The organism is Leptolyngbya sp. FACHB-671 (assembly GCF_014695745.1).
In the GTDB taxonomy this organism is placed as follows: Bacteria; Cyanobacteriota; Cyanobacteriia; order Elainellales; family Elainellaceae; genus JAAUTN01.
On the sequence record NZ_JACJOV010000158.1, the window covers coordinates 1 to 57671 of the forward strand.

The 57671-nt window shown below is 49.3% G+C and carries 49 protein-coding genes and 1 tRNA gene (1 of these 50 running past the window's edge); 19 read left to right on the forward strand and 31 right to left on the reverse strand.

Annotation, left to right across the window (positions count from 1 at the left end):
• Positions 1 to 310: 310 nt before the first annotated feature.
• From H6F93_RS29060 to H6F93_RS29070, 3 genes are all read right to left on the reverse strand, one after another.
• A tRNA-Met gene (locus tag H6F93_RS29060) sits at positions 311 to 384 on the reverse strand.
• Entirely contained in the window at positions 375 to 515 is a 141-nt protein-coding gene (locus H6F93_RS33700; RefSeq protein WP_206755783.1) for a hypothetical protein, read from the reverse strand. The genes H6F93_RS29060 and H6F93_RS33700 overlap by 10 nt, the downstream gene beginning before the upstream one ends.
• 60 nt (positions 516 to 575) lie before the next feature.
• Positions 576 to 2729 carry a polyribonucleotide nucleotidyltransferase gene (locus H6F93_RS29070; protein WP_190688744.1) on the reverse strand — a complete coding sequence of 718 codons (2154 nt, stop codon included), beginning with the start codon at positions 2727 to 2729 and terminating at the stop codon, positions 576 to 578.
• 771 nt (positions 2730 to 3500) lie between these two features.
• Between H6F93_RS29070 and H6F93_RS29075 the strand changes: the two genes are divergently transcribed.
• Positions 3501 to 6908: a sll1366 family intein-prone helicase gene (locus H6F93_RS29075; protein WP_190688747.1), complete on the forward strand. Its 3408-nt coding sequence runs from the start codon at positions 3501 to 3503 to the stop codon at positions 6906 to 6908.
• A 232-nt stretch (positions 6909 to 7140) separates the two neighbouring features.
• On the opposite strand, the gene H6F93_RS29080 is transcribed toward H6F93_RS29075, so the two are convergent.
• From H6F93_RS29080 to H6F93_RS29090, 3 genes are all read right to left on the reverse strand, one after another.
• The gene (locus tag H6F93_RS29080; RefSeq protein ID WP_190688751.1) at positions 7141 to 7551 is read right to left on the reverse strand and encodes a hypothetical protein; all 411 of its coding nucleotides are present in this window, start codon (positions 7549 to 7551) and stop codon (positions 7141 to 7143) included.
• A gap of 83 nt (positions 7552 to 7634) precedes the next feature.
• Complete coding sequence (locus tag H6F93_RS29085) at positions 7635 to 8747, reverse strand: threonine aldolase family protein (RefSeq protein WP_190688753.1); 1113 nt, start codon at positions 8745 to 8747, stop codon at positions 7635 to 7637.
• Between the two features lie 60 nt (positions 8748 to 8807).
• A complete protein-coding gene (locus tag H6F93_RS29090) occupies positions 8808 to 9275 on the reverse strand; it encodes a GNAT family N-acetyltransferase (RefSeq protein WP_190688756.1) in 468 nt (155 codons plus the stop codon).
• Between the two features lie 276 nt (positions 9276 to 9551).
• On the opposite strand from H6F93_RS29090, the gene H6F93_RS29095 reads away from it, so the two are divergent.
• Positions 9552 to 10511 (forward strand): DUF4432 family protein, encoded by a 960-nt coding sequence (locus H6F93_RS29095; RefSeq protein ID WP_190688759.1) that lies wholly within the window; start codon positions 9552 to 9554, stop codon positions 10509 to 10511.
• Between the two features lie 35 nt (positions 10512 to 10546).
• Here H6F93_RS29095 and H6F93_RS29100 read toward each other — a convergent pair whose 3' ends face one another.
• From H6F93_RS29100 to H6F93_RS29125, 6 genes are all read right to left on the reverse strand, one after another.
• The gene (locus H6F93_RS29100) at positions 10547 to 11674 is read right to left on the reverse strand and encodes a class I SAM-dependent methyltransferase (RefSeq protein WP_190688763.1); all 1128 of its coding nucleotides are present in this window, start codon (positions 11672 to 11674) and stop codon (positions 10547 to 10549) included.
• 178 nt (positions 11675 to 11852) lie between these two features.
• Positions 11853 to 12659, reverse strand: a complete 807-nt coding sequence (locus H6F93_RS29105; protein WP_190688766.1) for an alpha/beta fold hydrolase — start codon at positions 12657 to 12659, stop codon at positions 11853 to 11855.
• A 134-nt stretch (positions 12660 to 12793) separates the two neighbouring features.
• Positions 12794 to 13549, reverse strand: a complete 756-nt coding sequence (locus H6F93_RS29110; RefSeq protein WP_190688769.1) for an SDR family NAD(P)-dependent oxidoreductase — start codon at positions 13547 to 13549, stop codon at positions 12794 to 12796.
• A gap of 38 nt (positions 13550 to 13587) precedes the next feature.
• Positions 13588 to 14391, reverse strand: coding sequence for an ABC transporter ATP-binding protein (locus tag H6F93_RS29115; RefSeq protein WP_190688772.1), 804 nt, complete (start codon positions 14389 to 14391; stop codon positions 13588 to 13590).
• Positions 14384 to 15259, reverse strand: a complete 876-nt coding sequence (locus H6F93_RS29120; RefSeq protein WP_190688775.1) for an ABC transporter permease — start codon at positions 15257 to 15259, stop codon at positions 14384 to 14386. Before H6F93_RS29120 ends, H6F93_RS29115 begins: the two co-directional genes overlap by 8 nt.
• Positions 15260 to 15262: 3 nt before the next feature.
• On the reverse strand, positions 15263 to 16339 hold the full coding sequence (locus tag H6F93_RS29125; protein WP_199314184.1) for an ABC transporter substrate-binding protein: 1077 nt from the start codon (positions 16337 to 16339) through the stop codon (positions 15263 to 15265).
• A gap of 837 nt (positions 16340 to 17176) precedes the next feature.
• Between H6F93_RS29125 and H6F93_RS29130 the strand changes: the two genes are divergently transcribed.
• The 3 genes from H6F93_RS29130 to H6F93_RS29140 all read left to right on the forward strand — a co-directional run bounded on the left by H6F93_RS29130 (position 17177) and on the right by H6F93_RS29140 (position 20382).
• On the forward strand, positions 17177 to 17800 hold the full coding sequence (locus H6F93_RS29130; RefSeq protein WP_190688778.1) for an LmrA/YxaF family transcription factor: 624 nt from the start codon (positions 17177 to 17179) through the stop codon (positions 17798 to 17800).
• 277 nt (positions 17801 to 18077) lie between these two features.
• Positions 18078 to 19043, forward strand: a complete 966-nt coding sequence (locus tag H6F93_RS29135) for an acetamidase/formamidase family protein (protein WP_190644213.1) — start codon at positions 18078 to 18080, stop codon at positions 19041 to 19043.
• 124 nt (positions 19044 to 19167) lie between these two features.
• Positions 19168 to 20382: an SfnB family sulfur acquisition oxidoreductase gene (locus H6F93_RS29140; protein WP_190688781.1), complete on the forward strand. Its 1215-nt coding sequence runs from the start codon at positions 19168 to 19170 to the stop codon at positions 20380 to 20382.
• A 59-nt stretch (positions 20383 to 20441) separates the two neighbouring features.
• Here the strand turns inward: H6F93_RS29140 and cobM are convergent, their stop codons facing one another.
• The 5 genes from cobM to H6F93_RS29165 form a co-directional block, all read right to left on the reverse strand.
• On the reverse strand, positions 20442 to 21275 hold the full coding sequence (gene cobM, locus H6F93_RS29145) for a precorrin-4 C(11)-methyltransferase (protein WP_190688784.1): 834 nt from the start codon (positions 21273 to 21275) through the stop codon (positions 20442 to 20444).
• A gap of 899 nt (positions 21276 to 22174) precedes the next feature.
• Entirely contained in the window at positions 22175 to 22777 is a 603-nt protein-coding gene (locus H6F93_RS29150; RefSeq protein ID WP_190644210.1) for a DUF4231 domain-containing protein, read from the reverse strand.
• A 3-nt stretch (positions 22778 to 22780) separates the two neighbouring features.
• Positions 22781 to 23524 (reverse strand): TRP family putative cation channel, encoded by a 744-nt coding sequence (locus tag H6F93_RS29155; protein WP_190688787.1) that lies wholly within the window; start codon positions 23522 to 23524, stop codon positions 22781 to 22783.
• A 156-nt stretch (positions 23525 to 23680) separates the two neighbouring features.
• Positions 23681 to 25240 (reverse strand): NAD(P)H-hydrate dehydratase, encoded by a 1560-nt coding sequence (locus tag H6F93_RS29160; RefSeq protein ID WP_524538037.1) that lies wholly within the window; start codon positions 25238 to 25240, stop codon positions 23681 to 23683.
• Between the two features lie 20 nt (positions 25241 to 25260).
• Positions 25261 to 26193 carry a hypothetical protein gene (locus tag H6F93_RS29165; protein ID WP_190688790.1) on the reverse strand — a complete coding sequence of 311 codons (933 nt, stop codon included), beginning with the start codon at positions 26191 to 26193 and terminating at the stop codon, positions 25261 to 25263.
• 361 nt (positions 26194 to 26554) lie between these two features.
• On the opposite strand from H6F93_RS29165, the gene H6F93_RS29170 reads away from it, so the two are divergent.
• Positions 26555 to 26977: a Na-translocating system protein MpsC family protein gene (locus H6F93_RS29170; RefSeq protein ID WP_242043675.1), complete on the forward strand. Its 423-nt coding sequence runs from the start codon at positions 26555 to 26557 to the stop codon at positions 26975 to 26977.
• Here the strand turns inward: H6F93_RS29170 and H6F93_RS29175 are convergent.
• Entirely contained in the window at positions 26943 to 27365 is a 423-nt protein-coding gene (locus H6F93_RS29175) for a response regulator (RefSeq protein WP_190688793.1), read from the reverse strand. The two genes, H6F93_RS29170 and H6F93_RS29175, sit on opposite strands and share 35 nt — an antisense overlap.
• A 467-nt stretch (positions 27366 to 27832) precedes the next feature.
• Between H6F93_RS29175 and mnmA the strand changes: the two genes are divergently transcribed.
• The 4 genes from mnmA (at position 27833) to H6F93_RS29195 (ending at position 33594) form a co-directional block, all read left to right on the forward strand.
• Positions 27833 to 28912, forward strand: coding sequence for a tRNA 2-thiouridine(34) synthase MnmA (mnmA, locus tag H6F93_RS29180; RefSeq protein ID WP_190688796.1), 1080 nt, complete (start codon positions 27833 to 27835; stop codon positions 28910 to 28912).
• Positions 28913 to 28993: 81 nt separating this feature from the next.
• Positions 28994 to 30172: a sulfate adenylyltransferase gene (sat, locus tag H6F93_RS29185; protein ID WP_190688799.1), complete on the forward strand. Its 1179-nt coding sequence runs from the start codon at positions 28994 to 28996 to the stop codon at positions 30170 to 30172.
• A 48-nt stretch (positions 30173 to 30220) separates the two neighbouring features.
• A complete protein-coding gene (locus H6F93_RS29190; RefSeq protein ID WP_190688802.1) occupies positions 30221 to 32590 on the forward strand; it encodes a caspase family protein in 2370 nt (789 codons plus the stop codon).
• Positions 32591 to 33402: 812 nt separating this feature from the next.
• Positions 33403 to 33594, forward strand: coding sequence for a bL32 family ribosomal protein (locus H6F93_RS29195; RefSeq protein ID WP_190644203.1), 192 nt, complete (start codon positions 33403 to 33405; stop codon positions 33592 to 33594).
• A gap of 121 nt (positions 33595 to 33715) precedes the next feature.
• Here the strand turns inward: H6F93_RS29195 and rlmN are convergent, their stop codons facing one another.
• Positions 33716 to 34900, reverse strand: coding sequence for a dual-specificity RNA methyltransferase RlmN (gene rlmN, locus H6F93_RS29200; protein ID WP_242043676.1), 1185 nt, complete (start codon positions 34898 to 34900; stop codon positions 33716 to 33718).
• 68 nt (positions 34901 to 34968) lie between these two features.
• On the opposite strand from rlmN, the gene lgt reads away from it, so the two are divergent.
• Positions 34969 to 35853, forward strand: coding sequence for a prolipoprotein diacylglyceryl transferase (gene lgt, locus H6F93_RS29205; protein WP_190688805.1), 885 nt, complete (start codon positions 34969 to 34971; stop codon positions 35851 to 35853).
• 257 nt (positions 35854 to 36110) lie between these two features.
• Here lgt and H6F93_RS29210 read toward each other — a convergent pair whose 3' ends face one another.
• Positions 36111 to 36938: a PHP domain-containing protein gene (locus H6F93_RS29210; protein ID WP_190688808.1), complete on the reverse strand. Its 828-nt coding sequence runs from the start codon at positions 36936 to 36938 to the stop codon at positions 36111 to 36113.
• A 267-nt stretch (positions 36939 to 37205) separates the two neighbouring features.
• On the opposite strand from H6F93_RS29210, the gene H6F93_RS29215 reads away from it, so the two are divergent.
• Positions 37206 to 37991 (forward strand): RNA polymerase sigma factor SigF, encoded by a 786-nt coding sequence (locus H6F93_RS29215; RefSeq protein ID WP_190644199.1) that lies wholly within the window; start codon positions 37206 to 37208, stop codon positions 37989 to 37991.
• Positions 37992 to 38143: 152 nt separating this feature from the next.
• On the opposite strand, the gene H6F93_RS29220 is transcribed toward H6F93_RS29215, so the two are convergent.
• The gene (locus tag H6F93_RS29220; protein ID WP_347277374.1) at positions 38144 to 39250 is read right to left on the reverse strand and encodes an alkene reductase; all 1107 of its coding nucleotides are present in this window, start codon (positions 39248 to 39250) and stop codon (positions 38144 to 38146) included.
• A gap of 84 nt (positions 39251 to 39334) precedes the next feature.
• Positions 39335 to 39730, reverse strand: coding sequence for a thioredoxin (trxA, locus tag H6F93_RS29225; protein ID WP_190644197.1), 396 nt, complete (start codon positions 39728 to 39730; stop codon positions 39335 to 39337).
• A gap of 171 nt (positions 39731 to 39901) precedes the next feature.
• On the opposite strand from trxA, the gene H6F93_RS29230 reads away from it, so the two are divergent.
• Together H6F93_RS29230 and H6F93_RS29235 are read left to right on the forward strand one after the other, a co-directional pair.
• Positions 39902 to 40216: an ArsR/SmtB family transcription factor gene (locus H6F93_RS29230; protein WP_190688814.1), complete on the forward strand. Its 315-nt coding sequence runs from the start codon at positions 39902 to 39904 to the stop codon at positions 40214 to 40216.
• A gap of 63 nt (positions 40217 to 40279) precedes the next feature.
• Positions 40280 to 42379, forward strand: coding sequence for a prolyl oligopeptidase family serine peptidase (locus tag H6F93_RS29235; RefSeq protein ID WP_199314185.1), 2100 nt, complete (start codon positions 40280 to 40282; stop codon positions 42377 to 42379).
• A gap of 290 nt (positions 42380 to 42669) precedes the next feature.
• Here the strand turns inward: H6F93_RS29235 and H6F93_RS29240 are convergent, their stop codons facing one another.
• Both H6F93_RS29240 and egtD read right to left on the reverse strand, forming a co-directional pair.
• Positions 42670 to 43161, reverse strand: a complete 492-nt coding sequence (locus H6F93_RS29240; RefSeq protein ID WP_190688817.1) for a hypothetical protein — start codon at positions 43159 to 43161, stop codon at positions 42670 to 42672.
• Between the two features lie 408 nt (positions 43162 to 43569).
• Positions 43570 to 44640 carry an L-histidine N(alpha)-methyltransferase gene (gene egtD / locus H6F93_RS29245; RefSeq protein WP_190688820.1) on the reverse strand — a complete coding sequence of 357 codons (1071 nt, stop codon included), beginning with the start codon at positions 44638 to 44640 and terminating at the stop codon, positions 43570 to 43572.
• Between the two features lie 247 nt (positions 44641 to 44887).
• On the opposite strand from egtD, the gene era reads away from it, so the two are divergent.
• Complete coding sequence (gene era, locus H6F93_RS29250; RefSeq protein ID WP_190688824.1) at positions 44888 to 45865, forward strand: GTPase Era; 978 nt, start codon at positions 44888 to 44890, stop codon at positions 45863 to 45865.
• A 25-nt stretch (positions 45866 to 45890) separates the two neighbouring features.
• On the opposite strand, the gene hisC is transcribed toward era, so the two are convergent.
• Together hisC and aroB are read right to left on the reverse strand one after the other, a co-directional pair.
• Positions 45891 to 46931 (reverse strand): histidinol-phosphate transaminase, encoded by a 1041-nt coding sequence (hisC, locus tag H6F93_RS29255; protein WP_190688827.1) that lies wholly within the window; start codon positions 46929 to 46931, stop codon positions 45891 to 45893.
• 42 nt (positions 46932 to 46973) lie between these two features.
• Positions 46974 to 48068, reverse strand: a complete 1095-nt coding sequence (gene aroB / locus H6F93_RS29260) for a 3-dehydroquinate synthase (RefSeq protein WP_190688830.1) — start codon at positions 48066 to 48068, stop codon at positions 46974 to 46976.
• 88 nt (positions 48069 to 48156) lie between these two features.
• Between aroB and petL the strand changes: the two genes are divergently transcribed.
• On the forward strand, positions 48157 to 48252 hold the full coding sequence (petL, locus tag H6F93_RS29265) for a cytochrome b6-f complex subunit PetL (RefSeq protein WP_190644190.1): 96 nt from the start codon (positions 48157 to 48159) through the stop codon (positions 48250 to 48252).
• A 135-nt stretch (positions 48253 to 48387) separates the two neighbouring features.
• Here the strand turns inward: petL and H6F93_RS29270 are convergent, their stop codons facing one another.
• The 4 genes from H6F93_RS29270 to gyrB all read right to left on the reverse strand — a co-directional run bounded on the left by H6F93_RS29270 (position 48388) and on the right by gyrB (position 54533).
• On the reverse strand, positions 48388 to 50790 hold the full coding sequence (locus tag H6F93_RS29270; RefSeq protein ID WP_190688834.1) for a VIT domain-containing protein: 2403 nt from the start codon (positions 50788 to 50790) through the stop codon (positions 48388 to 48390).
• A gap of 146 nt (positions 50791 to 50936) precedes the next feature.
• A complete protein-coding gene (locus H6F93_RS29275) occupies positions 50937 to 51500 on the reverse strand; it encodes a thylakoid membrane photosystem I accumulation factor (RefSeq protein WP_190688871.1) in 564 nt (187 codons plus the stop codon).
• Between the two features lie 175 nt (positions 51501 to 51675).
• Positions 51676 to 52311: a hypothetical protein gene (locus tag H6F93_RS29280; protein WP_190688837.1), complete on the reverse strand. Its 636-nt coding sequence runs from the start codon at positions 52309 to 52311 to the stop codon at positions 51676 to 51678.
• 281 nt (positions 52312 to 52592) lie between these two features.
• The gene (gene gyrB / locus H6F93_RS29285; RefSeq protein ID WP_190688840.1) at positions 52593 to 54533 is read right to left on the reverse strand and encodes a DNA topoisomerase (ATP-hydrolyzing) subunit B; all 1941 of its coding nucleotides are present in this window, start codon (positions 54531 to 54533) and stop codon (positions 52593 to 52595) included.
• A gap of 37 nt (positions 54534 to 54570) precedes the next feature.
• On the opposite strand from gyrB, the gene miaA reads away from it, so the two are divergent.
• Positions 54571 to 55692: a tRNA (adenosine(37)-N6)-dimethylallyltransferase MiaA gene (gene miaA / locus H6F93_RS29290; protein ID WP_199314186.1), complete on the forward strand. Its 1122-nt coding sequence runs from the start codon at positions 54571 to 54573 to the stop codon at positions 55690 to 55692.
• A 43-nt stretch (positions 55693 to 55735) separates the two neighbouring features.
• Positions 55736 to 56311, forward strand: a complete 576-nt coding sequence (locus tag H6F93_RS29295) for a Uma2 family endonuclease (RefSeq protein WP_190688843.1) — start codon at positions 55736 to 55738, stop codon at positions 56309 to 56311.
• A 191-nt stretch (positions 56312 to 56502) separates the two neighbouring features.
• On the opposite strand, the gene H6F93_RS29300 is transcribed toward H6F93_RS29295, so the two are convergent.
• Positions 56503 to 57171: a tetratricopeptide repeat protein gene (locus H6F93_RS29300; RefSeq protein ID WP_190688847.1), complete on the reverse strand. Its 669-nt coding sequence runs from the start codon at positions 57169 to 57171 to the stop codon at positions 56503 to 56505.
• Between the two features lie 148 nt (positions 57172 to 57319).
• Here H6F93_RS29300 and H6F93_RS29305 point away from each other — a divergent pair, with 148 nt between their 5' ends.
• Positions 57320 to 57671: the start of a SagB/ThcOx family dehydrogenase gene (locus H6F93_RS29305; protein WP_190688849.1), read on the forward strand. The gene runs 1196 nt beyond the window's last position; the window shows 352 of its 1548 coding nt (coding positions 1-352); the start codon lies at positions 57320 to 57322; its stop codon lies off the right edge, out of view.

A 57671-nucleotide genomic window follows, 5' to 3' on the forward strand; every position in this document is an offset into this window, starting at 1 on the left:
CCAGCTTAGTAAATGTCATCGCAATCGCTGTTTGATGCACTCATACTGGAACTGTAGCGAGCATAGCTCAACTTAACCACCCCCTATCCCTAGTGCCGCTGCGTAAGTCCTGTCGGTATTAAAAATTTCTGAATCGTTCTCAGTTTGGGCAATTCCCTGTTGGCTTGAGCAAGTTTTCCTTCAATCGTTTTCCCTGGACTGAAATCTCGCCTAAAAATGGTGGTGTATTGGGGATGGTTTATAAAACGCAGAATCCCTGCATCCCTGTGAATTTTCTGGGATACGGGGATTAAGTTGTCATTGATAAAAATGGCTCAGGCGGGATTTGAACCTGCGACCTTGGGCTTATGAGTCCCCTGCTCTAACCTACTGAGCTACTGAGCCTGATGCTGAACGATCGCCACCTCAGTCTTAAAACTGGGCTGCAAACTCAGCTTTATAAAATTAACATATCGGCGTGACCGATCGCTACAGTCAGCGGCAAACATTTTTGGGCAATAAAAAATTTGGGGCAATCGCCACCCACTCAAAAGAAGGAAGCGATCGCCCCGAAATTAGCCTAGACAAACTAGGACTTAATCGGCGGCTGCGGTTTCACGAGCAGCAGCAGCTTCGTCTGGGTGGATGCCTAGACGGGTCAGGTTGATCCGTCCGCGTCCGTCAATCTCGCGCACCTTGACAATCACCTCGTCGCCTAGAGCAACTTCATCTTCGACCTTGCCAACGCGGTAGTCAGCAAGCTGGGAGATGTGGATCATGCCTTCCTTGCCGGGAAGGAATTCGACAAATGCACCAATGGGGATGATGCGGGTGACGCGACCGACATACACGTCGCCAGCACTGAGTTTGCGGGTCATGCCTTCGATGATGCTGCGAGCGTGTTTGGCCTTTTCGCCTGCGACTGCCGAGATGGTAATTGTGCCATCGTCTTCGATATCGATTTTGGCTCCAGTTTGCTCTGTGATGCCCTTGATGGTTTTGCCGCCGGGTCCAATGACCATGCCGATCATGTCGGGGTCGATCTTAATCGTCAGGAGTCTTGGTGCGTAAGGCGACAACTCAGGACGAGGTTGGTCGATGGTGGTCAGCATTTTTTCCAGGATATGCATTCGGGCAGGTTTTGCCTGGCGGATTGCATCTGCTATCACAGAAATGGGCAAACCGTTGATTTTCATATCCATTTGCAGGGCTGTGATGCCGCTGTCGGTTCCGGCGACTTTGAAGTCCATGTCGCCAAGGAAATCCTCAATGCCCTGGATGTCGGTCAGAATGCGAACTTCATCGCCTTCTTTAATCAGCCCCATTGCCGCTCCACTGACGGGTTTGGTAATGGGTACTCCGGCATCCATTAGCGCCAGGGTGGAACCGCAGACTGAACCCATTGAGGTGGAGCCGTTGGAGGAAAGCACCTCTGATACCACCCGGATGACATAGGGAAACTTGTCTTTGTCCGGCAGGATGGGGATGATTGCCCGTTCTGCCAGTGCGCCATGCCCGACTTCACGCCGACCAGGCGATCGCATCGGCTTTGTCTCACCCACTGAGTAAGGCGGGAAGTTGTAGTGATGCAAATAGCGCTTTTGCTCGTCAGGGTGCAGGTCGTCTAGCTCCTGAGCATCTCCAGGCGTGCCCAAGGTCGCAACTGACAACACTTGAGTTAGTCCACGCTGGAACAGTCCGCTGCCGTGAACCCGCGTTGGCAAAATACCCGTCCGGCAAGAGATCGGACGAACTTCGTCTAGCTTACGACCGTCTACCCGAACGCCGTCCTCAACAATTTGGCGACGCATAAACTTTTTGGTCAAACCCTTGAAGGTATTGCCCAAAGCTTTAGCGTCTGCCTGAGCTGCAACTCGGATGGGGTCTTCTTCGGGCATTTCAGCGATCGCCGCTGCTACTTCTTCTTTGACCTTGTCTAGTGCTGCGTCTCGCTCACTCTTGCTGTATTCAAAGTGAGTCAGGATTTCTTTGATAGAAGCTTCGGTGCGATCGCGAATAAAGTCTTCTAAGGTCGAATCCACTTCGGGAGGCTGTTGGGTCACGATCTCAATGCCCAGTTCTGCCATCAGGTCACGCTGTGCCTGAATCAGATCGCGAACGGCCTCGTAGCCAAAGTCAATTGCCTCAATCATGTCTTGCTCAGGCAACTGATTTGCCCCAGCTTCGACCATGATCACGCCTTCAGGTGAACCAGCAACCACCAAATCCAGGTCGCCTGCTTCAATCTCGCTGTAAGTCGGATTAATAATGAAATCATCCCCAATCAGCCCGACTCGCACGGCAGCCATAGGGCCATTAAAGGGAATGCCTGCTAGTAGCGTTGCGATCGATGCACCTGTTACGGCTAGCACATCGGGTGGGACTCGCTCATCCAGCGCCATTGTCGTTGCCACGATCTGAATATCATCCCGCAGCCAACTGGGAAACAGCGGACGCATCGGGCGGTCAATCAAACGGCTAATCAGAGTTGCTTTTTCGGGGGGGCGACCTTCTCGGCGCAGAAACCCACCGGGAATCCGTCCGGCGGCATACAATCTTTCTTCGTAATCAACGAGCAGCGGCAAAAAGTCGATTCCTTCTCTGCCAGCGGCGCGGGTTGCCGCTACAAAAACTGCCGTTTCTTCTGATTGAACCAACACGGAACCGCCTGCTTGCGGTGCAAGCAGACCTACCTTAAGCCGAATATCCCGTCCGTCGAAGGATATTGACTTATCTATTTCCTCTACCATGCGGCACTCTGTCCTTTTAGCCTTATTTTTTCTTCTGTGGCAATCGTAGCACTGATGCCCTTAGTCTGCTGTTGCAATGAGTTATTAGAAGAAACTGCCTGAATCAATTCTCAATCTATCTTCAAGATTGAGGTCGGTCGGTGAGATATCAGGCGATCGCTTCACCTCAATCGCGAGGGCTAAATCATCTCCCCAACTGGTTTCGCGATGAAAAAACGATGAACTTCGGAGTTATTCGTAAGTTTGATTCAATCGTAGCGCACCGCAATAGTTTTTACGTTTCTTCAGGCAATCCATCGGGTTTCCGCGCATCAGCGATGCTGGACAATTTGCACAAGTGAGGTGCAACAGACCGCTCCCAAAGTTGAACTCTAGCCAGGGAATTTCAGCTTGGAAACCACTTTCATACTGCCACTTGAGAGAAGCTCTGGCTAATTTTGAAAGATTGTCTCTAATAAGAGAAAGCTGGCAAGAATTGAACTGCAAACCTCCCGCGAACCACCTTAAGAATATGGTTGTACAATGAACCCAACATTGCAGATATAACTGCTCCATCCAGGGAAATTAGCTCTACACCAGGAAACTTCAAGCTTCTGGCGGCTGCTCTGGGTGTTGATGGCGGTGTGATGTTTTGCGATTACCCCAGAAGGGGAACTCTTCGCATCGCCTCCTCGACTAACCGCCAACGCTTTAGGAGGGTTTAAACCTCCCACCTAGATTCAGCAATGTTCAGTTCCGCGACGTTCATTGATCGCTAGTGACGCTTAGTGCATGGCAATTCTTCACGGTAGCTGGCTTCTCCAGCCTCAAACGTCTTCTTCTCAGTCTTCTGGGCTTCAGGCAAGTTGTTTCTTGATTTGGGGTGAAACCTGGCGCAGAGTTGAGTCACAGGCAGAAGAAGCGCAGCCTAATGCTGTGTTACCCCATCCGTTTGTGATGACTGCTGCGGAACTAGTTGATTGGCTGCGATCGCTGCATCAGTCCCGCCAAATCAACTGGGCTGTCTCAGATGTGCCACTAGTTGAAGCCGGACGCACTACCCAGACAAAAGCGAAATCATCCCGGTCAAAGTCGCAAACCGCTACTCAAATAGAGGCGACAGCTTTATCGGAGGCTGCAACGGCTCGCTTGCAGTCGGTGGCTTTTGCCCTGCCGACCTATCAGATCAGGCTAGATGAGGCGGAGGAGGCGATGCGAAGCAGTTCCCCCGTTGGGGTAATCGCTATCCCGCAGCACTCCGCTGCTCAATCCGCTTCACCTGATGAAAATGCAGTCCCTACGTCGCAGTTCTGGCAGGTACAGGGAATTTGCCTGAAGCCACTGGAAGCGATTCAATTCCTCCAATCCTTACCCCTCAGTTCTGTAAGTGAAGAATCTTGGCTGAGCGGAGATTTGCGCTTTTGGTCACACGTTGCCCGTTGGCACCTGGATTTGTTAGCCCGTTCCAAATTTCTGCCGATTCTAGAACGTGTAGATGAAGTTGCAGTTGCCCGCTGGCAAGCCTTGTTAGACAGTGCTGCTGACCAGTCCCGGTTGGAGCATTTTTCACGACAAATGCCTGCTGCCTGCCGGGCTTACCAGCCGCTTGACTCCACCGAGTCCGTAGAAGCAGCCGTCTTCCCCGCAGCACAAACTCTGCTGCTTAATTTTCTGCACCAAACCATTGACGCTCAAATTCGGTTTGCCCTGACCAGCCATCCTTTGCCCACCGTGCCCCTACCTAAAGATACGCCCGTGCGGGAATGGCTCCAGGCACTAGGAGCGATCGCAACCGACGCGCCTCATTCAGGAATGGTTTCCACAGAAGCCGAGAAGCTAGAGCGGCTAGAAGCAGTCCTGAACAACTGGATCGCCCCTATTCAGCAGCAGTTGACCCAGCAGGCGGCTTCCTTCCGCACTTGCTTTTATTTGCGAACGCCTGCCCCTGGCAAGACGGACTGGGCGCTGGAGTTTTACCTTCAAGCGGCTCACGATGCCGATTTTTTAGTCAGCGCCAAAACGATTTGGAACAATCCCGTAGAGCGGCTGGACTATTTGGGGCGTACCATCCACCATCCCCAGGAAACGCTCTTAGCCGGGTTGGGCTTTGCTTCCAGGCTTTATCCGGTGTTGGAGCCGAGCCTACAAGTGCAGCAGCCGTATGCCTGTCCGCTCAACCCGATGCAGGTTTACGACTTCATCAAGTCGTCAGCGTGGCAGCTCCAAGACAGCGGTTTTGGCGTGGTGTTGCCGCCCAGTTTGGCTAATCACCAGGGCTTGGCTAATCGGTTGGGGCTGCAAGTCAGGGCAGAAGCCCCTTCGAAACGCAACAAACAGCGGCTAGGGCTGCAAAGCCTGCTCAACTTTAAGTGGGAACTGTCAATTGGCGGACAGCGGCTTTCTAAGGAAGAATTTGATCGGCTGGTGGCGCTGAATACGCCGCTGGTCGAGATTAACGGAGAGTGGGTGGAATTGCGTCCTCAAGACGTGCGGGCTGCTCAAAGCTTTTTTGAGAGTCGCAAAGATCAGATGGCGCTGTCGCTAGAAGATGCGCTGCGAATCAGCACGGGCGATACGCAGATGATCGAAAAGCTGCCGGTGGTCAACTTTGAGGCATCGGGTTCGCTGCAAGAGTTAATCAACACGCTCACAACTGGTAATCAGAGCATAGAGGCGATCGCCACTCCCGAAAGCTTTCAAGGCGAACTGCGTCCCTATCAGGTACGGGGAACCTCATGGCTAGCCTTTTTGGAACGCTGGGGTTTGGGGGCTTGCTTAGCTGACGATATGGGTCTGGGTAAGACGATTCAACTGATTGCCCTGCTGCTGCACCTAAAAGAACAGGATGCACTGGAAGCCCCAACGCTGCTTGTGTGTCCCACCTCGGTGCTGGGCAACTGGGAACGCGAGGTGAAGAAGTTTGGCCCAGATCTAAAAGTGCTGGTGCATCACGGCGATAAGCGATCGCAAGGCAAAGCATTTGCCAAAGCGGTCAAGGGCTACGACCTAGTGATCACTAGCTATGCACTGGTCTACCGAGATGCCAAAGATCTGCAAAGCGTTTCCTGGCAAGGGGTAGTGCTGGATGAGGCGCAGAACATCAAGAACCCAGAGGCAAAACAGTCTCAGGCAGTCCGCCAGCTTGAAACCCAGTTTCGCATTGCCCTCACCGGAACGCCGATCGAAAACCGCTTGTCGGAACTTTGGTCAATTCTGGATTTCCTCAACCCCGGTTATCTTGGACCGCGCAACTTCTTCCAGCGGCGGTTTGCTGTGCCGATTGAGCGCTATGGCGATACAGCTTCACTGCAAACATTGCGATCGCTGGTTCAACCCTTCATCTTGCGACGACTCAAAACCGATCGCACCATCATTCAAGACTTGCCCGACAAGCAGGAAATGAGTGTGTTTTGTGGGCTATCAGCCGAGCAAGCCGCCCTGTATCAAAAGCTGGTTGATCAGTCGCTAGTTGAAATCGAATCGGCTGAGGGTATTCAGCGTCACGGCATGATTTTGGCACTGCTGGTCAAGCTAAAACAGGTTTGCAACCATCCTGTGCTGTTCAAGGAAGAAGCAGCCGCAAAAGATACCAAGAATACGAAAAACACCTCATCCCTCATCCCTCATCCTTCATCCTTCCGCTCCCTTTCCGGCAAACTTCAGCGGTTGGAGGAAATGCTGGATGAACTGTTGGCAGAAGGCGATCGCGCACTTATCTTTACTCAGTTTGCCGAGTGGGGCAAATTCCTTAAAGCCTACCTAGAGCAACAGTTCAACCGGGAAACGCTGTTTTTATATGGCGGCACGTCTAAGAAGCAACGAGAGGAAATGGTCGATCGCTTTCAGAACGACCCGCAGGGCCCACGAGTATTTATCCTTTCGCTTAAAGCAGGCGGCGTAGGACTCAACTTAACCAGAGCTAATCATGTGTTTCACTTCGATCGCTGGTGGAATCCTGCGGTGGAAAATCAGGCAACCGATCGCGTCTTTCGTATCGGGCAAACCCGCAACGTGCAGGTTCACAAGTTTGTCTGCACTGGCACCTTAGAAGAGCGCATTCATGAACTAATTGAAAGCAAAAAAACACTGTCTGAACAGGTGGTAGGCACAGGTGAAAACTGGTTAACCGAGTTTGACACTGACCAGCTTCGTAACCTGCTGTTGCTCGATCGCAGCGCCGTCATTGATGAGGGAAGCTGATATACCCCCATTCGCTTACTTTGCTCCAAAGAGCATAGGTAATACCGCTGATTAAAGCAAAATATCGCGCTGCCATAACCTAACTCCTTAACCCTTAAAGATACGGTTCCTCTCACCTTTTATACGCAAACCAGCGGAGAACCTCCTATCACAGGAAAGACCTTATGTTAAGTCAGCTTGTGCAGAACAACACAATCAGTACGATTGAGGTGGGCACCAGACAAAAAGACTACTAGATTTGCCGCTCATATAATGATTGAAGCCCAATTAGCTCAAGAATCATGAAACCCAACACAGCTACTGCACTTGAAATGATAAAAGCTATACCTATCCAGGAAAGTGTATTTCCAATCCAGGCTAACAATAATACGCTGCCAACTGTCCAAGCAATTTCGATTCCAATCACCAACCAAGCTGCAATAGGTCTGATAGGTTTGGCGCAACCAACAACACAAACATACAGCCCAACTCCCAATACACTCCATCCTAGAATCCTCAGAGCGTCTGGTAAGGAATAGCCGAGTAAAGAGATAGGGTTGGTTGTAAATAGAGTAGAGAGTGAGTCTGCTGCAATCGTCAGCACTGCTCCATAAACAAAACAAACAATACTATCGACGAGAAGAGTAGTTCGTAGAGAGGGCATAAACAAACTCCTTTTGGCTTCTACTTGCTTGAACAAAGCAGTCCAATGGTTAGGATAAGTAGTAGTGCTCTTAAACTCAAAATTTAGGTTTTTGTTGCGTCTCCATCTGGGCTGTTGGATGGCGATCGCAATTTGAGGGAAGAACTTTGAAGGAGAGAACAAAAGCCGCGAACGTGACTGTCTTCAGTTGCAAAGGAAGTGACCAGTCGAATCAGTATTTCATCTTTGTCAATCACAACATTTCGAGGCAAAGACTCACGATACCACTCATAAAACTCTGCCCCAGAAGATTGCAGATAATTTGCCATCTGCTTTGGCATCACTGCGAAGATCTCATTGGCTTGAGTCGTCCAAACAATACGGACACCAGGAATAGCAGACAATGCATCTGCAAGTTGGGCTGCTTGTCCGTTTGCATGATGGGCAAGTTCTAGCCAATGCTCATCCTTTAGCCAACCTATGATTTGGGCACTTAAAAACCGACCCTTAGACAACAAATGACCTGCTCGTTTTCGACGATGTACGAATTGTTCAGCAAGACCAGATTTGAAAATGATCACTGCTTCGGCTGCTAAACAACCATTCTTTGTAGCCCCCAAACACAGAATATCAACTCCCGACTTCCAGGTGAGATCTGCCGGTGTGCAACCCAAAGCCGCTACCGCATTTGAAAAGCGCGCTCCATCCATGTGTACTGACAAGTGGTGTTGCCGAGCTACAGAGGTCACAGATGCAATTTCATCTGGCGTGTAAACCAGTCCTGATTCTGTTGCTTGGGTAAGGCTCAAGGCTCGAACTAGTGGATTGTGGGGAATATCAACGCCTGCGCCTTCAAAATAATCTAAAAGATGTTGGGCAGTGAGTTTTCCCTCTCCACGAGCAAGTCCGATCAGGCGAGCACCATTCGTAAAAAACTCTGGTGCAGTTGATTCGTCCGTTATGATGTGCGCCTGAGCGTGGCAAAGGATAGCTTCCCAAGGTTGCACCAGACATGAGAGTGCCAAACTGTTGGCAGCAGTTCCGGTGGACACAAAAAATGCATCCAAATCGCATTGAAAGGTTTCTCTTAAAGCCTCTACTGCTCTTTTAGTCCAGATGTCATCTCCATATCCGTGGGTATATCCTGCATTAGCAGTCACTATCATCTCCAATACCTGAGGAGATGCCCCTGTTTGGTTATCGCTGCCGAATTGCATTGTTACTCCTGTAGATGTGCTTCCCTGGTTATGCCCTGAGAATACTCGTTAAAGCTCCTTTTAGTCAGCCAACATCTTGCGATAAACGATCTTGTCATCACCTGTCGTGTAGAAGTCACGGATACGTGCCTCTTCCTCATAACCACACTTTGCGTAAAAGGTTCGCGTGCGCTCAAAGTCTGGCAATCCTGATGTTTCCACCACCAACATTCGCCCACCACGTGACGCTAGCGTTTGTTCAACATAGCTTAATAGTGTCGCACCGCGTCCTTGTCCCTGGCGGTCAGGTCGGATAGCAATTAATTGCAGGTTCCACGTTTGATCGGTCATCCGTTCCGGTTCACAATAGGCAACCCCAACTGGTCCATTATCATCGTCGGTGATCCAGAAATGATCTGTGTCGCGATCGCCCCCAAAGTAATCGGACAGCATTTCGTTCAGCGCCTCAAGCTCATTGGGCTGGAAGCCGATCGTTTTGGCTATGTCAATTAACGCAATTGTGTCATCGGGTATGCTCGGTCGAATCATGGTGACTCCAATATGCAGATCTCGATCTGATGCCGTGCGTATTACATTATGTAGTGTACGACAGGCAGTTTGATTTAGTGCTGAATTTAAAATGAAAAACTAATTAGAAAAAGCTGAGAAAAACTTAAGTGAGTTTCATCAAGAGAATATCTAAAAAGTGAGAAAGCTCTTGAAGCGAATAACTTCATAACAAGCTGTTTTTGAATCATAGGATATCCCTTTGGGCATAGTGAAGAATTCGAGGCTGCACTGTATTCTTTAATCACAGAAAAGCGAGTGAGGATCAGTGCAGGAATGACGCTGGAGACAGTAGAGCAAGCTCAAGTTTTGACGCTGGAGAATTCTGAAATCAGGCTCACTATTCGTCCTGATCTTGGCGGACGTATCGACCAATTAGAAGATTGTAAAACTGGGCATTCCTGGCTCTGGCATCCATCACACTACACTCCTGAAACAACGCGATCGCTTCCTGTTGGCGCTTCCTTTGACGAGCAGTGGACGGGAGGTTGGGATGAAGTTTTTCCCAATGATGCAGCCGGATTGTTTCAGGGAAGGACCTTGGCAGACCACGGAGAGTTATGGTCACAGCAATGGGAAATCCTGGAACGTTCACCCCTTAACATCACATTAGGATACCAGTGTCAGACCGTCCCGATACGAGTAGAAAAGACTATTCAACTTGATCCAGACCGCCCAGAGGCTCGGCTAACTTACTGGTTCCAGAATCAGTCTGAGGCGCAAATTCCATTCCTGTTTAAGCATCATGCAGCGATCGCAATTGAAGCGGGAGACGAAATTCTGCTCCCCGACTGTTGGGTAGAACCTGCATTTTTGGAGTTCAGCAAAATTATTGGTCAACCTGGAAAAACCCGCTTTCCTGAGGCGATCGCCGTTAATGGGGAGTCTGTTGATCTGCGTATTATTCCACCACCCTCCTCTCAACTTCAAGAGTTTTATTACAGTTCTGATTTATCCAGTGGCTACTGTGGCATTCGTCATCAACGCACCCAGTCTGCTTTGCTCATGACGTTTGATACTGCTGATTTTCCTTATGTCTGGATGTTCCAAAGTTATGGCGGGTGGCGTGATCATTATGTGGTTGTAGTAGAACCCTGCACCAATATGCCCTCTGATTTGGAGGAAGCGCATCGTCTGAACACGGCTGCATTTCTGAATCCTCAGGAGAAACAACGTCGAACACTCACTTTGCAGTTACAGCGCGATCGCTCTTCCTAACTTCTTAAGAGCCAGCACAAACAGAATCAAATTAACTAGCGTTTGACTCCACAAAATGCCACCCAACTTGGATTAGCATTTCCCTTTTGAGACGCATAGTATCCCGGTGTGTAATGCACATGAAATGCCTCAGGTGCAAACCCTGCTTCTAAGGCGTAAGTGGGGAAATCATCAAACTTTGACGAAGCAAGATAGGGTTCTGAATTTGCCCAGACTTCAGTATCACGGAAATACCGAGCAGTTAGTGTGGGAGGCTGAAGAAATAATTTGCTCTCCAAATGCACCATAATTCCTCCCGGCTTTAGCAAGCGATAGCTTTCTGCAAACACTCGCTTTCTCGCCACCCCAGGAATTTCGTGCAGAAGGATATGACTTACCACTAAATCAAAAGACTGATCGGGAAATTCAGTATTTTCAGCATTCTGTTGAGAGAAATGCACCGTTTGGTTTAAGACTCTTGCACGAGCGATCGCATATCTCAACAATGACGACCCTAGATCAATTCCCCAAACTTGAGCTTGGGGATAGGTCGATGCATAGGGTAATGTGCTGTGACCCACAGAACACCCTAAATCTAAAATCATGCGAGGCTGAAAATCTGGATAGTGCTGTGCCAAGACCTGATGAATCAAGGTTTGACCCAGTTCGTCATTGAGAGGTCCAAACCACCCACGCCCATATAGAAAAACGCCGTGGTCGTACAGCACTCCTGAGCCAAAACTGTCCTCAGGCTCGTGGAGATAGCCCCCTGGCATTCGGTGGATGTTGGTTTTACGTTGGTGGATGGGAATGTCCAGATCTGGATTCAGTTCCAGTTCTCCTTTCCCCTCCAAATGTTTTTGATAGACCGCTTCAAGGCGGTGTCGATCCTCATCGATTGCTGTCAACACATTCGCCCACAACCGATCTTGAAATACACCACGACGATAGTTAGTTTCTTTTACCTCAGGAGACTCATCTAAAATTTGGCGAACCTTGAAGTATAGTTTGTCCTGATCCGCTTCATCAGGATAAGCAGAGGTGATCTCAACTGTCTTACTCTGAAACAGTTGAAACATAGAGTTCCAAAAGTCTTTAATTTCACCAGCAAGCTTTAAGTCATCTTCAGGAGAATGAGCTTGGGGAAGCAAGTCATGCTGGTGTTGGGGACAAAGAAAAACCATAGTGTTAATCAGAACTCCACCTTGTATCCAACATAACCTATGTATCTTAAGCAATAGCTAAAAAGTACAAAGTCGTAATAATGGAGTACTTTATCTAAAGCTAACGGCTAGCCTCTCAACAGTTAAGTGTATTGGAATTGGTTATACACTCCTGGTACAACTCAATTCTTTTTGCTGCTCACATTGATGTCACTCCTTCTAAAAACTGCATCACAGTTCGATTGAATGGCTCAGGAAATTCCATCCAACAATTATGTCCGCCACGCTCTAATATCACTAACTCAGCTTTTGGAATTCTGGCAGCAAGCTCTTCTGAAAACTGCATAGGAATGAAGATCTCGTCTCTGCCAATTAATACCAAAGTCGGAACTGAGATTTCGTTAATTTGCGATCGCGTGTCATGCTGCATCAGCGCAGCAACCTGTCCAGCGAAACCGTGAATAGATAGTGGGTAAAGATGATTGAGCGCACGGTCAACCGAAGCTGCTACAGTTTCATCATGTTCAAAAAACTCATTAGTGTAAACCCACAAAAAGCTATCTCTGGTAGAGATTTCTAAAGACACATTTTCGTTGAGCATTCTCAACCAGATCTGCACTAAATGTTTTGCTCGGGCAGGAAATCGGGCAGCTGTTGCGGCTAGCAGCAGGCTTCTCACTAACTCAGGATATTTCAACGCCATAGTCTGAGCAATCATACCACCCATTGAAAAGCCCAAAATATGAGCGTTATCCACATTCAAAAACTTCATTAAGGCAGCAGCGTCATCTGCCATCATCTCGGTTGAGTAAGCCTCATTAGGAGCATCAGTTTGCCCAACACCACGATTATCGAACACGATGACTTGATATTTCTGCGAGAGAACAGGAATTTGGTTGAACCATGTGCTGCTATCCATGCTCAAGCCATGAATCAAAACTACAGGTTCACCGCTGCCGTGAATCTCGTAATACATCTCGATATCACCAATCCTGGTTCTAGGCATTCTGCATTCCCATTGCGGCAACAATGTTCCTATTTTGCCTCAGCCTCTCTCGATTGAGAATGAATGATTTTGCTCAGGATTGCTGGCGATCGCCTCTCACCGTTCCTCTTCAAACTATGCCCTAACTAACTCTATCAAGTGAGATTCAGCCCCCCATCTGAAACTAAAATCTCTCCTGTCAGATAGTGGCTTGAAACTAACATCGAAGCCACTTGCGCGATTTCCTCTGGTTGTGCGCCACGACCCATCGGAGATCGCTCCTCCCAAAGTCTTCGTGCTGCTGTCCAATCTTTGCTCATTGGGGTGTCAACTAAACCTGGCGCGATCGCATTCACACGAATCTGTGGTGCTAGACTCACCGCGAGCAACTTTGTCATGTGGTTCAGAGCAGCTTTACTAGCAGAATATGGAATTGAAGCTCCTTTGGGGCGAATACCCGCATGAGAGCTAATGTTGAGAATGCAGCTAGGACAGGCAGAACTTGATGACTGACGTAGGGCAGTTTCAGCCTCAGCAATGAGCGTCCAAGGTGCAATAACATTAACCTCATATAGATTGCGCCAGATCTCCGGTGAGGCTTCCTTGAGGGATTGATGTGGAATCGTCGCACTCACCCCTGCATTATTGACCAATACATCCAGCCGACCATGATGCGACAGAACCTCAGTAATCAAATTACGAGACTGGTTTTGGTCAGATAGATCCGCCTGAAAATAAGATGAACCAGGATGCGCTTCTGCTAATGATCGTCCAACCTGCACCGAAGACTTGGAATGAAAAGAAACAGCAAACCCATCTTCGGTAAGTCGTCTGGCGATCGCTAGCCCTATCCCAGATGTCGAACCCGTGACAAGGGCAACTCTTTGTAATGAATACTTCTTTCTCACCATTAATTCACATGTTGCAAAAGTGAGTGAGACGTTGAGGGTTACAAGTCTGCGGTCATGCCTTCGCGACGTAGGGCTTCAAGTTCGGCAGCAGTGAATTCGCCCAGAGCAACTTCTTTTTCTAGATGGTGACGTAGGTGAGTGCGAATTTCTTGAAGGCGGCTGTCTTCAGGTTGGCGAGGACGCTTTAGCGGAATGTGAATGGTTTCAACGATGCGTCCGGGGCTGCCAGAGAACAGCACAATTTGATCTGCCAGGGCGATCGCCTCATCCAGATCGTGAGTCACCATGACAACGGTTGCCTGGGCATGGTGCCACATTGCCAACAGATAGCGCTGCATTACCCGACGAGTTTGATAGTCGAGGGAAGAAAAAGGTTCGTCCATCAGGAGAACCTGTGGATTGAGTACCAAGGCACGGGCAATCGCCACCCGCTGACGCATTCCGCCGCTGAGTTCACGCGGTAGTTTGTGAGCATGGTCAATGAGCCCCACATCTGCGAGCAGCTTTCCGGCTCTGAGGCGGCGTTCGTGTCGAGAAATTCCTTGCGTGCGTAGCCCAAAGGCGACATTGTCCTGCACCGTCATCCACTCAAACAAGTTGTGGTGCTGAAACACAATTGCTGTTTCGGGTCCGGGTCGGGTGATCGGTCTGCCGCCCAGCAGTACGCGCCCGGTCGTCGCTGGAATCAGGGCAGCGGCAATTTCTAATAGCGTTGTTTTGCCACAGCCAGAGGGACCAATCAGCGCAGTGAATGAGCCTGAAGGTACAGTGAGATCGACATCCACCACAGCAGGATGCCCTGCATACACTTTGGAAACTTGCTCAAAGCAAAGTTCAGCCATTTGTCCTGCCTTTGCTCCGGGCTTCCCACCAGAGCAGCCGTCGCTGAATCAGCAAAATCAGGCGATCGATCGCAAACCCCAACACGCCAATCGTAATGATGCCCGTCATTACCAGTCGCATGTTGAACTGCTGCTGCCCCAAAATGATTAGCGCTCCCAGTCCAGAGTTGATTCCGGCCATTTCACCCGCCAAAACGGCCATCCAGGCTGCAAAAAAGTTGACTCGTACAATCGTTAGCAAACTGGGAGCTGTTGCAGGCAATACAACCCAGAGCCAGAGCTGATGCCCTCTCGCGCCGAGGCTTCTAGCGGTTTTAATCAGTTCTTGCGGCACGTTTTCGATCGCCGCTGCGGTTGCTAGCGTCATGACTGCAAACACGCCCATAAACACGACAAAAATGGCGGACTGGTCGCCAATTCCTAAAAGCGCGATCGCCACGGGCACCCAGGCAACTGGAGCGATCGGAGCGATCGTTTGAATCATTGGCAGAATCAGTTGTCGCACGGGGTTAACAACTGCTAGCACCGTTCCTAAGGGGATGGCTGCAATCAGTCCCAGAATCAGCCCAATCAAAACTCTAGCTAGAGTTTTGACGATCGCCTCCCCATACGTCACCTGCTGCGGCCCGATTCCTGCTGCGCCGGGTCCTTGCAGAATGTAAGGAATCACCACGCTGGGTGGCGGCAAAATTCGAGGATTGAGCACCTCGGTTGCTGCCCCAATTTCCCAGCCTAGTGCCAAAATAATCCAGGCCAGCACAAAAGATAGCCCAGGCATCAAACGGCGCAACCGCCCTCGCGCAAAAGGAGCGATCGCCGGAGATGCCCAGGCGGGTACGGAAGTGGATGAGGAGTCAGCGGGAGGCATGAATTAAGCCGATTGCAGTGAAGTTTCCTGAACTGAGCCGTCAAAGATCTCGTCAATCAGGTTGGTCTGGTCAGGCTCTAAGTAACCCAAATCTGCCAGGAAGCCAATGCCATTGCGAAGACTCTCAACTCCGGCTTCATCCATAGTCGGTTGAGGTACCTGACGCTTCAGAGCGGGAGCCAGAATAGACGCCTCTGAGCCGTAGAGAGGTGCTAATTCGGCGATCGCCTCCTCGTAGTTTGCATTCAGGTCTTCTGCCGACTGCCGCAGCACCGCCAGATAGTCAGCCAACATGTTTGGCTCTTTAGAAATGAAGCTATCAGTGGAGTTGATCACACAGTCTGAAGCCTCCGGCCCCCAGGCTCCGTTAGAGTCGCCCAGATAAGTTCCATCTGCTTGAGACACCACCGTTTCGGCGTAGGGTTGCGCTAGCGAACACACATCCACACTTTCTTCAATCAGTGCCTCACCCATGCCCACCATACTGGGGAAGAAAGTCATTTCATAACCAGAGTAGTCTACGCCCAACTTCTTCAAATGCCCATAGACCACTAATTCTAGAGTATCCAGTTGCAGCGTTCCAATTCTCAAACCTTGCCCCGATGCCTGCTTTAGCTCATCCAGGTTTTTTACAGAACCGTTGCGACCCACTAGCTCGATTCCGCCTTTGCCCGAACCGCAGATGATCTTGAGGCTATCGGTTCCCTGGGCATAAGCGGCTACCGTATTCGTCCAGGGGTTGTGGATTACGTCTTGGGAACCTGCGACCAGCGCCTGCAAATTTTCACCCGGCCCGTTGAACTGGGTCAGTTGCACATTTAGCCCAGCGTCAGCAAACATACCCCGCTGATTTGCTAGCAGCAAATGAGACACACAGCCCGCAGGCAAATGACCGACTCGCAATACCGTACCGCTACCGCTGCCTTCACTCGCTGCTGGAGATTCGGTGCCCCCTTCTGAAGCTCCGTTTCGTTGGGAGGCACAATTTGCAGTGATGAATGCCATAGACGCCAGACAGCAACTCCGAATAAATCCTCGTCGGTTGAGAGAACCAATGGGATGAAATAGATCGTTGCTCACTGCTGATCTCAAACCCTTTTTACCCAATCTCTTGCCCATTCCCATACCAGACCTCTCTTAATGATTAACTGTTCTGGCTGCTTGAGCCAATATTTGAAACTATGAGAACCTGAGCTTTCTCCTACCAATTCGACTAATAAATTTAACTCATTGAAGTATTCAGTTCTGCCTCTCAGAGTTGAATGTACATGGGAAAGCTCCTCAAAAAGCTGAAGTTTCAGCTAACAGGAAAATCTAAATTAAAAGACCTTAAAGGATGGAATTCCCTGTCATAGTTTTACGTACTCACTTTTACAAGTCCATTATTTTAAGCTTGTCTTAAGCGATCGCCCCAACCTCATTTCTCCTTATTTTCCAGATTGGAATGCAGTACTACTGAGTTACATTGAGAACTGAACCGTGCAGAGATTGGTAGCTACGCCCTGTAGAGAATCAAAGACATTCTAAGCATCTCACTTAGAACGCTGTGGACAGGAAAGGATTTGGCTCTGGCACCCAATATTCACCCGACTGTGTGAGTTGCTTTTGTACAAATAATGCTATAGCAAATAGTCTCTTTCAGTTGGCAAACGATGGAATTGTTACATGGAATACATCCGGTGCCATCTCAACAATTCGTTAATATTATGAATGAATTGTATGATCACCGTGAAAGTAGAGCAACTTAGCAGAGAATGTTTGTCTTGATTGGCATAAAGCTATTAGAATCTTGTCAACAAGATATGGTGACCAGTCTATAGCTTGGAGTCTATAGCTTGAAACAATTCTTTCAATGTACACAGGGCTACAAACCAATTAATAGACCAGTCGTTATAGTATTATTTTCTTGTTCTCACCGTGAACCAACCCACTAACACCAAAACCCGAATGATTACCGCGACGGCTGAACTGCTTCAAGTTCAGGGCTATCATGCCACTGGGCTGAACCAGATCACCCAAGAGAGCAACACGCCAAAAGGCTCTCTCTACTTCCACTTTCCAGGAGGTAAGGAGGAATTGGCGATCGCTGCTATTGAGGCGGCAGGCGCAGAAGAAAGCCAGAAGATTGAGGCTGTGCTGAATTCACAGGAAGATGTTGGAGACGCTGTTCAAGCCTTTACTCAGCTTTTGGCTGAGGGAATGCTCAATTCTGACTTCCGTAAGGGTTGCCCCGTCGCAACCGTGGCGATCGAAACTTCATCAACCCATGAATCTTTGCGCCGCGTTTGCGAACAGATCTACATGCATTGGTTTGAGCTAATCGAGCAGCGGCTTTTGATGGCTGGCTTCAATCCGGCTGAAACCCGAACTTGGTCAACCTTGATTTTGGCATCGGTGGAAGGCGCATTGCTGCTGAGCCGCAACCAAAAAAGTGTTCAACCACTAGAGATTATTGGTGAACACATCAAGACCTTGATCAACCAAGCAAAACTTCAGCATCAGCCCCAACAAAATTTTAGTCAGTTGAATTCAGTGAGTTGAGTTCGATTGTGAGTTTACTCCAATTGAGTTTCAATGGTGAGCTAAATTCACCCTGATTTTAACGATTCGGTCGTGTTTCCCTGTTGTAGTTTGTACGTTCTATGTATTGCCGTTAGCTTATAGTGAATAGCTCACAGCAAATGACAATTGACAAAGCTCAAACAAAGCTTAAAAGGTTGCCTTTGGGTTAATTAAGAACAGACAAAACCGCTTAACTCAGCAATAGAATCAGGCTGTCGCATCTTCATTCACCTCTTCGTTCCTTTGCCGCAAAGTTATGGTTCACCACGTCTTAAAGGCAACTTGTGACACTGTTCATTTAGGGGGTTTTTCTCCCAAGCTTAAGCCCGCTCTGGTCATTGATTCGGGTGATAGCATCGATGTTGAAACCTATACGGGCTATTACGTGTATGAGCAAGCCCCTGAAGATTTTGTCAACGCCGAATTTTTAGAAATTTGTCATAACTTGCCTGCGGAACGCAAGATTGATGTCGGACCGCACTTAATGACTGGCCCTATTTTTGTTAATGATGCAGAGCCAGGAGACGTGCTGGAGGTGAGGCTCAATGCGATTAGCCCTCGGCTGCCTGTCGGGTTCAATGCGATTCGTCCGGGCTGGGGTGCTTTGGCAGAGCGGTTTACTGAAGCCAATCTCAAGTTTATTCGACTTGATCTAGAGAAGGGTGTAGCAGAGTATCCAGAAGGTAGTGGTATTCAGATCCCAATTCGGCCGATGTTTGGCATCTTGGGGGTGGCGACTCCAGAAGACTATAGCTCGATTCCGCCAGGAGCTTATGGCGGCAATATCGACAATCCTGAACTGCAAGCAGGTTCTCGGCTGTTTCTACCTACTTTTTTGCCTGGTGCGCTGTTTTCGATTGGGGATGGTCATTCGGCTCAAGGCGATGGGGAAGTTTGCGGCACTGCGATCGAAACATCGATGAATGGCAGCATCGAGCTAATCGTTCGCAAAGATCTGAAGCTAACCACACCGATGGCAGAAACTCCAACCGACATTATGACGACGGGCTTTGCTGAGACGCTAGATGCTGCCTTTGAGATGGCGCTAGAGAGCATGGTCAACTTTATTGCCGCGTTTGCCAACATCTCAGCGCAGGAAGCCTATTGCCTGTGCAGCCTTGCCGCCAATTTTAGGGTGACTCAGGTGGTGAATAGCCCCCAGCGTGGCGTACACGGGCTATTGCCTAAGTCAATTTTTGCTAACCGTAGAATAAGTTTGTAAGTTTTAGCCTTAACTGATTAGTGCAGATCCAAATATCAGCCTGAATATCAGTTTTGAGTAACAGTTTTCCTCGGGCGATCGCTCTATTCCTGATCGCTCACTCTATCCTAAAGGTGGTTTATCCATGTCACTTGTCACTAATGGTTCTCAGCAGACCCGTGTGATTAAAAGCGATGAAGAAGCGATCGCTGTTGCTCAAGAGCTTGCCGACGAATTTGCGATCGGTGCTTCCAAGCGTGATCAAGAGCGAATTCTCCCCTACGACGAAGTTGAAAAGCTTTCCCAGAGTGGCTTGTTAGCAATCACCGTCCCCAAGGAGTATGGTGGGGCGTTCGTCTCTAATGTGACGCTCATGGAAGTGCTGACCATCCTCACGGCTGGAGATTCTAGCCTTGGTCAGCTACCGCAAAACCATCTTTACTCCGTTGAAGCCCTGCGGCTCGATGGCACCGAAACCCAAAAACAGTTTTTCTTTAGCCAGATTCTTAACGGAGTGCGCTTTGGCAACGCCTTTTCAGAGCGAGGCACCAAGAATGTAGCTGACCTGAAAACTAAGCTAACCCGCTCTGGTGATGATTACCTCCTTAATGGTCAGAAGTTCTACTCTACCGGAGCGCTGTTTGCTCACTGGATTCCGGTACTGTGTGTGGACGAAGAAGCAGGCGAAGACAGAACCTCGATCGCCCACATTCCCAAAGAGACCAAAGGAGTCACTGTCATTGATGACTGGTCTTGCTTTGGGCAAAAAGGAACGGGCAGCGGCACCACTATTTTTGAAAATGTCCCCGTCAAAGCAGAACATGTTTTACCCCACTATCTCGCTTTTGAACGCCCGACCTGCATGGGCTCGTTTGCTCAAATTATGCACGCAGCAGTCGATGTGGGGATTGCCCGTGATGCCATGCGTGAAACGATTCAGTTTGTTCGCAAAAACCCACGTCCCTGGATCGACAGTGGCGTAGATTACAGCTACCAAGACCCGCTGCTAATTCACAAAATCGGTGAAATGGAGCTGAAACTTCACGCAGCCGAGGCGATCTTGCGACGAGCCGCAGAATTTATGGATCGCACCTTTGCTGATATGAATGAAGAAACAACGGCTGCAACCTCGATCGCTGTTGCTGAATCGAAAGCAATGGCTGAGGAAGCCGTCATCTTTATCACCAACGCCTTCTTTGAAGTCAGCGGCACCAAATCGACACTCCAGCAACTCAATCTCGATCGCCACTGGCGTAACGGCCGCGCTCACACGCTGCACGACCCTTCTCGCTGGAAATATCATGCGGTCGGCAACTACTATTTGAATGATGCAAAGCCACCTCGTCACGGCTGGATCTAAGTCCCCGTAGGGGCGTCTCGCGAAACGCCCTTACCCAACTGTTGCCCTACTTTAGGGGATTAAGGACGAAACAGGTGAGAATGCTCTGGGTTATAGAGGCGCGATCGCGCTTCTACACCTTCCCCCTGTCCATCTACCCCTCTTAATGCCGGACTGATTAAATACATCGTCGTCCGGATCAGCTTCTCCTGCTCGGTCACAGCTGCTATCTGGTCGAGCGGCACAATCCAAATTTTCTCGTCTGGCCAACCTATGCGAAAACATACCGCAACTGGAGTATCTGCTGGATAGTGCTGCAACAACTTTGCTTCAGCTGCTTGAATGTGTCGCGCACTGAGATACAGACACAGGCTTGCTTGATGAGCGGCTAAGGATGCCAATTCCTCTGCCTCTGGCACCTGAGTGCGTCCGCTAATCCGGGTCAGGATGATCGTTTGCACCAGTCCGGGCACAGTCAACTCAACCTTGAGCTTTGCCGCCGCTGCCTGAAATGCGCTGATGCCCGGAATCACCTCAAACGGAATTTCTGCCGCTGCTAGCGCCTGCATTTGCTCGTGAACGGCACCGTATAGCGTCGGGTCACCAGAGTGGAGACGAATGACGGATTTGTGCGATCGCACCCGTTCCACCATCAGCGGCAAAATCTCCTCCAGCGTCTTATCTGCCGTCCGCACGACCTCCGCATCAGGACGCACGATTTGCAGAATTTGCCTGGGCACCAGTGAATCCGCAAACACAACTACATCTGCCCGAGCCAACAGCTTTTGCGCTTTTACCGTTAACAGATCTGGATCACCCGGACCAGCACCGACAATATACACACCTGGTGTGAGCACATGAGCATCCGGTGCATTGAGTTCATCGATATCCACAACAGCTTTAGCAACAGTCATCAAACCTACAGTCCTCAAATCCAGGTCGTTCAGCAATTCTACTTTAAAGCCAACATGAACTTCTTCTAAGGAACCATAAACTGCATAAATGCTTCCGGATCAGACTCGCCCGATCGGTATAGAGGAATGGTAGATGCACCCTGATTAAAACCCCGAAGTTAACTCTTCGGGGTTTTTCTTTTTTGATAAAGGAAACTTACTTTGATATGCTTCAGGAAGTAGGAATGCTGAGTACAGATCGAGAAATACGATGCTTCCTGGATAATTTTACAAAGACTAGATAAATCTCAAGGAGTCTCCGGATTTACCCTCTTCAATTGGTATAGAGGAATGGTAGATGCACCCTGATTAAAACCCCGAAGTTAAGTCTTCGGGGTTTTTCTTTTTTGATAATGAAAACTTACTTTGATATACCTCAAGAAGTAGGAATGCTGAGCACAGATCGAGAAATACGATGCTTCCTGGATAATTTTACAAAGACTAGATAAATCTCAAGGAGTCTCCGGATTTACCCTCTTCAATTGGTATAGAGGAATGGTAGATGCACCCTGATTAAAACCCCGAAGTTAAGTCTTCGGGGTTTTTCTTTTTTGATAATGAAAACTTACTTTGATATACCTCAAGAAGTAGGAATGCTGAGCACAGATCGAGAAATACGATGCTTCCTGGATAATTTTACAAAGACTAGATAAATCTCAAGGAGTCTCCGGATTTACCCTCTTCAATTGGTATAGAGGAATGGTAGATGCACCCTGATTAAAACCCCGAAGTTAACTCTTCGGGGTTTTTCTTTACTAATGCAAAACTGAAGTTTTGATGGCGATCGCTCAGCTAATTTAGGCTGTCTAGTTACCCGACAACTGATGATTGCAAACGTTAGTATCTGCTGTTGGGTTAACTTACGATGCTGCTTCGTCTTCTTCGTCTTTTACCCCTTTAGGTTGAGTGATTTGTGTGGCGTAAATTTCTACATCTTGCTGAATAATTTGCTCGACCTGGCTAGCAAAGACGTTAAAAGCCTCTTCGTGAGTTTTGTAGGGCAGGTAGGGTCCACTCAATTCAAAAAATTGCCAGCCCTGTGTTTTGAGGGATTCTACGCTGCGTCTGTAGTTGCGCCAGCGATCGCCATAGTTAAAAAATTGTTCAGTTGCAGCGCTGATCGCCACGACTTGACTCAGCACAAAAGCAGACCAGCTAATCGCATCTCGAATATAGAGAGCTGAGTTGGTTTGATTCGTTTCTGGATTGCCGGGGTTAAGGATGCCCGCACTGACGCTGCTTAAACTGACTAACGCTGGAATGATTACACCACCAATAATGGTCGTTAAACGAAGCCTGTAGTAAAGATCACGCGCTCGTCCGGCGCGTCCTTCCATCCAAAGAATTTGGTCAAGCCAGCGCGATCGCAAATAGTGTTTTTGACGATCCTTTAGCTCCAGATTTTCAAACAATTCACCAAAGTCTTTTTGTAAAAATTCTCGATAAGGATCTTTCTTAGCCACAATTTACTCCTTAGCAAGAAAGGCTTGTTTAATCTTTTTGAATAATGTCCTAAAGTCCGTTGTCAAGTCTATGGCTTGCACTAGCCCAGATGATATCAGGTCTTCGGCTCGTTGATCGGTTGCTTTACCCCGTAAAACGGCAGCCAGTACGTCTGCTGTACGTCCACTACCCGCAATCACAACTACAGGTCGCCCTTCTTGAATGTTTTGAGACGCGTCTTTCCAGGTCACCTCTCCCCCATTGATCAAGATGACTATTGAAGGTTGGGAGTCAGCCAAGGTTGAGGCAATTTTGGCAATCCAGGGAGATTCATCTCCCCAACTAGAGCCCGGAACCAAAGCAAAATGCGTATGGTTTGGCTCTAGGAGAGAGGCTTCATCGGATGCATTGGAAGCGTTAGGTAAGGTCGCCAACCCAATCGGGGCAACACCAATCAAGGGAAACGAGGCGTTAATTTGCGTGCGGGCTTCTCCCATCAGTTTCATGATGCCTGCGTCGGTGCCACCATCAACTACAAAGGTTTTCATGTCCTTTGCTAGAGGAGCCAACACTTTTACAAATAATGCCTGCACTCGCCTGCGGTCTGCATCACTCAACTTACTCGCACCGCCGACTACCACCAAAACGGGACCTGGCCCTTGCAAGCCGAGTTGGTTGAGCGCATCTGGTAAATCAGCATCTCGTTGGAGGTGAATTGCTTGTGCCGTTCGACCGTTTGCAAACGTTAGTTGAAAGCTTTGTTCCATGTAGAGGTGAAAAATTAAATACCCATTAGCTTATCGCTTTATCGCATTCTGATTGAATTTTTACATCCTGATTTTTGAAGTATGCCCTAAAGCAGATTGAAATAGTTAACTTTTGTGCGCATGGGGCACGAAAACTCAACGTTGACCAAGCAGACTCTAGAGCCTCTCTAAGTGCGATCGCAAAGTCGGGATCAAAAACTGCGTTAACGTATGCGCGTCAACGCCGAATTCAGTTCGTTCTTGGGCAGCTTGAATGCCTGCTTGAGCGTGCCACCAAGTCGCAGTTTGAACGATCGCTTCTGCTGAGGTGGAATGAGCGATCGCCTGTGCTAGTAGACCACCCAGCAAGCCAGTCAAAACATCGCCACTGCCGCCACGGGCCAGGGCCGGAGTGCTTTCAGGGTTTACCCAGACGATGCCTTGAGAATTGGCGATCGCGACTCGTGCGCCTTTGAGCAGCACAACTGCCTTGCTTTGCTGGGCGGCTGAACGAACGGCCGTAATGCGATCGCCCAGTTGCTCACCCAGATTGGGAAAAAGCCGCTTAAATTCGCCGGGGTGAGGTGTGAGAATCGTGGGTGCCTGCCGCTGAGCAATTTGGGGCATCCGAGCTTGGTTTGCCAGAATATTTAATCCATCTGCGTCTAAAACGAGTGGGCGATCGCTAGCAAGAACTTGCTCTACAACGGAGTCAGCATTTTGGGTCAGACCCGGACCACAGGCGATCACACTATATTTGCTCAGGTCGGTTTCGTCGGGCAGTTGGGCGATCGCACCCGATTCGTCTTCGACACAGCCCAGCGTCAAGGCATCGGGCAGTTGGGCGATCAAAATAGATTTGAGCGATTCAGGCACGGCAATGGAGAGCATCCCGACGCCACTGGCTCTTGCTGCCAGAGAAGTTAGAACAGCAGCACCCATATACTGACGGGAACCGCAGATCAGCAACAAATGCCCCTGCTTGTACTTGTGGGTAGTGGGCGATCGCGCAATCGAGAGGGGTGCGATCGCCGTTTTTGCCGTAATTCGATGTACCTCAGAGGTGCCCAGTACCGTTTGAATCTCGGCAAGCGGCAGGTCAATGTCGATTAACTCAGCCGTTCCTATATATTTCAATGCCTGATCTTGCAGAAATGCAAGCTTCCACAAACCCAAGCAAAAGGTGCGATCGGCACGAACCGCAGTGCCTAAAGCCTCTCCGGTGTCGGTATGGATGCCAGAAGGTAGGTCAATGCTGAGAATGGGCTGAGTCCACTGATTGATTTGATTAATGGCATCGGCGATCGCCCCTTCTAACGCTCGGGTCAGCCCATACCCAAACAGTCCATCGATCAACAAATCACAGGTTTCTAAAGCGGTGAACTGATCAGAGCAGGGAATGCCCAAACTAGCAGCATATTGGGCATGGTGGTCAGTCAATTGCTTGAGCTTGGTTAGCGGTTGGTAGAGTGTAACTTTATAGCCCCGAAAGTGAAGCTCACGGGCAACCACCAGCGCATCGCCGCCATTGTGTCCTGGGCCAACCAGAATGCCAATGTGAGAAGCTTGCGATCGCGGATAGAGCGCCTGAATCCGCTGGGCAAGGAGCCCACCCACCTTTTCCATCAGCGCTGCCACGGGCATCCCTGCCGCAAATACCCGCGCCTCGATTTCTGCCATTTGGTTGGCGGTGACCGCAAAGTGCTGGATTTGCTCTAGCTGTAGGACGTTCAGCACAATTCACAACTCAAAACTTCCTAACGCCTATAGTAAACTCTGGCATCCATACCAAAGTCTCTAAAGTAGCGATTCCAACGAGTGGCTGCACTGCGGTTGGCAAAGGGACCGACCAAGACGTGAGGTCCAAAAGGCTCTCGCCTACTTTCTGCAACTTGAGCCAGCCTTAAATTTCCACCCAGCCGCACCACTTGGGCATAAATAGCGGATATGTTGTCCGCATCTCCCGGAATGGCAACATAGTAGGAGTCATCCGGAATCGGCGTATTGGCTTGAGCAACTTCAGTGTCGCTAAAGTTAGACTGCTGTCCAGAAGCCTCTGGGTTAAACGTTGCTGCTGGCAGCAGTTCAGGGGAGGGCAGGCTAGATCCCCTTGAGGCGACTGTCTGGGTGTTTGAATTGGCTAACACCACACCTGGAACCCGGACCACCTCAGCCCCAATGCCTTGAGCAGCAAGCTCTGCAACCCGCCGTTCTGCGCTATCGGTTTGGTTAAACACGCCTGCCTGGATTACCTGCCGTCCATCATAGTTTTGGAAGAATGCGCCTGATTCCACCCGTCTCACCTGGTTTAGCAGAAGCGGGCTGTCTCCATTGACGTAAACCAGAAAGCGTTCTGAAGCATCAGTCGAGCCAGATTGCTCTAGATCAGCAGAGTCCGGAGCCGGATCATTGTACTGTTGTGGATACTGCTGGGGTTGAGTCGGTGCGACCGGAATTTCTTCCCCAAAAGTCACAGACGGCGGCGGTGGCAGACCATCCACAATCTGCTGTGCCATCAACACGTTTCTGGGTAACGGCTCTGCCCAAGCCGGAGCAATCATCCAACCGCTTCCTAGTAGCACGGAAATTGAGATGAAGCTGAGTAGCCCCGACTGTTGCAACCTAAAAGGATGACAAGATGTAGGCGATTTGTGGTGGAGGTTGCTCATGATGCGATCGCCCCTTTTCATAATGCTATTGAGTCGTGTTTTTGGAATTCGGACTTACCAAACGATCTAACTTGTGGTAGCAAAATTTGCAGCAAGTTTAACACGACAGCGACCTGTAAAGCGTTCATTAGAGGTTTTTGGAGGTTTTTAGGTTAATTCCACAACGGCTGTATCTGCTGATAGACGACTTAAGGCGCAAACAACCGCTAACCTGACGTAACCATTACATAGCACTCGTAGTCTCACCTACTTTTCTTTACCAGGTATTCAGCAAGAGCCGTTTGGACAACTCTGACACCTCTGGTGCTGTTTTTGCTTTAAGTCACCGTCTTTTGGTGGCATTTTAGACACCTCAAAGGCTCTGATGGAGGATAGCTCGCTCATGATGACATCCAGTAGTCCCACACGGGGGCAGATAGAACGTGCCTTGGCACAGCGTATCCAGGCCCTCTATCGAGAAAAATTGGGACATCGACTAGAAAAAGTTACCTGTCAATTTTTTGATGAAAAACTGGCAATCATTCTGGAAAAGTCTACGACCCACGCCGAGCAACTTTTGCTAGCCACAGAGCAAAAAGAACTTGCCGTTAAGCTGCGTTGGCAGATAGACATGGCCATCAAGCCTCAAATCAAGACCATGATTGAGGAGATCGCTGGAATTTCTGTGATTGCCTTGCTCAGCGATACGGCTTTAGAAAGTGGATTTTCCGGGCTACTTGCCGTTCTCAGCAGCCCTCCGCCGGTGCGCGACCCTGCATCAATTCCTAAAATTAGAAAGGAAAAGATAGTAGAGGTAGATGAGTAGCCGCGATCGCCATTAGCTCTTCAACTTCGTAAGGTTTTTTGATCAGCCCATTGCAGCCTGCCCCTACTGCCAGTTCCAAATAAGGGGATTGCCAGAGAGTTGTCACCGCAACGATTGGAGTGGCGATCGCCATTTTCCGTAGCTGCTTTATCAGCTCAATGCCATCAATATCCGTCAGCATGAGTTCACTCAAAATTAGACTGGGCCGCTTTTGCTGAACAATCTCTAGCGCCTCTAACCCTTTTGTAGTTGATAGCGATGAATAGCCACATAAATCTAAGATTTGACTGGCTAGCCATAGGCTATCTGCATTACTGTCAATCACGAGTACCAGAGAATTTTTCTCGGTTTCAGGCAAACCACTACCCGAAAAGCGCTCCAAGTCCATCAAAAACTACTCTCAACAGGCATAAGGTTGAGTCGCTGACTTACAGCGCTCAATTGAGGTTGTGGCGACGTTGTGGACGAGGCACTTCTGGGATAGGCGCAGAGAATTGGCTCGTTTGGAGGTTATCCAGTTTATTCCCTGGTGCTGACTAGACCAAGGGACATCAGTAGACAATCCCTAATATTCTTGCAAATGAGATACTTAGAGGATAAATAATTCTTCTAAAAATGAAGAAATCTAAAGATTTTTGTAGGATTTGAAAAAAGTTTGAGGACTTCCAGACCTGCTAGAGGAAAGCTCCGTAACGATCATTTCCTCACCCCAAGGAGTTCATTTAGCCCGTTGCCAAACGGTTTTGTCGCTAAATGTTAGCCTAAGTAAGGGAAAGTATGCTCAGTGTTAAACAAACCTAACCCAGCAAAAACCCAGAAAATAGAACTTTAAAGTTAAAGTCGCCTCATCAGTTCATGGACAAAGTTGTAGTTGGGCTATCGGGTGGAGTTGACAGTTCAGTTGCAGCCGCAACACTTCATCGTCAAGGCTATGAAGTCATTGGGCTGACCCTTTGGCTCATGAAAGGAAAAGGACAGTGTTGCTCTGAAGGCATGGTGGATGCGGCTCAGCTTTGTGAGCAGTTAGAAATTCCGCACCACATCGTGGACAGTCGGGATGTTTTCCAGTCTAATATTGTGGATTATTTGGTCAGCGGCTACGGTGCTGGGATTACGCCGTTACCCTGCTCTCAGTGCAACAAGGCAGTGAAGTTCGGTCCAATGTTGCGCTATGCCCAGGACGAATTGGGGATCGACCGGATCGCGACGGGACATTATGCTCGGATTAGCTATGATTCCCTGAGCGATCGCCACCAGCTTCGCCGCGCTGTCGATCGCAGTAAAGATCAGTCCTACTTCCTCTACGATTTGACGCAGGATCTACTGGCTCATTCCCAGTTTCCTCTAGGAGAGCAGACGAAGGTAGAAACCCGCAGACTAGCCGCTGAGTTTGGGCTACACACAGCAGACAAGCCCGAAAGCCAGGATCTTTGCCTGATCGAGGCTCACGGCTCAATGCAAACTTTTCTCGATAAGTACCTGGCACCGCAAAAGGGAGACATCGTTGACCAGTCAGGACGGGTGCTGGGGCAGCACGACGGTATTCATCACTACACGATCGGGCAGCGCAAGGGGCTGGGGATCGCGGCAGCACAACCTCTTTATGTCATCGGCATTGATGCAGGACGCAATCAGGTGATTGTGGGCGATCGCGACAGCACTCACCAAACTGAATGCACCGTTCAACAGGTGAATTGGGTCTCCATTGCAGCGCCAGACACACCGATCCAGGCTGAAGTTCAGGTACGCTACCGATCAGCAGCCGTTCCTGCCACCATCATTCCGCTGGAATCGTCGGAGAACGGCGCTACTCGCGTCAAGGTGATTTTTGACGAACCTCAGTTCAGCATTACCCCCGGGCAGGCAGCCGTCTGGTATCGCGGCGATCTGTTGCTTGGCGGTGGGTTAATCGAACCCCACAGCACAGTACGATAGGGGTTGGTTTTGAACTGAACCGGGATCAGTGCTGCTTGCTCAGCCTGATCACATGCTGCTAACCTCTTTACCTCGACTTCAATGACTCAGCACGTAGACAACATCGCCCCGCACGGCGGGCATCTGATTAATCGGGTGGCGACTCCAGAGCAACGCCAGCAATTTTTAGCAGAGGCAGATGCTTTACCTAGAGTGCAGCTAGACGAACGCACCACGTCTGATCTGGTGATGATTGCGATCGGTGGGTTCAGCCCTTTGACCGGATTTATGAATTCGTCAGACTATGAAGCCGTCGTCACGACAATGCACCTGGCTAATGGTTTGCCCTGGTCAATTCCGGTTACGCTCTCGGTGACGGAGGCGATCGCAGAACCCCTCAAAGAAGGCAGCAAAATTCGCCTGGATGATCCCAATGGTGAGTTTGTCGGCATCCTGGAGCTAGAGCAAAAATATCGTTACGACAAGCTCAAGGAAGCCATCAACGTCTATAAAACAGACGATCAAGCACATCCGGGTGTGAAAGTGGTCTATGAGCAAGGCCCAATCAATCTGGCAGGTGCAGTTTGGCTGTTGCAGCGTGATCCCCATCCTTTCTTTCCCACCTATCAGATCGATCCGGTTGACTCGCGATCGCTATTTCGTGAAAAAGGCTGGAAAACCATTGTTGGGTTTCAAACACGCAACCCGATTCACCGCGCCCATGAGTACATTCAAAAATGCGCTCTAGAAACCGTGGATGGGCTGTTTCTCCACCCGTTAGTCGGGGCCACCAAGAGCGACGACATTCCGGCTGACGTGAGGATGCGTTGCTACGAAATTATGCTGAAATACTATTTCCCCCTGGATCGTGTGATTCTCGCCATCAACCCAGCCGCAATGCGATACGCTGGCCCCAGGGAAGCAATTTTTCATGCTCTAGTGCGGAAAAACTATGGCTGCACTCACTTTATCGTCGGTCGGGATCATGCTGGAGTAGGTGACTATTACGGCACTTACGATGCTCAATACATCTTTGACGAATTTGATCCCACCGCATTGAGGATCAGTCCGATGAAGTTTGAACACGCCTTTTACTGCACTCGTACCCAGTCAATGGCGACGACCAAAACCAGCCCCAGTACGCCTGAAGAGCGAATTCACTTATCTGGAACGAAGGTTCGTCAACTGCTGCGTCAAGGTGAGTTACCACCCCCTGAGTTTTCTCGCCCTGAAGTTGCAGCAGAGCTGGCACGGGCAATGAAGGTTGCGGCAGAAGTTTAGTCATTCGTCGGGTTAGCAACGCAGAAGTTTAGCAGCGTAGAGGATTCAGTGGGACTAAAGCGTCGAGCTTTCTTACAGCAAGCTGGTTTAACACTGTTTGCCCTGGGGAGCAGTGAGGCGGCATTGTCTCTAGTGATAGACCGATACCAACAGGCACTCGCTCAGCCAACGAATCGCAAGTTGGCACTGCTAGTCGGCATTAACCAATATCCTGAGCAAGTTTCCGATCGCTCCACCTATGCCCTAAATGGTTGCATCACGGATGTTCAGCTTCAGCGAGAACTGCTGATTCACCGCTTTGGCTTTCAGCCCAGTGACATTCTGACGCTGACCGACCAGCAGGTAACCCGTGAAGCGATCGAAGCTGCTTTTCTCACGCATTTGACAGAGCAAGCTCGACCTGGTGATGTGGTGCTTTTTCACTTCAGCGGGTTTGGCAGTCAGATCAAGCTGGGAGAGAATGGTGAACTGGTTCAAAATAGCTTGGTGCCAGTTGATGGCGTTTTGCCTACTGAGGAAAGTCCATATATTAATGATTTGCCGGAGGAGACACTAGGGTTACTACTGCGATCGCTCTCCACTGAGCAAGTCACTGCGGTGCTAGACACTAGCTATGCTGACCCCAATCGAGCTATCCAGGGCAACCTGCGGGTTCGCTCTCGTCCCACTACGCCTAACGGTTGGCTTGCCCCAGCGGAACTGGAATTTCAGGCACAGTTGCGCGGTCGGGTGAGAATTTCCCAAGAACAAAGTCAGTCCCAATGGCGAACGGGTCAGTTGCCCGGCATTGTCTTAATGGCAACGGGACCAAATCAAGTTGCAGCAGAAGGACAATGGAATGGATTTAGCGCCGGATTGTTTACCTATGCGCTGACGCAGCACCTCTGGGGCGCAACACCTGCCAGTACACTCCAGCTCACTCTGGGACTCACCGCTGGATCTGTCGAGCAACTGGTCGGCAAAGAACAACAGCCGTATGTCTTGGGGCAAAAGAGCCAGAATCCATCCCTATCGCCTTACTACCTTAAGTCTGATGCTACAACGACTGCTGATGGTGTGGTTACGGCAATCGAGGAAGACGGTAAAACAGTCCGGCTGTGGCTGGCTGGACTTCCCGCAGCGGTACTAGAAAATTACGGACAAAATTCACTCTTGTCACTAGTTCCGTCGAATGCTCAGCCCGGTGAAAAGATTCAGCTGCTTGAGTCTGTTGTTGCGGACGTTGAAACGACCTCATCGGCAGACAAGCAACTACTTCAGATTCGCAGCCGTGAAGGTATATCAGTTAGAGCAAGAATTTCTGCTGCTTCTAGCACCATGCCGCTGCAAGTGGGGCAGCTAGTCCAGGAATCAGTGCGAGTTTTGCCACGCAATATCAATTTGACTGTGGCGCTAGATTCTAGCCTGGAGCGAATTGAGCGGGTAGATGCGACAAGCGCTTTTGCGACAATCCCCAGGGTGACGGCGATCGCCGCTGGTGAGCAATCTGCAGATTATGTTTTTGGCAAAACTCAATTAGGTGCTCCAACCCTGGCTGCATCGTTGACCGCATCCTCGCTTGAAGCAGGAGACTTGGAGCCAAGACAGCCAGTGAATGGTGATTTACCTGCTCCTAAAAGCAGTTATGGTTTATTTCACCTGGGGCGGTCTGCTCTCCTAAACACGCTGTCCAAGGAAGAAGAAGCCGTCAAAACTGCGGTAAACCGCATTACCCCCCAACTTCACACTCTTTTGGCGGCAAAGCTACTTCGCCTGACCAGTAACGCAGAATCATCTCGTCTGGGTGTGCGGGCAACGCTGGAAATGACTGCCCCTCAAGAACGGATTGTGATGCAGCAGGAAACGCCTCGCGCTCCCTGGGCTGCCCCTGCCAGTCGATTAGCCGGACTGTTTGTAGGCGATGGCAAATTGCCTACCTTACCGATTAATAGCCGCCTTCAGTATCGGCTGTGTAACTATAGCGATCGCCCTGTCTATTTCATTCTTTTAGGTTTAGATAGCAGTGGGAATGCGATCGCCCTCTTTCCTACACCCACATCTGAAAATAGTCTTGATTTCGAGGCTGCTCCCGCCGATAGTCTGCTCTCACCGGGAGAAATCTTGCTCATTCCCCAATCCACGCCGTCTGACTGGACACTACAAGGACCACCTGGCGTAGTCGAAAATTACGTGATCTTCAGCCATACCCCACTCACCCACACCTACTCTGCCTTGGAAATTTCTATGCGCTCTAAGGGAGATGCCAGACGGGTCAGCACCCTGGCAAATCCGCTAGAAGTTGCCCAAGCAACCTTACGAGACTTGAATCAAGCTAGCTTGGTCGCTAACAGTAGGACAGACGTACCGCCTGACACCTACACCTTGAATTGCAACAACTGGGCAACCCTAAACTTTGTCTATCAGGTAGCAAAAGCCTAAGTCTTGAGTGGAATACAAAGTACGTCATACAGCAGTGGCGCACCGTGCCACTGCTGTATGACGTGCAATTGAGAATTGCTATAGACGCAGTGGAGAACATCTGGGAAAAGCTCAGTAGTGCACCCATACAGAACTCGTGGCACTTTCAACTTTTTGCCCCAAGGTCATGCCCTACAAGAGCATTTGCTCCTTTCAAAACTTCTCTTCTGAGGGGAAATATCTTTCTAGGACATTGTTTTAAGTACTCAAAGCTACCTTCCAAGAATGAATGTAGCTGAATTTTGCCTACTCTTTTTGCTGCCATCTAACCGAAGAAATAATTAATCAAATCTTAAGAAATAAAGATAAGGAGTATACCGAAATTAGATAGAAGCCTCACAAATTTCTCTCCAAACAGTGGAAATTTGGAGACTTGGTTAAAGATCTTTGAAGAAACTGTAAAGCTATGAAAAATATTGCAGTCTCATACCCAGGAAATAGTCATTCTGGCTCCATTGTTTTTCTGCTTTGCTCTCAGTTTAGTGGCTGGAAAAAGCCAACCATAACCGAGTTTCAATTCCTGGATGTAGCGGGGATCACGCTTTAGGCTTATGATCCCAGGTTAGATTTACGTTGCAACTTTTATTAAATGCTGACATAATAAAATTAAATGTTGGAAATTTTTTCTGCTTATTAACTATCTTTAAGTTAGTTAATCTAGATACATTTTTCGATCGAAGGAGTAAGAGAAACCTTACTTTTTACTCTAAAGCTCTAGGTTTGTTCAAGATTTACTTTTTTTCGAAAATTAGCTGAGTCGAGAGGGTTTTAAGATGCAAACGATACAGAAAATACCTACAATTCAAGCCGTTCGCTGCCCGAATTGTGGTAGCCCAGCCGAGCGACATCACCTCACCGCTAACCAGCTCACTCGGACACAGTGTCCTGCTTGCGATTACCTGATGGTCATGTGTTCGGAAACGGGTAATGTGATTGAGGCTTATGCTCCGGGCATTCCAGCCTGATTGGCTTTGAAGATTTTAAGCGTCCACTGTGAGGGCTAGAAGTTCAACTTCTAGCCCTCATGTTTTTTATGCCGAAGCATCTGTCCTAGACAAAAATCAAATTGGTACGGTATCCCGGTTGTTAGGCGATCGCCCCCACCTTAGAAGCTCGTAGCTGACCACAAGCCGCATCAGCCGCCAAGCCTCTAGACTGTCGGACACTGACCGCAATATGTTTGGCTTTTAGCGCTTCCACAAAAGTTTGAATACGCTTTGAATCAGGACGCTGATAATCGACTTCTTGAATCGGGTTGTAGGGAATCAGGTTGACATGGCTCTGGAAACCCCGCAGATGTTCAGTCAATTGATTGGCATGTTCGGGGCGATCGTTCAATCCACCCAGCAGAATGTATTCAAAGGAGACGCGACGACCCGTAATCTGTACATATTCGCGGCATTCTTCCAAAAGCGCTGTCAAGGGATAATGATGAGCGCTGGGAATCAGCTGTTCTCGTAAAGCCTGATTAGAGGCGTGCAAACTTACTGCTAGCGTCACCTGAAGCTGATGCTGTGCCAAACGGCGAATGTGTCCGGGAATGCCAACCGTAGAAATGGTGATCGATCGCTGCCCAATTCCCACATCTTCATTGAGCGATCGCACGCTCGCCAGCACGCTGTCTGTATTTAACAGCGGCTCTCCCATGCCCATAAACACAATATTGCTAACCCGCCGCTGAAAATCTTCTTGCACAGTCAACACCTGATCAACAATTTCGTGCCGCCCCAAGTTGCGCGTAAAGCCGCCTTTACCCGTCGCACAAAAATCGCAAGCCATTGGACAACCCACCTGCGAGGAGACACACACCGTCAGTCGCTTGTCGGTAGGAATCCCCACAGTCTCAATAATTTGTCCATCAGCTAAACGCAGCAGAAACTTGACCGTGCCGTCTGGCGCTTCTGACCGATAATGCAGCGTCGATCGCCCCACAGGAACGTCCGCCAAATTTGCCCGCCACTGCTTTGGAAACACCGAAATATCTGCCAGCGATCGCCCCCCCTGTTGATATAGCCACTGGTGCAACTGCTTTCCTCGATAGGCGGGTTGCTGCTGCTGTTGTACCCAATCAGTTAGCTCCGCTAAAGAAGCCCCCAACAGAGGAGGGATAGGACTCACCGCTTGAGCAGGATTGAGGCGATCGCCCTCAGCAGATTGAACGGGGTCAATAGAATCGACAGCAGACATAAACAGCCCTGGAATGAGGAGGATCTCCATCTTAACGTGGAGGCGATCGCGCCATTTTCGACCGCATCCACCCAACTCAGGCATTATGGTTAGTGGTATTGTCCAACCTGACCAGAATTACAATCCAGTTTTTATTCAGTCCCACAATACACATGTTGTTGCACACGCTACCCCTAATTGCCAAATTTGCCTCGCCCGGCCCAATTCTCCTGGAGTGGGGCCCGCTCACTATCCGCTGGTATGGCTTGCTCATTGCATCCGCCGTCCTGATTGGCGTTAGCCTATCAACCTATCTGGCAAAACGTCGAAATGTGAATCCCGACCTGTTAGGAGATTTAGCAATTTGGCTGGTACTGGCTGCGATTCCCTGTGCGCGGCTGTATTATGTGCTGTTTCAATGGCAGGAATATGCTCAGAACCCAGCAGACATCATCGCTATCTGGAAAGGCGGTATCGCTATTCACGGCGCAGTTTTGGGCGGTATTGTCGCGTCTCTAATTTTTGCTCGTCTGAATAAAGTATCTTTCTGGCAATTGGCTGACCTGGTGTCACCCTCACTAATTTTGGGACAGGCGATCGGTCGCTGGGGAAACTTCTTCAACTCAGAAGCCTTTGGTCGTCCCACAGATGTACCCTGGAAGCTCTACATTCCCCCGGCTCAACGTCCTCCCGGCTACACTACAGCAGAATACTTCCACCCCACGTTCCTTTACGAGTCACTGTGGAATCTGGGAGTGTTTGCAATTCTGATTTTCCTCTTCTTTAGGGGGCTACAGAACCCAACAAAACTCAAAACTGGGACGCTATTTTTGGTGTACTGGGTTTGCTACAGCCTGGGGCGCTTTTGGATCGAAGGACTGCGAATGGATAGCCTCATGCTTGGGCCGTTAAGAATTGCCCAAATTGTTAGCCTGGTTGGAATCACAGTAGGATTAGCAGGTTTGATCTGGCTTTACGGTTTGAAGCGATCGCTCCCCGATGTGGTTTCAGAAGACGCATCTTCAGTACCAGCAAACACCAAGTCTAAGAATCATTAAACGGCATCCATTGGAAAAAGAAAAACCCCGGAGGGTTAACTCCAGGGTTTTAATCAGGGTGCATCTACCATACCCTTCTACTAATTACATAGGGTCGATCCGGAAACTCTGAAAAATTCTCCTTTTTCCACCGCAAGATGTAGCAGTACGGTAGGGATGAAGCATTCGGCAGAAGGATTGTGATTAAGTTGCAGAGTTTGTGCCCGAATGCTTCGGTCCCACCCAAGGTGTTGTCCTTTTACGAAACAGATTCCGGCTCAAGCCCTTAACCTTTCAGCTGCTTGCTTCACGGGTTCAAGCAGGTTGAGCGGCAAGTTCAGCAAGTTTAACGTAGTGATGTGTTTGTCTTTCGTACCAGGAATCGGACCGTGGTAATCGCTCCCTCCTGTCATCAGCAGTCCATACTGAGCGCAAAATGTTTCCAATTTTCTTGTCTCGGAAGGGGTATGGCTGGGATGATAAACTTCAACTCCCATCAACCCCGCAGCAACAAGTTCTTGCAACACCACTTCCACATCACCGCCACGAAACAGATAGGGGTGCGCCCAAACGGGTACTGCCCCCGATGAGCGCAGCAGCTCAATTCCTTCTACAATCGAAAACTTTTCGTAGTGAACGTAGGCAGGACAGTCATCTCCTAAAAAGCGATCAAACGCTTCCCTTGCAGAATTTACATAACCAGCCCTAACTAACGCTGTCGCTAAGTGAGGACGACCGGGAGCCATGCCCTCTCCCAGGTTTGGTAGCTCGATTGGATAGCCCATTTCTGCCAAGTTTGCTGCTATTTGTTTCGCGCGCCTTTTGCGTCCCTCCAGCCGCAAGGACAGCGGCTCACTCAATTTAGAGGCATCTGGGTAAAACCCAAGAATGTGTAGCGATCGCCCATTATGGACCGTACTTAATTCCACACCGGGGACAATTTCTAAACGCTGCTCTGCCGCTACAAAAGCCTCATTCCACCCGGAGACCGTGTCGTGGTCAGTGATGGCAAGTGCTTTGACTCCAGTGGCGATCGCTGCTTCAACCAATTCGCCCGGAGTTAGTGTGCCATCAGAATACGTCGTGTGACAGTGAAGTTCTAACATGTCCTGATTATAGTGATACCCACTCAAAAAATTGGGGTACGAAAATTGGGGTACAGAGAGGCAACCCCGTCGGGATTGCCTCTCTGTACCTTGTTTGGTCGAAACAGAGTAAGGCTGAACCTGAGCGATTTGAAGCAAACCGTTTCAGCAATCCGTAGTTTTGCTGAGACCTCTCAGGAGCGCTGTTCAAACACCCGTAAATTAACGATGGTTTGCTAAGGGTTCCACCGAGAGAATAAGCCTAAGTCTGACGTGAGGTCTTATCCGATGGTGGCTACTGAATCTTCTCTCCGCTCCGATAATGTGGAATTGCTGATGTCCTACCAGCACAATCCCACCGTCGCCCTTCGCAACAAACTTGTGCGTCTTAACGCAGGACTAGTCCGCAAAATCGCCCATCGAATTAGCCGCCAGTGCTGTGAACCTTACGAAGATTTGGAACAGATTGGTTATCTCGGATTAATTCGCGCCGTTGAGCGGTTTAACCCCAGCCAAGGATATGCCTTTAGCTCCTTTGCCGTTCCTTACATTCGGGGTGAAATGCTGCACTTTTTGCGCGATCGCAGCAGTTCCATCAAGATTCCCCGTCGTTGGCAAGATTTGCAAAAAGAAGGACAGCGGATTCGCGCCCAGCTTACCCAATCGCTCGGACATCAACCCTCTGATGCAGCGGTTGCTGAGCAACTAGGAATTTCCTTGAACGAATGGCGTGAAGTTAAGCTGGCCACTCAAAACCGTTCACCCCTCAGCCTCGACGCAACGGTGTCTCAACAAACCGATTCCTCAATGACATTGGGCGATTCTTTGACAGATCCTCAATATCAAAACCTTCAGGTTTTAGAAGAAGACCGCCAACAGCTTCAACTTGCCTTGAGCCAGCTAGAAGACAAAACTAGAGCCGCAATTGAGTTTGTCTTCTTCAGTGGACTTTCACGCAAGGAAGTGGCTGAAAGAATTGGAATCAGCCCTATGACCGTGACTCGTCGCATCCAGCGTGGTTTGGAGCAAATGACGACACTCATGCAAGCTCAAACGCTACGCACTGACCCATAGATCCTCACAGCAGTCCCAAAAAGCCGAGAGCGTTACATCCTTGGATGTAACGCTCTCAGTTTTTTAGAGCATTTATTCTCGTCTCCAGTCTCACCTGAAGATCAGAATAAGAGGTATTTGAACTAACCTCTAGCTCCTACTCCTCAAACAACCTAAGCACTTTGTAGCTCAAGCGTAGGATAGTCAATATATCCCTGCTCAGTGCCACCATAGAAAGTTGAGCGATCGGGCGTATTCAGCGAAGCGTTAGCAGCAAATCGCTCTGGCAAATCTGGATTGGCGATGTAGAGTCTGCCGTAGGCAATCAGGTCGGCTGACCCTTCTGCCAACAGAGCATTACCTGAGTCGCGGTCATGCCCCCCCGCTGAGATAATCGTGCCATTAAAAATTGAGCGGAAATGGCTAGAGGGTAAGTCTGGGCGGTTCGGTTCCTCTAGACTCATGCCCGGAACCCGTGGCTCCACAAGGTGCAGATAGGCAAGCCCAAAGCGGTTTAACGCTCCGATCACGTAATCAAACAGCGTCTGTGGATCAGAATCTTGCATATCGTTGAAGGTGCCGCTGGGAGAAAGCCGAACACCGACGCGATCGCCTCCCCACACGCCTGTCACGGCCTCCGTCACCTCCAATAGAAAGCGGCTGCGATTCTCAACTGAACCGCCATACTCATCTGTGCGCTGATTTGCTCCGTCCTGTAGAAACTGATCGAGCAGATAGCCATTGGCACCGTGAATCTCCACACCGTCAAACCCAGCGTCTAGCGCATTTTGGGCAGCCCGACGGTAATCTTCAACAATCCCAGGAATCTCTGTGATTTCTAGAGCGCGTGGGGTGACAAATGGCTTTTGTCCTTCATAGGTTGAAGCTTCACCAGCAGGGGCGATCGCCGAAGGTGCAACTGGGAGCGCTCCATCAGGCTGTAACGACGGGTGAGAGATCCGTCCGACATGCCAAAGCTGGAGAAAAATTTTGCCGCCCCGCTCATGTACCGCATCCGTCACCAGCTTCCAGCCTTCAACCTGCTCTTGAGAGTGAATGCCTGGAGTCGCCGGATAGCCTACACCTTGAGGAGAAATCTGCGTTGCCTCACTGATGATTAGCCCTGCCGATGAACGTTGTGCATAGTAAGTTGCGTTCAAAGATTGAGGCACATTCCCTGCACTAGCACGGTTGCGAGTCAGCGGAGCCATTACAATCCGGTTGGGCAGTTCATACGCGCCAACTTTAACTGGCGAAAGCAAATGAACATTAGAACTCACAAATTTATCTCCTTTAAACAAGAATGGGGATCGGAACTTAGGCATTCACTCTTTTGCCGTTGTTTGCCGTTGGTCTCAGCTAGCTCAAGCTGCCTGCTCTGAGTGAGCTGCTTCTATCAAAGCTTCTAGCTTTGCAGCAAAGACTCGCTTGGGAGCTACACCCACCACCTGATCAACGACTTTCCCCGATTGAAACAGCAGTAGCGTCGGGACAGCACTAATCTGATAGCGACTCGCAATGTGACTATAGTCATCAATGTTGAGCTTGGCGATCTTGGCTTGACCTGCAAAATCAGCAGCTAACTCTTCGACGATGGGGGTGATCATACGACAGGGACCACACCAGGCAGCCCAAAAATCAACTAGCACCGGTAACGAACTGTCGAGGACTTCTGCCTGGAAGTTGTCTTCCGTTAGCGTAATGTATCGAGATGAACTGGAAGCCTCTGAAGAAGTCTTTGTCTGAGATGTACTGGACATAATGCTAATCTCCTTTAGTCCATGAAGCGGACTAGTTAAGTGGTTAAACAACCGCTTAACTACGATAATATTGAAAAGTAACTCAATAGTCAAGTGGTTGTTTAAGTGCTTCAATAAGCCTGTTCGAGTTTTATTTGAAAACCCAATTTATTCTGCTGCCTGTATCTAAACATGGACAATCAACCGTCACCTGTGTCACCGCTGCTTGAGAAAACTGAAAATGACTGTCGCGCCAAAATTTTTGCGGCGTTGTCTGACCCTACCCGTTTGCGTATCGTAGAGCTACTGGTTCGCGAGAATGAGCTAAGCGGCTCTGAAATTGCTCAGAAACTTAACATCAGCCTCGCTCTGTTTTGTCACCACTCTAGGACACTGGCAGAAGCTGGGTTGATCACAACCCGTCGGGACGGGCAAACCAAGTACAATGCCCTGAATCGCGATGTTTTAACTGCCTGTCTCAAAAGCTTTTCTGGGTTGATGGATTAACCATCATCTTCCAAAAAATTAGGGTTCCGATACATTGAAAGAAGTCGTTCAAAGTTCTTCGCAATGTCTCAAGCCGATATGCAAGCTGATGTCAATCAAGCCGACAAGTCCCTGGTTTATCCCCCCAGTCCTAAAGTCGATCAGGTGGATAATTATCATGGTGTGCAGGTCTCTGACCCTTACCGTTGGTTAGAAGATCCCGATTCAGACGAGAGCCGTCAGTGGATCGAAGCGCAAAACCAGGTGACGTTTACCTACCTGAATGATATTCCTGCCCGTGAAAGTCTGAAACAGCGGTTGACCCAGCTTTGGAACTACGAGAAATACGGCATTCCGTTTAAGCGGGAAAACCGTTATTTCTACTTTAAGAATGATGGTTTGCAGAATCAGAGCGTTCTCTACACACTGCCCGAACTAGATGCAGAACCGAGAGTTTTGCTTGACCCTAATACGCTTTCTGAAGATGGCACGGTGGCACTCTCGGGATTGGCAATTAGCGAAGATGCCAAACTGATGGCGTATGGGCTATCTACATCTGGTTCCGATTGGCAGGAGTGGAAAGTACGAGATGTAGAAATGGGTGAGGACTTGCCTGACCATCTAAAGTGGATTAAGTTTTCGGGCGCAGACTGGACACTTGATGGCAAGGGCTTTTTCTACTCGCGCTATGACGAACCAAATGAAGCAACAAAATTAGAAGACATTAACTATTATCAGAAGCTTTACTTTCACCAACTCGGTACGTCTCAAGCCGAAGATGTCCTGATTTATGAGCGCCCTGACGAAAAGAATTGGATGTTTGGTGGCGAAGTCACTGAAGATGGCAATTATCTAGTAATTTTGGTGAGTCAAGGAACAGACCCTAGGAATCTAGTGTTTTGGAAGGATTTGAGAAATCCAGAAACCCCTGTAGTTGAGTTAATTAACTCCTTTGAGGCAAAGTTTAGCCTGATTGACAGTGAGGGCACGGTGTTCTGGTTTGAGACTGATCTGGATGCGCCACGCAGTCGAGTAATTGCGATTGATATTGCCAATCCAGCGCGAGAAAATTGGCAAGAGGTGATTCCCCAAGCGGATGAGACACTGATGGGTGCGAATATCCTAAATCACCAGTTTGTCGCTTTCTACCTCAAAGATGCCTACACCCAGGTAAAAGTATTTGACTTGAACGGAACGTTTATACGAGAGGTTGAGCTGCCGGGAATCGGCTCGGCAGGAGGTTTTGGCGGTAAGCGCCATGATACAGAAACATTCTACAGTTTCACCAGTTTCACTACACCAACAACTATTTATCGTTATGACATGGTGAGTGGAGAAAGTAGTGTGTTTCGGCAACCAACGGTAGATTTCAATCCTGATGAGTATGAGACAAAGCAGGTGTTTTATGCCAGTAAGGACGGTACTCGCGTTCCGATGTTCATCACTCACAAAAAGGGATTAGAACTGAATGGGAATAACCCTACTTACCTGTATGGATACGGAGGGTTCAACATCTCACTCACGCCGTCCTTTTCACCCAGCAATATTGTCTGGTTAGAGCTGGGTGGTGTGTTTGCGGTACCAAATTTGCGCGGCGGTGGTGAGTATGGTGAGGAGTGGCATCAGGCGGGTACAAAGCTAAATAAGCAAAATGTATTTGATGATTTTATTGCAGCAGCGGAGTGGCTGATTGAGCACCAATATACATCACTGAAGAAGCTGGCGATCGCCGGAGGCAGCAACGGCGGCTTACTGGTCGGAGCCTGCATGACCCAGCGACCCGATTTATTTGGAGCGGCTTTACCCGCGGTGGGTGTAATGGATATGCTGCGTTTCCACAAGTTCACTATCGGTTGGGCCTGGTGCTCTGACTACGGTTCACCAGAAAACTTAGAAGAATTTCAGGCACTCTACGCCTATTCTCCATTGCACAATCTGAAACCTGAAACGGGTTATCCTGCAACTCTGATCACAACGGCTGATCATGACGATCGGGTAGTGCCTGCCCACAGCTTTAAGTTTGCGGCCGCATTGCAGGAAGCTCATGTAGGAAATAATCCGGTGTTGATCCGGATTGAGACTAAAGCAGGGCACGGAGCCGGAAAGCCAACGGCTAAAGTGATTGAGGAGATCTCCGATCGCTGGGCATTTTTGGTGCGATCGCTAGATATACAGTCCCCTTGAACCCAGATTTTTGCCGAAAAGGTAGAAGGTTTTTTGGGGTTCTCCAGAATTTGAGAACTGTGTATGACACGGAATCCGTTTCGTAAAGAAGCACTATTTGGTGTACGGGCGAAGCATTCAGCAAAAGAATTGTGCTTTAGTGGCAAGGATTGTAACCGAATGCTTCGCCCCTACCGCTACTGCTACTCTATAGACGGATTTGGTATGAAAAGCTCCAACTTCCACTTATAGGAAGCTGGAGCTTTCAAACTGGTATTTATTAATTTGGTAGAGCCAACTCAATGAGGTAATTAGCCGAGCACTTCAAGCTCGATGACATCAAAGGAACTGCCACGCAGAACCGATTCCACCTGCTTACCCCGTAACCGCTGTCCTGTGACTTGCTCCATCACACCCTGAATCGCTCCTAATGTGAAGGTTAGCTTGCGGTCAGAGCCTTGAAGTTCACCCGCCGAGCAAATGGTTTCCCGACAGTAAACCAGGATTTTTTCTCCATCTGCGACAATGTTATCAATAATGCAGAGCCGCGTGCCGTCCCTGCCCAATGCTGCCTGAAGCAGCGAAACAATTTTCTCAGAGTTAATTCCCACTCCTGTCAAACCAAGCTGTTCTGCAAGTTGCTTGCCTCGCTGACGACCTGCAGCAATCAGAGCGATCGCTGCTGCCTTTTCACCGAGCGCATCTTCAGTCCCAGTCACGATTGCTCTAAAACAAATAATGCTGCTAAAGTCACCTAACTCGGTACGCAGTTGATTGACAGCAGGAATTGCAACGCTAGACATAACAAACACCTCAAAAATTTTCAGGACGGACTGTTGAAAGCAACTGTTTTTTGCTTTCATCTGTGTTGCTTGATGCAATTCAAGCAACATACTTGTACTGTTAAAGTACCCATATTGAAAGCAATTATTCTGCTTTCATCTGTGTTGCTTGAATTGCATCAAGCAACATACTTGCACCGTTAGAGTATCGTTACAGTCCTCATGGGAATTAACTTTTGTCACCTTTATCAAAGCTATATATACCAACCCTAAATCGTCTGTAGATGAGTAGGTTGCACAATCAGCAACTTACCCTAATGAATGCCTTTCAAGGCTTATTTAGGATTGCCATACAAGGGAAAATGCAACTCCGTAACCTATTGATGTCAACTAACTAGATAAATGTCAAACAATCCGGACTGGAGATAATTAAGAATTACATCGCTGGCAAAGCAACAGTCCAAACCATTGATTTGGATCAGTCCAAGTTTGGATAGGCTGAAGTCCTTTGGACTCAAGCTCTTGCTGAATTTGAGCGAGGTTAAACTTACGCGAGATTTCACTTAGGATAGTTTCTCCTGATTGAAAGGCGATCGCCACTCCTAAATCTCGCAATTCAACAATTTGCGCCTTCAGGCTGCGTAAGTGCATTTCGATTTGTTGCAGCGATTCGTTATAAAAAGACCAGTGTTCAAATTGAGTCAGGTCAAAGTTTCCGTCAAATTGCTGGTTTAAATGGCTGAGCATATTCAAATTAAAGGCAGCGGTGACACCTTGGCTGTCGTTATAAGCCGCTTCTAGCAGTTCCTTTGGCTTTTGTAGGTCGATGCCTAACAGAAAATATTCACCAGTCTGCAATGCTTGAGTAACCTGTGAGAAGAATACGTCACATTCTTGCGAATTCAGGTTGCCTAGAGTGCTGCCAATGAAGCAAATCATCCGAGTGGGCAGTGGGGCTGGGCTGAGCCGCTCTAGCGCTAGCTCATAGGTGCTAACTAACCCGTGAATTTTGAGGCTGGAATAGTCCGTTAACAGGGTACGGGCGCTGCTTTCAAGAATGCCTGCACTAACGTCAATGGGCAGGTAGCGTAAGGGATATCCCTGCTGCTGGTAGGCATCTAGCAAGAGGCGAGTTTTGCTGCTGCTGCCGCTGCCTAGTTCGACAATTTCGCAGGCTCCAGTCAGTTGGGCGATCGCCCCTGCGTATTCCTGAAAAATGGCGGCTTCTGTGCGAGTCAGGTAATATTCTGGCAAATCGCAAATTTGCTCGAACAATTGAGAGCCGTGATCGTCATAAAAGTAGCGCGGCGGCAAAGATTTTGGCGTTTTGCTCAAGCCCTCAATCACATCCTGCGCTGACTCCAGATCGGTCTGAGCATTGACTGGATCAATCAAGTACTCAATCTGAAGGCGATCCTCTAGGGCGTACTGGGAAGAGGAGCGATCGCCAATTTTGCTTTGAGAAAAACCCGTTGAGCCAGAAGATTTAGGAAATTGCATGAAGCTTTCATAGAATCCATCAGCGGGTAGACCAAGAGCCACACCCGCCCTGCATTTTCCCATCCAATAATGAGAATTGGCTTAGCCTTTAGGATCATTTGTTGCCAAAACCTTCTACATTAGCTCAACCGATCTGCGCTATAAATTTGACGTGCAGGATACGATAGCGATAGTAAGAGCTTAGGCTACGGCAGTTCCCTGGAGTCTTGTTAAGCTGCTGAGTCAAAAAATTAAGCAAACAGTAACGATGACAGATGTAGATTTTGAACTCGATAATCAGGCTGAGGCGCTGCCACTTTTGTCGGACGTGGCTTTGATCCCACAGGCTCCCGAAGGCTTCAAGTCTGGCTTTGTGGGCATCGTGGGACGGCCGAATGTGGGCAAATCTACCCTGATGAACGAATTGGTGGGGCAAAAGATTGCGATTACGTCGCCAGTGGCACAGACGACACGCAATCGCCTCAGAGGAATTTTGACGACCCCTGAGGTGCAAATTATTTTTGTTGATACGCCAGGGATTCACAAGCCCCATCATCAGCTTGGGGAAGTGCTGGTGAGAAATGCCCGAATTGCGATCGATTCGGTAGATGTACTGCTGTTTGTGGTAGACGGAACGGTGGAGGCGGGCGGGGGCGATCGCTTTGTCGTAGATTTGCTCAGCCAATCTAAAACGCCTGTGATCTTGGGGATCAACAAGGCAGACCAGCAGTCTGCTGATGCTGAATCAATCGACCATAGCTACATCCAACTAGCAGAAGCAAACGGTTGGGCAGTGGCAAAATTTTCTGCCCTCACAGGAGACGGGTTAGAAGCTTTGCAAAGTTTGTTGAATGAGCGACTGGAGTTGGGCCCGTACTACTATCCCCCCGATTTAGTCACTGACCAGCCAGAGCGTTTCATCATGGCTGAATTGATTCGGGAGCAAATTCTGCTGCTGACTCGTGAAGAAGTGCCGCATTCAGTGGCGATCGCCATTGACCGCGTAGACGAAGAGCCCGAAATCACCCGCATTCTCGCCACGATCAACGTTGAGCGGCAGTCGCAAAAGGGGATTGTGATCGGCAAGGGCGCAAGTATGTTGAAGGCGATCGGGACGGCGGCCCGTCAGCAAATTCAAAAGCTGGTAATGGGAAAGGTCTACCTGGAGCTATTTGTGCGGGTGCAACCAAAATGGCGACAGTCCCGCACGCGACTTGCAGAATTTGGCTATCGGGTTGAGGAGTAACATCCTCAAGAGCCAGAAAGCCTGCTTACTGACTGAGTAATTGCACCAATTTCTGATTTTGCACATCAGTGCCAATCGTGATCCGCAGCTTGTCCTGGAGTTGGGGTTGGTTAAAGTAGCGGACTAGGATGCCCTGCTCTTTTAACGTCAGGTAAATTTCCTCGGCATTGCCGTGAGGTGGACGCACCAGCAGAAAATTAGCTTGGGAAGGCCCAACCTGGAAGCCTAGCTGCTCCAAGTCTTCTGCCAGTTTTGCGCGGGATGCTTTAACTTTTTCGGCATTGGCAATTTTATGAGGTTGGTCGGCGATCGCCGCCGCACCCACTGCACAGGCGATCGCGTCAACGTTATAGCTATCCTTAACCTTCATCAGTCCGTCCAGTAAAGCTGGGTTGCCAATCCCAAAACCCAATCGCAGACCTGCCAGAGAATATCCCTTGGAAAGGGTTCTGAGAACAATGACGTTATCGTATTTTTCAACCAGTTCCAGTGCGTCTGACTCAGCAAAATCGACGTAGGCTTCATCAATCACCAGTAAGCCAGAAAGCCCTGCTGCTAACTTTTCCAACAGTGCATTAGGAACCAGCGTTCCAGAGGGGCTGTTGGGGGACGCGATGAAGGTAACGGCTCCGTTGGCAGCAATCAACTCCTCAACGGGCAGATCGTACTCCTCGCCGTAGGGCAATTCGACAAACTCGGCATCTTGAATTTGAGTTAGGGTGCGGTACAAAACGTAGGTTGGAGCAGGATAAACGACGCGCCGTTCTGGTTCCGCGCAAGCCCGCAAAATCATCGTTAGCAGGTCATCACTACCATTGCCAACCAAGATCCAGTCGGCAGGAATGCCCAATGCTTTACTCGCTGCTTCCCGAAATGGTTTCGCAGTCGGATCAGGGTAGCGGCGCAGCAACTCGCCACTCAGATCTTGCAACACCTGAAGTGCCGCAGGTGAAGGCGGGTAGGGATTCTCATTCGTGTTGAGCTTGATGATGTTCGATCCCGGTGGCGGCTGTTCTCCCGGTTTGTAGCCCTGCATCGCGTTGATGCGATCGCGGAAAAATTGCATGAGATCTCCCTTGATTGAACGAATTGATTGAATGAAATTGAATTATTGGAGTTGGCGTAATACCTGCCGAACGGTTTCTGACGGTACTTGATCGGTTACTTTGACGGTTCCAATTTGAGTGGGGAGGACAAAGCGAACCCGTCCGGCTTCAACTTTCTTGTCGGTTTGCAGGGTATCTACGATCGCTTCAACATCTAGCTCAGCTGGGATCTGAGTAGGCAGTCCAGTTTTTTGGATTAAGGCATGTTGGCGATCGCTCTCTGCTTGCGTCCACAGCCCCAATTCCACAGCAATCTGTCCGGCTGCGACCATGCCGATCGCAACAGCTTCTCCGTGATTCACCAGACGATATCCAGTCAAGCTTTCAACTGCATGTCCGATCGTGTGACCATAATTCAAAATCGCTCGTAGTCCTGCTTCTTTCTCGTCTTTGCTGACAACGTGTGCCTTTGCCTCACAGGAACGGGTCAAAATCATTTGCAAGAGTTCTAGATCGAGATAGCGCTGTTGATCTAGTCGGGAAGCTTGCTCTAGCTGTTCAAACAACTGAGCGTCCCAGATGATGCCATATTTGATTACCTCTGCCATGCCTGCCCGAAATTCTCTTGCAGGTAGCGTATTTAGCACTTGCGGGTCGATGAGTACCAGGCGCGGCTGATAAAATGCGCCGATCAGGTTTTTGCCCTGGGGATGATTTACACCCGTCTTGCCGCCGATTGAGGCATCAATCATTGCTAGCAAAGAAGTTGGAACCTGGACAAAGTTAATTCCCCTCAGCCAGGTTGCTGCTGCAAAGCCTGCCATATCCCCAACCACTCCACCACCCAACGCCACGATAGTCGAGGAGCGCTCTAGGCGATTTGCTAGAGCCGTGTCATAAATTTTTTGAATTGAGGCGAGAGTTTTGTAGCGTTCGCCTGCTGGAATCGTATGCTGGACGACCTCAAAACCCGCCTGTTCTAAAGAGGCGATCGCCCGTTCTCCATAGCTACGAAAAATGCCGGGATTAGAAATCAGCAGCACCTTTTTTCCTAGCTTCAGCGGCTGCATCCAACTGCCCAAATGGTCTAGCCCACCTGAAACGACGGCAACTTCATACGACCGCTGCGGTAACTCAACTGTGACAACAGATTTCATTGGCTTACCAACCCATAACCCTCGTGCGCTGTATTCTACTCCAGGAAGTGGTTCAATAGTTTTATGAAGCTTTTAAAGGAAAGGTTAAATGTCTGGAGTACTTGCTTACATTCTGCTTTACGGGGCTGCATTTGGGGCGGCGATCGCGCTGTATTTTGGGCTGCGTGCGGTTAAGTTGATTTAGGTTGAATGGATCCGATCAACAGCCTGGAGATTTAACAGCCTTGAGCTGAATTTCAGCTCAAAGCCCAAACCTCAGGTTAATTTCGCCTGTAGGGGCGGTTCACGAACCGCCCCTACGCAATTTATGCTAATTGCTCTAAACCCGCAGCGTTAGCCGAACGGTTCCAGTTTGTTGAGTGGGAGATGTCCAGGTTTGTAGCGATCGCCTCACGGGATCAACGACCTCAGCCGCTTCTATCGTCGATTCCTGATCATTCAGCAGCACTCGCTCGACACGACCATTCCGCAGGCGCAGCTCTAAAACCAGATCTCCGGTAAAACCAGAAGGCAAATTGACAGACTGCAAGTGCTGCTCCAGTGAAGCTAGCTCTGCCTCATCTAATCCTTCTGTATCAACGATTTGAATTTGGGAGGCTGTTGGTGTAGGAATAGGAGACATTGGGCGGAGCGTGAGTGGATCGGGTGCCATTTCATAAGCATCTTGCTGTCCGACTGAAGCCATTGAGCGACTGGGAGCCATTGCACCACCCGGAGCAGAATTGCTCATGGCTGCATCAGCACCGCCAAAAATTCCTTCGTAGCTTACCCCTTCCGGTAGCTCGACGGGAACCTGCACTCGACGGCGTGTGCCGTCTGGGTCTACTCGCACCTCTTCACTAATGGCGACAAAGGCAGTGTATTGCGACAGCAGCCGATACTCTAGGGCTGTATTGGTGACCGCTTCAACGCCTGTTGTGGTTTCGCCGCCAAACATTTGGTTCATCAGATCTTTGATGCGGAATCTGCCCCAGAGTTGGGCGATCGCCTCATTCCCTTCTTCCTCAAAGCTGACTGGAATCGTCTGCTCATAGCGCTGCCCACCTGCTGCCGTTCCAGTAATGTGCAGAGTGCCGCTCATGCCATCAGGCTTACGTCCAAATAGCACCAATGGCTGCTCGGCAAACAGGTCAGGTGCCGCCAAGGGATAGATTTCTGGCGCTTCGCCGTCTCCCTGCCAGCGCACCTCAACGTTGGTCAACACCGGGTTGTTGATTTGTTGAAAAAACTGCTCTGCGACGGCTTCGGTTGGTTCATCCTGACGCACGACCTGCACCGTACCGCGACCAACCTCTGCCAATCGATTCAGCAGAAAACGATTCACCGAACTGCCAACCCCAAAACTATACAGACGGTTGCCAGGACTGAGCCGCCGCTGCACTTCTGCAATCACCTCGTTTTCGTTGCCGATGTAGCCATCGGTCAGGAGTACAACGCTCCGTAACCGTCCGTCTTGGGCTGGGGGAAAGTTCATCACAGCTTGAATTCCGTTGAGCAATTCGGTGCCACCGTTTGCGTCTAGCTGATTGATGTAGGCGATCGCCCTTGCCCGGTTCGCAGCAGTATTCGGTAAAGGGGTAGCGGAGAGTTGCGTAGTGGTATTCGCAAAGTCAATGATCGTAAACGTATCGTCTGGATTCAGCCCGTTGATCATGCGGCGCATTAGCTCTTGCGACTTTGCCAGAGGATCACCCTCCTGCGACCCAGAGGTATCCATCAAAAACACCACATCTTTGGGGACAATCTCATCTGCGTCATACTCCACTGCTGGGATCAAGTAAGCCGCAAAGTGTCCGCCCCGTTCGTCTACTTGATTCAAGACAGTTGCCTGAGTGCGATCGCCCGCAACCCGATATCGCAAAACCAAATCTTTGTTCGGAATCGTATCTTCGCCATCAAGCGTCACCCGCACTGCCTGTCCATTATGGCTAGTACGAATTTGGTGAGACGTAGAATGCACGTCTTGAATCGGTACTCCTGCATCAATGTCTACTGTGACTCCGATGTCATGCCCGGAACGCACTTCTGGTGGCAGCACAGGTGGCGTAATCTGAGAAGCATCGGGCACCTGGTCAGTGTCACCGCTGGGAGCAATCGGCGTACCGGGAATGTAGCGCGGCCCAACCACCATCGGAAAGACAAATTCGTAATCGCCACCCTCAAACTTGAGGCTCTCAGTGTAGCGAATCGTTACGTCAATCTGTTCACCAGGGCGAATGTTTGCCAATGACTGAGTGAAGATATTGTCTCGCTCTTGCTCCAGCAAGCCTGCTGTTTGTCCCTGCTCGATCGCTTGCTGATAAAGTTCCTGGGCTTCCTCCCGCCGCTTAATGTCGCTTCGAATGGTGCGATCGCCAATCTGAATTTCCATATCATCCACTGCCGCCTCGTCCGGCAGCGGAAACACATAAACCGCCTCCAGTGGTTCCTCAAACGGATTCTCAAACGTCTGCGTCATCTCAACCCGCGACACATTCCCGCTGACTTGAGCCTTCACCTCAGTGTGGCGCAACGGAAAAACCTGCTCCTGCCCATCCATCTGGACATACAATCCTCCTGTTACACCATCGGATGCAGCAGGGGACTCTCCTGTCCCTAAGCCGGAACTTGAGTTAGCCGGAGAGGGCGATCGCGTGGGCAATTGGGCGATCGCAAAGTGAGCCAAACTACCCGCTACGCCAACCAGCAGAACCGTCAACGGCAAAACAAAGGAGAGTTTCATAGGAGGAGCTTAGGTGAACGAAGATAGCTCTCACCATGACATCCGTTGAATTGCCTTCCTTCAGGGTTGCGAAAACTGCAACAGAGGAGTGAGGGATAGGGAATGAGGAAATACCTTCTTGCCCTAGCTCCCAGCGCCTCTCATCCTTACTCTCTAACCAACTCCGTATTAATCTCGTTCACCTGTCGGCGCTTTAGCTCAACCGACTCGGAGCGGGGCAGCAGGTTAAATACTTCACGAAACTTGTCGTCGATCCGCTCAAAGGGAATTGTACCTGTCTCGTTCAACACAACCTCCCCCGCCTGATTAAATAACACCGTTTGGGGTACCAGTCCCTTGTAGTAGTAGCCCAGGTCTGTTGGCTCGTAGTGATCTTGAGGGGCGATCGCATCCACAGTCATGGCAATAAAATCAGCCGCCCGACCGTAAAATGAATCAAGCTGGTTGACGACTGCAACAAACTCTTTGCAATCACTGCTGTCATCTACATAGAACACAACCAGCGTTGGCTTATCTCTTTTAAAAGACTCTGCCAGCGTCACTTTGGGCGGAACCAGAGAACCGTTGCCTGCATAGAGCGGAAAAATGTTGCCATCAAAGCGATCGTCCGTCAGACCCGCCCAGGCAGGATTGCCTAGCAGTCCTAATAGTCCAAGCAGCAGCACCAGACTCAGCAACAGCCTGGAAAGCTTTCGACAAAAAGAATTCATCACAAAACGTCTTTGCAAAAAACCGTCCCAAACCAAAAACTTATCCCCTCAATGTTAAACCTTAGGGTGTGCTTTAAAACTGCTTTAGAAGTTGATTCGCTAGATGCTTCATGCCCAGTTAACCAACTTCTAAGACAGACGTGCCTTTGGCAGTTAGCCTTGCCAAGCCTTATTGCTACTGAGCAGGCGACGGAGCAGGCGACTCAGTCGCAGCGGGTGCTTCAACTTCTTTAAAGCCTTGGATAACCTGCTGAAGTTCAGGTTTGTTACGCTCAAAGCTAGAGGGCAACGTCCAGGCCAAAATCTGGTGATACTTCGTTGGAGTTTCAACCGTGGTGTGTAAATATGCTACGTTAATTCCCTCGATGGTTCCCTGAATCTCGTACTGTACGGCTGGGTTACTTCCTACGGTCGTTACATCAGTCGGTCCAGTAATTTCAGGATCGGTTAAGCTCTCAACGAGTAACCCACGTGTAATTTCTGAATGCTGCTCAATGGTTAGATTCTCAAAATCTGCCTTGTTTTCGGATAAAACGATCACGTATTCTTCACTGCCTCGCTTAGAAGCTTGAATCTCGGCTGACTCATGAAGTTCCCGATCTTCTACCCAACCGTTGAGCAGGGTAAGTTGGCTCTGACCATCCAAACCAACAAGAACATTACCCGCATCCTCAGGACTAGCAGCTTCAGTAGGTTCCGTCGGAACTGTAGCTCCCTCAGGATTAGCAGAATCGGTATTTGCGTTGGGGGTGCAGCCTCCCAAAACCAGGGCAGTAAGGAGTAAAACTGGGGTAAAGGTTTTAATAAACATAGGCACGTTAACCTTCTCGTGTCGAAGTCGATACTAAATGGCTTGCATTTCGCAACCGTTAAATCCGGATTGCCTGGGAATAATGTTTATGGATGAGATGTTTTCTAAGCAGCCTAGTCATCCCTCACAAGCTTAGCCGCAGATAGGTTAAGTGGCACGAGAAATATGGCTATTCTCAATAGCTTAAAAATCAATTTTGAATCTCTTAGCTATCAGTCATTAGTCATTTGGGGATGATGACTCCCAATGACCAATGACTGATAACCAATTTAGATATTTGATTAGATATCCAGATCAGTTAGGTTCAGCTTTGAGCCGTAGGTTTCGATGAACTCACGTCGAGGGGCAACGCGATCGCCCATTAGCACCGTGAAGATCCGATCTGCCTCAGCTGCATCCTCAATTTCGACTCGCTTTAACGTCCGGGTTTCAGGATTCATTGTAGTGTCCCAAAGCTGCTGGGGCATCATTTCTCCCAAACCTTTAAATCGCTGAATCGTGTAGTTAGCGTTAGCGGGAAACTGTGATGTGATCTGGTTAAGTTCGCGCTCGCTATAGCAGTACTGATGCTGCCGTCCTCGTTCTACTTTATAAAGAGGAGGGCAGGCAATGTACACATAGCCCTGATCGACCATCGATCGCTGATAGCGGTAGAAGAAGGTCAATAGCAGTGTCCGAATGTGAGCGCCATCTACGTCAGCGTCAGTCATGACAACAATACGGTGATAGCGTAACTGTGATGGGTCAAACTCCTCACCTTTGATACCCAGACCTAATGCGGTAATCAGCGCCTGAATCTCGGTGTTTTTGTAGATCTTGGCATCGTCAGTTTTCTCAATGTTGAGGATTTTGCCTCGCAGCGGCAGGATTGCTTGGAAGCGGCGATCGCGTCCTTGCTTAGCGCTACCTCCCGCAGAGTCTCCCTCCACGATGAAGATTTCTGACTCTGCTGGGTCACGAGAGCTACAGTCTGCCAGCTTGCCGGGCAGCGTTGACGACTCCAGTACAGATTTGCGGCGCACTAGTTCTCGCGCCCGTCGGGCAGCTTCTGCCGCGTTAAAGGCTTGAATCGCCTTTTCAAGGATCGCATCAGCAACGCTAGGACGAAACTCTAGATATTCGGTTAGCGCCTCACCCACTAGGGAATCTACGATTCCTCGAACTTCGGTGTTGCCGAGTTTAGTCTTGGTTTGTCCTTCAAATTCAGGATCAGGTACTTTAACCGAAATGACGCCCGTCAGTCCTTCACGGATGTTTTCCCCTGCCAGGTTAGAGTCACTTTCCTTGAGCTTGTTGCGCTTGCGGGCGATGGAATTCATCGTCCGGGTTAGCACTGCCTTCAGTCCTTCCAGGTGAGTACCACCATCAATGGTGCGAATGTTGTTGGCAAAGCCCAGCAGGTTATCAGTGTAAGCATCTACACACCATTGAAGTGCCACCTCAACCTGCACGTTGTTGCGCTCACCCTGAACAAACACCACTTCATCATGCAAGGGCTGTTTGTCTTTGTTGATGTAGCTAATGTATTCACGAATGCCACCAGCGTAGTGATATTTGTCAATACGCGGCTGGTCGCTCTTGAGCAGTTCCAGGCGATAGTCAGTAAAAGTAATCTCAACTCCAGCGTTTAAGTAAGCCAGCTCCCGCAGGCGACTTGCCAGCGTAGCGTAGTCAAACTCAATACCCGTCGTCGCAAAGATTTGAGAATCTGGCTTAAAGGAAATCGAAGTCCCTGTCCGCGCGTCAGGGCTCGGCTGAATGGACAGACCACCGATAGGTATACCCCGTTCAAACCGCTGGACGTGCACCTTGTTGTCTCGCCAAACGGTTGCTTCAACCCACTCTGACAGGGCATTGACGACTGAGATACCAACCCCGTGCAAACCACCCGAAACTTTGTAGCCACCACCGCCAAACTTTCCGCCTGCGTGTAGCACCGTCATTACGGTCTCTAAAGCAGACTTGCCGGTTCGGGGATGCACATCTGTCGGAATTCCGCGTCCGTCATCTGTAACGGTGACAGAGCCATCTTCATTCAGGCTGACCTGAATGTACTTGCAATAACCCGCTAAAGCTTCATCAACCGAGTTGTCAACAACTTCGTAAACTAGGTGATGGAGTCCACGTGGGCCTGTGCTACCGATATACATGCCCGGACGTTTGCGGACAGGCTCCAATCCTTCAAGGACTTGGATTTGGTCAGCACCATAATTGGTTGTCATGTATGAAGCGCTCCCATAATTCGGTTTGAAGCCATCTATGCTTCAGAACACCAAAACCTATCAAAATTATAACACAAAAGGGTTTGAAGCGATTTTAGAGCGGTTTGAAGTGAAAAATAAAGCAGGGATCGATCGAGCCCAATTCCGACAGAATTTTGATGACATTCAGCAACCTGCAGATGTTGATAGTTTAACCTGCAGGAATAGTAACTTTGTACTACCATCGGCTATTCCTATTCTAATTGTTATTTGTGGAGCAACGGCAACTGGAAAGTCGGGATTGGCAATCGCCCTCTCCCAGCGGCTCCAGTCTGCCATTCTCAGCGCTGACTCGCGTCAGGTTTACCGTGAGTTTGACATTGGCACCGCAAAACCAACCTCCGCTGAGCAACAGCAAGCCCCCCATCATCTTATAAATATCTGTGACCCCACCGAAACGCTAACGCTAGCAGACTATCAGCAGCAGGCGCAGCAGATCATAAGTAAGTTTCACCAATTGGGCGATCGTTTCTCTATTCCACTGTTAGTTGGCGGAACCGGACTTTATATTCGTGCAATTACGCAAGGTTTGCAGATTCCTAGAGTACCCCCACAAGCGAAATTGCGATCGCAGCTTCAAGCACTAGGACAACCTCAGTGCTACGCCTTTCTAAAACAAATTGATCCCGTCTCTGCCCAAAAAATTCACTTAAATGATGCCGTCCGAACGCTGCGTGCTCTGGAAGTGTACTACACCACCGGAAAACCCATTTCTCAGCAGCAGGGAGAACATCCACCGAGTTACCCAATTCTGCAAATCGGGTTGGATTGTGTCACGTTGGATCGACTAGCTCAACGCATTGAGCAACGCACGCAGCAAATGCTTGACGCTGGCTTGATTGCTGAAGTCACACAGCTTTGTCAGAAGTATGGATATGACCTGCCTCTGCTCAACACATTGGGCTACCAAGAAGTAAAGCAGTATTTAACCGGAGACATTTCTCTACAAGCTGCAAAAGAGCAAATCGTTCTGCATACCCGCCAGTTTGCCAAACGCCAGCGCACCTGGTTTCATGGCGATCGCCAAATTGAATGGTTTGATGCTGACTCTCCCCACCTAGTTGATCAAGTGTGGGAAAGGATTCAGGCATTCCTCCAAACCTGCGAGGCAAGAACCTGAGCTTAATATACGCTTGAGTAAAAGGTGAGCTAATCCCAAAATTATGACTGCCTTAACTTTAAAGCTTGATTCTGTTGTGAGGCTTACTGATGAGCAGTTCTACCAACTCTGTCAGGACAACCCTGAACTGAGATTGGAACGCGCCGCAACCGGAGAACTGATCGTTACGTCCCCAACGGGAGGAGAAACAGGGAAACAAAACTTTGATCTTGTGATTGCGCTTGGAGTTTGGAATCGGCAAACCGGGCTTGGAGTTGGATTTGATTCATCAACGGGGTTTAGGCTGCCGAATGGAAGCGATCGCTCCCCCGATGTTGCCTGGATTCCCCAAGCCAAATGGGATGCTCTAACCTCAGCACAGCGAAAACGATTCCTGCCGCTCTGTCCAGACTTTTTAGTTGAGCTACTCTCTCCCTCAGACAGTTGGGAAGCCGGTGAAGCAAAGATGCAGGAATATCAGGACAACGGCAATCGGTTAGGCTGGTTGATTGACCCAGAATCACGCAAGGTTGCAATTTACCGTTTAGGGCAAGCCGTTGAAATCTTGGAGTCTCCAGATGCTTTATCAGGTGAAGATGTGCTGCCAGGATTTGTGCTAAATCTTCAAACCATCTGGTAGTTCCGTCCAAAAGCTTGTCCTTAAATCTGCAAACCCATTCATTGAATTTCTTAACCCGTTTGTTGAATTCACATACTCGTTCATTGAATTTGCAAACCTGCTCATCGAATTCGTATACTTGCTTTCTGAATTTGCAAACGCGTTTGTTGAATTTGCACCCGCATTCAGAAAGTTTTGATGATAAATATCAACTACTCCTGAGAATTAACAGCATCAATCATCAGGCGAAGCGTCTCTACTCTCACTGAATCGCTTTGTTGCTCAAACAGTTCAGCAGCCTGCTCATAGTCTCTGCAAGACGCTTGACGGTCGCCCATGAGTCTAAAAATATTGCCACGTATAGCCCATGAGTCAGCCATGTCAGGGTATAGGTCGGTTGCTCTGGTAGCTTCAGCGATCGCCTCTGAATAACGTTTCTCCTGTGCGAAGGCAGCACTCCTTAGCAGAATCTGTTGAACTTCTGGCATATCTTCAAATGCAACCTCATCCTCATCAGGAGTCTGCTCTTGTAGATTTTTCTCAGCCAACGACTGCTTTTGCAGTCCTAAATATAGTTTCTGCCGCTCACAAACTCCAGCTTGAACAGAATCACCTTGTGCTTGAAACGCTTCTTGAGCTTTTCCAGCACTTTCAATTGCCCCTTCCAAATCACCTAGCTGATCTTGAATATCTGCGCGAAGGGCATACGCTTCTGCATAGTGAGGAGCAAGTTGAATTGCCCGATTTAATTCAGCAAGAGCCGTTGTTAATCTATCTGGATGAGCAAGCCCTCTAACAACAGAGGCTACTTTTGCACGTGCATCTAGATACAAATAGATCGCTTCGGCATTCCCTAAATTTTCTGATTCTGCTGACTCCATAGAACCTTGGAAATTTTAAGTTCTAGTCTAAAGCTAAGTACACAGCGATCACCCTAAATTTAGCAACAAGCCTAACCCGCAAAAGTTGGTCAATCTGAGTTGGGAGTGTCAAGATCAAAGAAGGACTTAGGATTGCTCTGAAACTTCTATGCCAGACCTTCAGGTTTCGATTGCTCAGCACTACCACGAGCGCACCAAGTACGACCCAGCGACGATTCAAGAGAAATCTCAAGGGTTGGACTGGGACAAACAGCCGATTCCGTTCAAGGAATATAAGATTGGGGCAACCTATGACCTCAAGCCTTACCTGACGGAAGTGGAAGCCTCTCCTAGCGATTTTGCGGATAGCTGGGAGCGATTGTCTCGGCTGCTATTTTGCAGCTATGGGCTGACGCTAAAGATGATGACTCGCTATGGCGATCCGGTCTATCTCAGGGCTGCACCATCAGCCGGAGGGCTATATCCGGCTGAGGTCTATCTGATTTCACGCGGGACACCAC

Excerpts from the sequence above, each read along its gene's own strand:
- H6F93_RS29070 (WP_190688744.1), bottom strand. The coding sequence starts at position 2,729 with ATGGTAGAGGAAATAGATAAGTCAATATCCTTCGACGGACGGGATATT.
- H6F93_RS29075 (WP_190688747.1), top strand. The coding sequence starts at position 3,501 with ATGGCAATTCTTCACGGTAGCTGGCTTCTCCAGCCTCAAACGTCTTCT.
- H6F93_RS29080 (WP_190688751.1), bottom strand. The coding sequence starts at position 7,551 with ATGCCCTCTCTACGAACTACTCTTCTCGTCGATAGTATTGTTTGTTTT.
- H6F93_RS29085 (WP_190688753.1), bottom strand. The coding sequence starts at position 8,747 with ATGCAATTCGGCAGCGATAACCAAACAGGGGCATCTCCTCAGGTATTG.
- H6F93_RS29090 (WP_190688756.1), bottom strand. The coding sequence starts at position 9,275 with ATGATTCGACCGAGCATACCCGATGACACAATTGCGTTAATTGACATA.
- H6F93_RS29100 (WP_190688763.1), bottom strand. The coding sequence starts at position 11,674 with ATGGTTTTTCTTTGTCCCCAACACCAGCATGACTTGCTTCCCCAAGCT.
- H6F93_RS29105 (WP_190688766.1), bottom strand. The coding sequence starts at position 12,659 with ATGCCTAGAACCAGGATTGGTGATATCGAGATGTATTACGAGATTCAC.
- H6F93_RS29110 (WP_190688769.1), bottom strand. The coding sequence starts at position 13,549 with ATGGTGAGAAAGAAGTATTCATTACAAAGAGTTGCCCTTGTCACGGGT.
- H6F93_RS29115 (WP_190688772.1), bottom strand. The coding sequence starts at position 14,391 with ATGGCTGAACTTTGCTTTGAGCAAGTTTCCAAAGTGTATGCAGGGCAT.
- H6F93_RS29120 (WP_190688775.1), bottom strand. The coding sequence starts at position 15,259 with ATGCCTCCCGCTGACTCCTCATCCACTTCCGTACCCGCCTGGGCATCT.
- H6F93_RS29135 (WP_190644213.1), top strand. The coding sequence starts at position 18,078 with ATGGTTCACCACGTCTTAAAGGCAACTTGTGACACTGTTCATTTAGGG.
- H6F93_RS29140 (WP_190688781.1), top strand. The coding sequence starts at position 19,168 with ATGTCACTTGTCACTAATGGTTCTCAGCAGACCCGTGTGATTAAAAGC.
- cobM (WP_190688784.1), bottom strand. The coding sequence starts at position 21,275 with ATGACTGTTGCTAAAGCTGTTGTGGATATCGATGAACTCAATGCACCG.
- H6F93_RS29155 (WP_190688787.1), bottom strand. The coding sequence starts at position 23,524 with ATGGAACAAAGCTTTCAACTAACGTTTGCAAACGGTCGAACGGCACAA.
- H6F93_RS29165 (WP_190688790.1), bottom strand. The coding sequence starts at position 26,193 with ATGAAAAGGGGCGATCGCATCATGAGCAACCTCCACCACAAATCGCCT.
- H6F93_RS29170 (WP_242043675.1), top strand. The coding sequence starts at position 26,555 with ATGATGACATCCAGTAGTCCCACACGGGGGCAGATAGAACGTGCCTTG.
- H6F93_RS29175 (WP_190688793.1), bottom strand. The coding sequence starts at position 27,365 with ATGGACTTGGAGCGCTTTTCGGGTAGTGGTTTGCCTGAAACCGAGAAA.
- mnmA (WP_190688796.1), top strand. The coding sequence starts at position 27,833 with ATGGACAAAGTTGTAGTTGGGCTATCGGGTGGAGTTGACAGTTCAGTT.
- sat (WP_190688799.1), top strand. The coding sequence starts at position 28,994 with ATGACTCAGCACGTAGACAACATCGCCCCGCACGGCGGGCATCTGATT.
- H6F93_RS29195 (WP_190644203.1), top strand. The coding sequence starts at position 33,403 with ATGCAAACGATACAGAAAATACCTACAATTCAAGCCGTTCGCTGCCCG.
- rlmN (WP_242043676.1), bottom strand. The coding sequence starts at position 34,900 with ATGCCTGAGTTGGGTGGATGCGGTCGAAAATGGCGCGATCGCCTCCAC.
- lgt (WP_190688805.1), top strand. The coding sequence starts at position 34,969 with ATGTTGTTGCACACGCTACCCCTAATTGCCAAATTTGCCTCGCCCGGC.
- H6F93_RS29210 (WP_190688808.1), bottom strand. The coding sequence starts at position 36,938 with ATGTTAGAACTTCACTGTCACACGACGTATTCTGATGGCACACTAACT.
- H6F93_RS29215 (WP_190644199.1), top strand. The coding sequence starts at position 37,206 with ATGGTGGCTACTGAATCTTCTCTCCGCTCCGATAATGTGGAATTGCTG.
- trxA (WP_190644197.1), bottom strand. The coding sequence starts at position 39,730 with ATGTCCAGTACATCTCAGACAAAGACTTCTTCAGAGGCTTCCAGTTCA.
- H6F93_RS29230 (WP_190688814.1), top strand. The coding sequence starts at position 39,902 with ATGGACAATCAACCGTCACCTGTGTCACCGCTGCTTGAGAAAACTGAA.
- H6F93_RS29235 (WP_199314185.1), top strand. The coding sequence starts at position 40,280 with ATGTCTCAAGCCGATATGCAAGCTGATGTCAATCAAGCCGACAAGTCC.
- H6F93_RS29240 (WP_190688817.1), bottom strand. The coding sequence starts at position 43,161 with ATGTCTAGCGTTGCAATTCCTGCTGTCAATCAACTGCGTACCGAGTTA.
- egtD (WP_190688820.1), bottom strand. The coding sequence starts at position 44,640 with ATGCAATTTCCTAAATCTTCTGGCTCAACGGGTTTTTCTCAAAGCAAA.
- era (WP_190688824.1), top strand. The coding sequence starts at position 44,888 with ATGACAGATGTAGATTTTGAACTCGATAATCAGGCTGAGGCGCTGCCA.
- hisC (WP_190688827.1), bottom strand. The coding sequence starts at position 46,931 with ATGCAATTTTTCCGCGATCGCATCAACGCGATGCAGGGCTACAAACCG.
- aroB (WP_190688830.1), bottom strand. The coding sequence starts at position 48,068 with ATGAAATCTGTTGTCACAGTTGAGTTACCGCAGCGGTCGTATGAAGTT.
- petL (WP_190644190.1), top strand. The coding sequence starts at position 48,157 with ATGTCTGGAGTACTTGCTTACATTCTGCTTTACGGGGCTGCATTTGGG.
- H6F93_RS29270 (WP_190688834.1), bottom strand. The coding sequence starts at position 50,790 with ATGAAACTCTCCTTTGTTTTGCCGTTGACGGTTCTGCTGGTTGGCGTA.
- H6F93_RS29275 (WP_190688871.1), bottom strand. The coding sequence starts at position 51,500 with ATGAATTCTTTTTGTCGAAAGCTTTCCAGGCTGTTGCTGAGTCTGGTG.
- H6F93_RS29280 (WP_190688837.1), bottom strand. The coding sequence starts at position 52,311 with ATGTTTATTAAAACCTTTACCCCAGTTTTACTCCTTACTGCCCTGGTT.
- gyrB (WP_190688840.1), bottom strand. The coding sequence starts at position 54,533 with ATGACAACCAATTATGGTGCTGACCAAATCCAAGTCCTTGAAGGATTG.
- miaA (WP_199314186.1), top strand. The coding sequence starts at position 54,571 with ATGCTTCAGAACACCAAAACCTATCAAAATTATAACACAAAAGGGTTT.
- H6F93_RS29295 (WP_190688843.1), top strand. The coding sequence starts at position 55,736 with ATGACTGCCTTAACTTTAAAGCTTGATTCTGTTGTGAGGCTTACTGAT.
- H6F93_RS29300 (WP_190688847.1), bottom strand. The coding sequence starts at position 57,171 with ATGGAGTCAGCAGAATCAGAAAATTTAGGGAATGCCGAAGCGATCTAT.